Annotated in this window: 46 protein-coding genes (1 of these 46 running past the window's edge); 26 read left to right on the top strand and 20 right to left on the bottom strand. The window is 61.5% G+C overall.

Going from position 1 to position 43856, the window contains the following annotated elements:
• Positions 1-485 carry the 5' portion of a crotonase/enoyl-CoA hydratase family protein gene (locus tag INT12_RS10250; protein ID WP_017849507.1) on the bottom strand. The gene continues 307 nt to the left of window position 1, outside the view, so 485 of the gene's 792 nt are visible here — the first part of the coding sequence; the start codon lies at positions 483-485; its stop codon lies beyond the left edge, outside the window.
• Positions 486-908: 423 nt separating this feature from the next.
• On the opposite strand from INT12_RS10250, the gene INT12_RS10255 reads away from it, so the two are divergent.
• Both INT12_RS10255 and INT12_RS10260 read left to right on the top strand, forming a co-directional pair.
• The gene (locus tag INT12_RS10255; protein ID WP_017849506.1) at positions 909-2582 is read left to right on the top strand and encodes a DEAD/DEAH box helicase; all 1674 of its coding nucleotides are present in this window, start codon (positions 909-911) and stop codon (positions 2580-2582) included.
• Between the two features lie 369 nt (positions 2583-2951).
• Positions 2952-3947 carry a hypothetical protein gene (locus tag INT12_RS10260; protein WP_226926105.1) on the top strand — a complete coding sequence of 332 codons (996 nt, stop codon included), beginning with the start codon at positions 2952-2954 and terminating at the stop codon, positions 3945-3947.
• Between the two features lie 189 nt (positions 3948-4136).
• Here the strand turns inward: INT12_RS10260 and INT12_RS10265 are convergent, their stop codons facing one another.
• Positions 4137-4904 carry a DODA-type extradiol aromatic ring-opening family dioxygenase gene (locus INT12_RS10265; RefSeq protein WP_104903642.1) on the bottom strand — a complete coding sequence of 256 codons (768 nt, stop codon included), beginning with the start codon at positions 4902-4904 and terminating at the stop codon, positions 4137-4139.
• 102 nt (positions 4905-5006) lie between these two features.
• Between INT12_RS10265 and INT12_RS10270 the strand changes: the two genes are divergently transcribed.
• On the top strand, positions 5007-5663 hold the full coding sequence (locus INT12_RS10270; RefSeq protein ID WP_046486434.1) for a thiopurine S-methyltransferase: 657 nt from the start codon (positions 5007-5009) through the stop codon (positions 5661-5663).
• A gap of 71 nt (positions 5664-5734) precedes the next feature.
• Here the strand turns inward: INT12_RS10270 and htpX are convergent, their stop codons facing one another.
• The gene (gene htpX, locus INT12_RS10275; RefSeq protein ID WP_017849408.1) at positions 5735-6622 is read right to left on the bottom strand and encodes a protease HtpX; all 888 of its coding nucleotides are present in this window, start codon (positions 6620-6622) and stop codon (positions 5735-5737) included.
• A gap of 304 nt (positions 6623-6926) precedes the next feature.
• Complete coding sequence (locus tag INT12_RS10280; protein WP_017849409.1) at positions 6927-8138, bottom strand: pyridoxal phosphate-dependent aminotransferase; 1212 nt, start codon at positions 8136-8138, stop codon at positions 6927-6929.
• A 202-nt stretch (positions 8139-8340) separates the two neighbouring features.
• Here INT12_RS10280 and msrB point away from each other — a divergent pair, with 202 nt between their 5' ends.
• The 3 genes from msrB (at position 8341) to INT12_RS10295 (ending at position 9807) form a co-directional block, all read left to right on the top strand.
• Positions 8341-8733, top strand: coding sequence for a peptide-methionine (R)-S-oxide reductase MsrB (gene msrB / locus INT12_RS10285; RefSeq protein WP_017849410.1), 393 nt, complete (start codon positions 8341-8343; stop codon positions 8731-8733).
• A 127-nt stretch (positions 8734-8860) separates the two neighbouring features.
• Positions 8861-9346, top strand: coding sequence for a glutathione peroxidase (locus tag INT12_RS10290; RefSeq protein ID WP_017849411.1), 486 nt, complete (start codon positions 8861-8863; stop codon positions 9344-9346).
• The gene (locus INT12_RS10295) at positions 9343-9807 is read left to right on the top strand and encodes a MarR family winged helix-turn-helix transcriptional regulator (protein WP_046384229.1); all 465 of its coding nucleotides are present in this window, start codon (positions 9343-9345) and stop codon (positions 9805-9807) included. The genes INT12_RS10290 and INT12_RS10295 overlap by 4 nt, the downstream gene beginning before the upstream one ends.
• Here the strand turns inward: INT12_RS10295 and INT12_RS10300 are convergent.
• On the bottom strand, positions 9788-12097 hold the full coding sequence (locus tag INT12_RS10300; protein ID WP_193039857.1) for a response regulator: 2310 nt from the start codon (positions 12095-12097) through the stop codon (positions 9788-9790). The two genes, INT12_RS10295 and INT12_RS10300, sit on opposite strands and share 20 nt — an antisense overlap.
• Before the next feature lie 169 nt (positions 12098-12266).
• Here INT12_RS10300 and INT12_RS10305 point away from each other — a divergent pair, with 169 nt between their 5' ends.
• Both INT12_RS10305 and INT12_RS10310 read left to right on the top strand, forming a co-directional pair.
• Complete coding sequence (locus tag INT12_RS10305) at positions 12267-13157, top strand: ATP-binding protein (RefSeq protein WP_193039856.1); 891 nt, start codon at positions 12267-12269, stop codon at positions 13155-13157.
• Positions 13154-13636: a GAF domain-containing protein gene (locus tag INT12_RS10310; protein WP_193039855.1), complete on the top strand. Its 483-nt coding sequence runs from the start codon at positions 13154-13156 to the stop codon at positions 13634-13636. The genes INT12_RS10305 and INT12_RS10310 overlap by 4 nt, the downstream gene beginning before the upstream one ends.
• Before the next feature lie 39 nt (positions 13637-13675).
• Here INT12_RS10310 and INT12_RS10315 read toward each other — a convergent pair whose 3' ends face one another.
• The 8 genes from INT12_RS10315 to INT12_RS10350 form a co-directional block, all read right to left on the bottom strand.
• Positions 13676-17311, bottom strand: a complete 3636-nt coding sequence (locus INT12_RS10315) for a transporter substrate-binding domain-containing protein (protein WP_193039854.1) — start codon at positions 17309-17311, stop codon at positions 13676-13678.
• 8 nt (positions 17312-17319) lie between these two features.
• The gene (locus INT12_RS10320; protein ID WP_017849417.1) at positions 17320-17943 is read right to left on the bottom strand and encodes a response regulator transcription factor; all 624 of its coding nucleotides are present in this window, start codon (positions 17941-17943) and stop codon (positions 17320-17322) included.
• Between the two features lie 255 nt (positions 17944-18198).
• A complete protein-coding gene (locus INT12_RS10325) occupies positions 18199-18585 on the bottom strand; it encodes a response regulator (RefSeq protein WP_017849418.1) in 387 nt (128 codons plus the stop codon).
• Between the two features lie 172 nt (positions 18586-18757).
• A complete protein-coding gene (locus INT12_RS10330) occupies positions 18758-20089 on the bottom strand; it encodes a deoxyguanosinetriphosphate triphosphohydrolase (RefSeq protein WP_017849419.1) in 1332 nt (443 codons plus the stop codon).
• A gap of 71 nt (positions 20090-20160) precedes the next feature.
• On the bottom strand, positions 20161-21324 hold the full coding sequence (locus INT12_RS10335) for an EAL domain-containing protein (protein ID WP_046486414.1): 1164 nt from the start codon (positions 21322-21324) through the stop codon (positions 20161-20163).
• A 92-nt stretch (positions 21325-21416) separates the two neighbouring features.
• Positions 21417-21758: a hypothetical protein gene (locus INT12_RS10340; RefSeq protein ID WP_017849421.1), complete on the bottom strand. Its 342-nt coding sequence runs from the start codon at positions 21756-21758 to the stop codon at positions 21417-21419.
• Complete coding sequence (locus tag INT12_RS10345; protein ID WP_017849422.1) at positions 21755-22144, bottom strand: phage holin family protein; 390 nt, start codon at positions 22142-22144, stop codon at positions 21755-21757. The genes INT12_RS10340 and INT12_RS10345 overlap by 4 nt, the downstream gene beginning before the upstream one ends.
• 4 nt (positions 22145-22148) lie before the next feature.
• On the bottom strand, positions 22149-22463 hold the full coding sequence (locus INT12_RS10350; protein WP_017849423.1) for a DUF883 family protein: 315 nt from the start codon (positions 22461-22463) through the stop codon (positions 22149-22151).
• Between the two features lie 346 nt (positions 22464-22809).
• Between INT12_RS10350 and INT12_RS10355 the strand changes: the two genes are divergently transcribed.
• The gene (locus INT12_RS10355) at positions 22810-24018 is read left to right on the top strand and encodes an ammonium transporter (RefSeq protein WP_026140339.1); all 1209 of its coding nucleotides are present in this window, start codon (positions 22810-22812) and stop codon (positions 24016-24018) included.
• On the opposite strand, the gene INT12_RS10360 is transcribed toward INT12_RS10355, so the two are convergent.
• Positions 24005-25735: a cation:proton antiporter gene (locus INT12_RS10360; protein WP_046385334.1), complete on the bottom strand. Its 1731-nt coding sequence runs from the start codon at positions 25733-25735 to the stop codon at positions 24005-24007. The two genes, INT12_RS10355 and INT12_RS10360, sit on opposite strands and share 14 nt — an antisense overlap.
• 152 nt (positions 25736-25887) lie before the next feature.
• Between INT12_RS10360 and INT12_RS10365 the strand changes: the two genes are divergently transcribed.
• The 3 genes from INT12_RS10365 (at position 25888) to INT12_RS10375 (ending at position 27496) form a co-directional block, all read left to right on the top strand.
• Complete coding sequence (locus INT12_RS10365) at positions 25888-26124, top strand: glutaredoxin family protein (protein ID WP_017849426.1); 237 nt, start codon at positions 25888-25890, stop codon at positions 26122-26124.
• 74 nt (positions 26125-26198) lie between these two features.
• Positions 26199-26534 carry a hypothetical protein gene (locus INT12_RS10370; protein WP_017529348.1) on the top strand — a complete coding sequence of 112 codons (336 nt, stop codon included), beginning with the start codon at positions 26199-26201 and terminating at the stop codon, positions 26532-26534.
• Positions 26535-26605: 71 nt separating this feature from the next.
• The gene (locus INT12_RS10375; RefSeq protein ID WP_046486412.1) at positions 26606-27496 is read left to right on the top strand and encodes a pseudouridine synthase; all 891 of its coding nucleotides are present in this window, start codon (positions 26606-26608) and stop codon (positions 27494-27496) included.
• A gap of 54 nt (positions 27497-27550) precedes the next feature.
• Here INT12_RS10375 and INT12_RS10380 read toward each other — a convergent pair whose 3' ends face one another.
• Positions 27551-27772, bottom strand: a complete 222-nt coding sequence (locus tag INT12_RS10380) for a YgdI/YgdR family lipoprotein (protein WP_017849428.1) — start codon at positions 27770-27772, stop codon at positions 27551-27553.
• A 79-nt stretch (positions 27773-27851) separates the two neighbouring features.
• Complete coding sequence (gene mobA, locus INT12_RS10385; protein ID WP_017849429.1) at positions 27852-28454, bottom strand: molybdenum cofactor guanylyltransferase MobA; 603 nt, start codon at positions 28452-28454, stop codon at positions 27852-27854.
• A gap of 76 nt (positions 28455-28530) precedes the next feature.
• On the opposite strand from mobA, the gene moaB reads away from it, so the two are divergent.
• The gene (gene moaB, locus INT12_RS10390; protein ID WP_017849430.1) at positions 28531-29070 is read left to right on the top strand and encodes a molybdenum cofactor biosynthesis protein B; all 540 of its coding nucleotides are present in this window, start codon (positions 28531-28533) and stop codon (positions 29068-29070) included.
• Positions 29054-30280 (top strand): gephyrin-like molybdotransferase Glp, encoded by a 1227-nt coding sequence (glp, locus tag INT12_RS10395; RefSeq protein ID WP_193039853.1) that lies wholly within the window; start codon positions 29054-29056, stop codon positions 30278-30280. Before moaB ends, glp begins: the two co-directional genes overlap by 17 nt.
• Positions 30281-30347: 67 nt before the next feature.
• On the opposite strand, the gene INT12_RS10400 is transcribed toward glp, so the two are convergent.
• The gene (locus tag INT12_RS10400) at positions 30348-30677 is read right to left on the bottom strand and encodes an EscU/YscU/HrcU family type III secretion system export apparatus switch protein (protein WP_079443165.1); all 330 of its coding nucleotides are present in this window, start codon (positions 30675-30677) and stop codon (positions 30348-30350) included.
• On the bottom strand, positions 30674-32257 hold the full coding sequence (locus tag INT12_RS10405) for a flagellar hook-length control protein FliK (RefSeq protein ID WP_193039852.1): 1584 nt from the start codon (positions 32255-32257) through the stop codon (positions 30674-30676). The genes INT12_RS10400 and INT12_RS10405 overlap by 4 nt, the downstream gene beginning before the upstream one ends.
• Positions 32258-32457: 200 nt before the next feature.
• Between INT12_RS10405 and ccmA the strand changes: the two genes are divergently transcribed.
• The 10 genes from ccmA (at position 32458) to INT12_RS10455 (ending at position 39812) form a co-directional block, all read left to right on the top strand.
• Positions 32458-33093, top strand: a complete 636-nt coding sequence (gene ccmA / locus INT12_RS10410) for a cytochrome c biogenesis heme-transporting ATPase CcmA (RefSeq protein ID WP_017849434.1) — start codon at positions 32458-32460, stop codon at positions 33091-33093.
• Positions 33090-33758, top strand: a complete 669-nt coding sequence (gene ccmB / locus INT12_RS10415; RefSeq protein ID WP_017849435.1) for a heme exporter protein CcmB — start codon at positions 33090-33092, stop codon at positions 33756-33758. Before ccmA ends, ccmB begins: the two co-directional genes overlap by 4 nt.
• Before the next feature lie 90 nt (positions 33759-33848).
• Entirely contained in the window at positions 33849-34604 is a 756-nt protein-coding gene (locus tag INT12_RS10420; protein ID WP_046486406.1) for a heme ABC transporter permease, read from the top strand.
• Entirely contained in the window at positions 34601-34777 is a 177-nt protein-coding gene (ccmD, locus tag INT12_RS10425) for a heme exporter protein CcmD (RefSeq protein ID WP_017849437.1), read from the top strand. The genes INT12_RS10420 and ccmD overlap by 4 nt, the downstream gene beginning before the upstream one ends.
• Positions 34774-35229 (top strand): cytochrome c maturation protein CcmE, encoded by a 456-nt coding sequence (ccmE, locus tag INT12_RS10430; RefSeq protein ID WP_017849438.1) that lies wholly within the window; start codon positions 34774-34776, stop codon positions 35227-35229. Before ccmD ends, ccmE begins: the two co-directional genes overlap by 4 nt.
• A 3-nt stretch (positions 35230-35232) precedes the next feature.
• Positions 35233-37221, top strand: a complete 1989-nt coding sequence (locus INT12_RS10435; RefSeq protein ID WP_193039862.1) for a heme lyase CcmF/NrfE family subunit — start codon at positions 35233-35235, stop codon at positions 37219-37221.
• A complete protein-coding gene (locus INT12_RS10440) occupies positions 37218-37754 on the top strand; it encodes a DsbE family thiol:disulfide interchange protein (protein WP_193039851.1) in 537 nt (178 codons plus the stop codon). Before INT12_RS10435 ends, INT12_RS10440 begins: the two co-directional genes overlap by 4 nt.
• On the top strand, positions 37751-38224 hold the full coding sequence (locus tag INT12_RS10445) for a cytochrome c-type biogenesis protein (protein WP_017849441.1): 474 nt from the start codon (positions 37751-37753) through the stop codon (positions 38222-38224). Before INT12_RS10440 ends, INT12_RS10445 begins: the two co-directional genes overlap by 4 nt.
• Positions 38217-39401, top strand: coding sequence for a c-type cytochrome biogenesis protein CcmI (ccmI, locus tag INT12_RS10450; protein WP_017849442.1), 1185 nt, complete (start codon positions 38217-38219; stop codon positions 39399-39401). The genes INT12_RS10445 and ccmI overlap by 8 nt, the downstream gene beginning before the upstream one ends.
• 15 nt (positions 39402-39416) lie before the next feature.
• Positions 39417-39812 (top strand): hypothetical protein, encoded by a 396-nt coding sequence (locus INT12_RS10455; protein WP_017849443.1) that lies wholly within the window; start codon positions 39417-39419, stop codon positions 39810-39812.
• 43 nt (positions 39813-39855) lie between these two features.
• On the opposite strand, the gene INT12_RS10460 is transcribed toward INT12_RS10455, so the two are convergent.
• Positions 39856-40131 (bottom strand): DUF6124 family protein, encoded by a 276-nt coding sequence (locus INT12_RS10460; protein WP_046486404.1) that lies wholly within the window; start codon positions 40129-40131, stop codon positions 39856-39858.
• 495 nt (positions 40132-40626) lie between these two features.
• Here INT12_RS10460 and phnN point away from each other — a divergent pair, with 495 nt between their 5' ends.
• Positions 40627-41190, top strand: a complete 564-nt coding sequence (phnN, locus tag INT12_RS10465; protein ID WP_017849448.1) for a phosphonate metabolism protein/1,5-bisphosphokinase (PRPP-forming) PhnN — start codon at positions 40627-40629, stop codon at positions 41188-41190.
• Here phnN and INT12_RS10470 read toward each other — a convergent pair.
• A complete protein-coding gene (locus INT12_RS10470) occupies positions 41179-42060 on the bottom strand; it encodes a LysR family transcriptional regulator (RefSeq protein ID WP_193039850.1) in 882 nt (293 codons plus the stop codon). The two genes, phnN and INT12_RS10470, sit on opposite strands and share 12 nt — an antisense overlap.
• Positions 42061-42522: 462 nt before the next feature.
• Here INT12_RS10470 and INT12_RS10475 point away from each other — a divergent pair.
• Positions 42523-43856: M10 family metallopeptidase C-terminal domain-containing protein (locus INT12_RS10475; RefSeq protein ID WP_226926108.1), on the top strand; the 1334-nt coding region annotated here is incomplete at its 3' end.

Below are 43856 nucleotides of genomic sequence, written 5' to 3' on the forward strand. Positions count from 1 at the left end.
ATGGCGTTGCCCCAGCCTGCTATTTGATGAAAGCGCAACGTCGCACCGCCAAATGGAAAGATCCCACGTTGTACTTCCATCTGCGCGAAGCGGGTGTTGCTCGCGCAGAGATTGATATCCGCCGCCAACATCAACTCGATGCCAAGGGTCAGGCAGTAGCCCTGAGCGGCGACGATCACCGGTTTGCCGACCCGAGGGCCGGCGAACACGCCCCAGGGATCGCAGCCCCCCGGTGGCGGTTGCCAGCCTCCGGCCATCACTGCGCTGACGTTGGCCAGGTCCAGCCCGGCGGTGAAGTGGTCGCCGTGGGCGAACACCACGGCCACCCGCGCATCGTCGTTTCGATCAAATTCGCCATAGGCCAGGCTCAGTGCGTTGAGCAGATCCAGGTCAAAGGCATTGCGCTTGGCGACCCGATCCAGGCCCAACAACAGGACATGACCCAGGAGTTCACGGCTGACGAGGCTGCTGCTGGCTTGATTCATCGGGTGTGCCCTCGGGCGCAGTAAGGGGTTTCGGACCAAAGGGGCCGAGTGTGCGGATGAACCGTTTAAGCGTTTCAGCCAATAGGGCCGGGCACTTGAAAAATAGACCCTGGAGCCCATCTGCGCAAAGGCGGTGACGCAGTGCGGTTTATCGGTGCTTTGCGATAAAAAAAGCTCCCTTTTTCAGCTATTTCCGGTATAGTGCGCGCCGGCCTTTAACCGGGCCGCGTTTAGGTAGCGCAATTCCCCGAAGTCAGCTTCGGCTGCACGTCCGCACAGCGGACTCTTCCTTGACGAATCTTTTTCATTCATTCGTTTTCGCAAATCCCCGCCGACAAAGCAGCCAGGGCGACTCTTGAGTCTCAACACGGCATGCGCAGCTTTGGAGCATGGGTCTTTGCGGATGCACTTAGAGGCAGACCCATGACCCAGGAAACCGGCGGCTTCGCCGCTTTTAATCTTAACCCGAACATTCTTGCTGCCGTCATTGCGACTGGCTACGAAGAACCTTCGGCGATTCAGCAGCAATCGATCCCGATCATCATGGCCGGCCACGACATGATTGGCCAGGCGCAAACCGGTACCGGTAAAACCGCCGCGTTCGCCCTGCCTATCCTGCACTGCATCGATCCTGCCAAGCGCGAACCGCAAGCCCTGATCCTGGCGCCAACTCGTGAGTTGGCGCTGCAAGTAGCAACCGCTTTTGAAACCTACGCCAAGCAAATGCCAGGCGTAACCGTTGTGGCCGTCTACGGCGGCGCGCCGATGGGCCCGCAACTCAAGGCTATCCGTAATGGCGCACAGATCGTTGTCGCCACTCCGGGTCGTCTGTGCGACCACCTGCGTCGTGACGAGAAAGTCCTGTCGACCGTGAACCACCTGGTTCTGGACGAAGCTGACGAAATGTTGAAGCTGGGCTTCATGGATGACCTGGAAGTCATCTTCAAGGCACTGCCACCGACCCGTCAGACCGTGCTGTTCTCGGCCACCCTGCCGCAGTCGATCCGTGCCATTGCCGAACGCCACCTGCGCGATCCGCAACACGTGAAGATCCAGACCAAGACTCAGACCGTTACCGCGATCGAACAGGCTCACCTGTTGGTTCACGCTGACCAGAAGACCTCGGCTGTATTGAGCCTGCTGGAAGTCGAAGACTTCGACGCGCTGATCATGTTCGTGCGTACCAAGCAAGCGACCCTGGACCTGGCCAGTGCCCTCGAAGCCAAAGGCTACAAAGCCGCTGCGCTGAACGGTGACATCGCCCAGAACCAACGTGAGCGCGTGATCGACTCCCTCAAGGATGGCCGTCTGGACATCGTTGTAGCGACCGACGTAGCTGCTCGTGGTCTCGACGTTCCACGTATCACCCACGTGTTCAACGTTGACATGCCTTACGATCCAGAGTCCTACGTTCACCGTATCGGCCGTACCGGCCGTGCGGGTCGCGAAGGTCGCGCACTGCTGCTGGTGACGCCGCGTGAGCGCCGCATGCTGCAAGTGATCGAGCGTGTGACCGGTCAGAAGGTTGCCGAAGTCCGCCTGCCGGATGCCCAGGCCGTTCTCGATGCACGCATCAAGAAACTGACCAACAGCCTGTCGCCACTGGTGGCTGACGCTGAATCGACCCACGGCGACCTGCTGGACCGCCTGACCGCCGATATCGGTTGCACCCCACGTGCCCTGGCTGCAGCCCTGCTGCGCAAAGCTACCAACGCTCAGGCCTTGACCCTGGCAGCCATCGAGAAAGAACGCCCACTGGTACCGAACAACGCGCCACGCGGTGATCGTCCAGAGCGTTCCGGTGACCGTCCTGAGCGTGGTGATCGTGAGCGTCGCGCTCCGGTGCCATTGGCTGAAGGTCGTGCTCGCTGCCGTACCGCGCTGGGCGCGCGTGACGGTATCGCGGCCAAGAACCTGCTGGGCGCTATCCTCAACGAGGGTGGCCTGGCACGTGAAGCCATCGGTCGCATCCAGGTCCGTGACAGCTTCTCCCTGGTGGAGCTGCCGGAAGACGGTCTGGAAAAACTGCTGACCAAGCTGAAAGACACACGCGTTGCCGGTAAGCAGCTCAAGCTGCGTCGCTACCGCGAAGATTGATCCGCCCCTGGGCTGATTGATCGCACCTAAAAAATCCCCGACTGGTTCGGGGATTTTTTTTGCCCGGCAATTGGCGCGGATCGTCGTGGGGTGGTCGGCCATAACGGTCAGCTACTGATCTTATTGGGTTTAGGAAAAGTCTGAGTTTCTGAGCGGCCTTTCTGGCAGCCGGCTTTGCGTAAAGTTTTTACTATCAAGTGACGGGGGGGGCGGATAAACCTGAGTTGCATCGCTCAAGGGTAAAAAACGCTCTCAATCTGCTCTCGTCAGTTGTTCAAGTTGGAAAGGTTCGCTTGTAACCGTGTCGAGGGATAGGCGCCGGGCTTGACGGCTATTGATTGATTTTTCCAGAAAGGAGCTGTGGCTGTTATGCGTATTAGTAATTCACAGTTGTTTCCACAAACAATGCCTGAGCCTGCGACTTATCCTCCCAGCCAACCGCCTGTTAATCAGGCGAGAGAGCCAGCGCGCGAGCACGGTTTGCCATGGACCGAGCGCGCACTCGCTTCGGATGCCGCGGCTGCTCGTTCAAGAAGAAATACGCGATCCATGCCTGTAGCGTCTGCGACCACGACGTCAACGCTTAATAAAGTCAGCGATCCAAAACTGGAAATCAAGAAGGTAGCCACATCGCCCAATGGGTTGTATGGCCTGAGTTACTCGCTGTCCGCGCCTGGCGCTGGGTTGAGTAACATTACGTTTCCAATGAGTATCGACGAAGGCCTTCAACGAAAAGGAAGCAAGGACGCAGGGATTTATTATGCGATGCAGTTTGGCGTCAATGATGCGCAAGGTCGGCCTCTTGGCCGTGGCTATATTGGGATGCAGCCGCGCGGGGATGGCAAGGCGCTGATTGTGTTTTCTGGAAACGGTGAGCATTTCAAAGCGCCACAAGGCCGCCCCGAGTTTGATGGGGGAAAAGGCGCCAGTAACAGCACCTTGGTAGATTTTAAATTTGGGAATAAATATAACCTCACGGTAGAACGAGATCCTGAGGATGCCCATAAGTTGAGGGGGTTTATTCAGGACGTTACCGATGCCGACATGCCGGGCCCCAAGCAGCATGTCAAAGATATTTATGTCGATCAGAAGTTTGCCTTGGCTGGCAGAGACAGAGGCTTCGTCGAACATTACGGCGCGAAAATAGACCGAAGTTCGCAGATCGCACCTACTCGCGGTAGTTTCTCCGCCCCCTTTACTACAGACGATAAGGGCAATGTCAGGGTGGGTGAAATCAAGAGTGATGGGCTCTATGGCCGGTACAAGAACTCGATGGTGGGACTGCAGCGGGTGATCAGCGAAGCGGGTAAAGGTAAGGAAATACAATTCTCTTTTCAGGGCGCAGGTTATGCGAAGAAAGCCTGAAGGCGCTGTTGATAGAGCCTGAGTAAGCGTTTCAACGCTACGCCTGTTGGAGTTGCGCCCCTTGAAAATGTTGGCGATGCAAAAACCCGGAAGGCCCACGCAGGTGAGGATATCCGGGTTTTCTTCTTGGGCCGCGCTCGCTTTACGGGCGGCCCTCAATCTGGGTTTGCCCGCGCATCGGGATGTGCGTCAGCCGAAGCGGTAGATGTCCATGCCCAGCGCGCCCATGGTGAAGCCTTGGTGCGCCACGCTGAAGTCGCCGCCGGCACCCCGCGCAAAGTAGAGCGGCAGTAAATGTTCATCACTGGGATGGCTGCGCACGGCGTTGGGCGCCTGGCGGCGATAATCGTGCAGCGCGGCTTCGTCGTTGGCGGCAAGCTTGTCCACCATCCAGTCACGAAACGCCCGCGCCCACGGCTCGATGCTTTCGGACCCGGCGTGCCAATCCAGTTCGCCGAGGTTGTGGGTGATGCTGCCGGAGCCGATCAGCAACACGCCTTGTTCGCGCAGGCTGGCGAGGGCGTGTCCGACCCGGGTCTGCAGGGCAGGGCCCATACGGCTGGGCAAGGACACCTGCACCACCGGGATATCCGCGGCCGGGTACATCAGCGACAGCGGCACCCAGGCGCCGTGGTCGAAGGGACGGCGCTCATCGATGCGCGCATTCAAGCCATCGGCGTGCAGCAACTCGACAATGTCGCGCGCCAATTGCGGGTCGCCCGGCGCCGGGTATTGCACGGCAAACAACTCGGCCGGAAAGCCGCCGAAGTCATGCCAGGTTTCCGGTGCGGCGTTGCCGCTGACCAGCAATTCCTGACTTTCCCAATGCGCCGACACCACCACAATCGCCTTCGGCCGTGGCAGTTCAGCTGCCAGGCGCTGCAGAGCCGGGCCGCTGGCGCCGGGTTGCAGGGCGAGCATGGGCGAACCATGGGAGATAAACAGAGTGGGGAGCATTAGAAGGGCCCTCAGGGTTAACATGGCCCATCTTCAACCAGATCAATGATCTAAATCTAATATAAGTTTTAGCGCCTTTTGATCGAATTTTTAGGGTGATGTATGGATTCTCAGTTTTGGCGGGAGCGCTGGGCGCGTAATCAGATCGGTTTTCACTTGCGCGAGGTCAACCCGTATCTGCAACGGCACTGGCCGCAGTTGGCGGTCGCGCAGGGGGCAAAGGTGCTGGTGCCCTTGTGTGGCAAAAGCCTGGATCTGGTGTGGCTGGCCGGTCAAGGCTGTCGCGTGCTCGGGGTAGAACTGTCGGAGCAGGCGGTTGAGGCATTCTTCAGTGAGCAGGGGCTGACACCGCATATCAGCCAACGTGGCGTGTTCAAGGTGTACCAGGCGGATGTGATCGAGGTGTGGTGCGGTGATTTCTTCGCGCTGGACGCGCAGGCGCTGCTCGATTGCACGGCGCTTTATGATCGCGCGGCGTTGATCGCCTTGCCGCCGCTGATGCGGGCGCGCTACACCGAGCACCTCAATACGCTTCTGGGGCCGGGTTGCAAGGGGTTGCTGATTACCCTCGACTACGACCAGACGCAAAAGGCCGGCCCACCGTTTGCGGTGACCGATGATGAGGTGAAGGCGCTGCTGGGGGCGCACTGGGCCCTCGAAGTGCTTGAGGAGCAGGACGTTTTGGGTGAGAGCTGGAAGTTCGTTCAGGACGGCGTAACCCGGCTGGAAGAGCGAGTCTACCGACTCACGAAGCGCTGAGTCCTGGGCGGGCAAGGCGCCCACAAAAAAGGGGCGATCAGATCGCCCCTTTCCGTGTCGCCGCCAAGCGGTCAGCCGCGACGACGCAGTGCGTCAATCCGCTCTTCCAGCGGCGGGTGGCTCATGAACATGCGTGCCAGGCCCTGCTTGATGCCGCCGTTGATGCCAAACGCGGTCAGGCTGTCCGGCATATGCACCGGCAGGCCCTGTTCGGAGCGCAGGTGCTGCAAGGCTGCAATCATCGCCCCGGTGCCGGCCAGGCGGGCACCGGCTTCGTCCGCGCGAAATTCCCGTTTGCGCGAGAACCACATCACGATCGCGCTGGCCAGGAAGCCCAGCACCAGTTCAGCGAAGATGGTTGCCACGTAGTAGGCAATGCCGCGGCCTTCTTCGTTCTTGAAGATCACCTTGTCGACGAAGTTGCCGATGATCCGCGCGAAGAACATCACGAAGGTGTTCACCACGCCCTGGACCAGCGCCAGGGTGACCATGTCACCGTTCGCCACATGGCCGATCTCGTGGGCCAGCACCGCCTTGACTTCATCGTAGGAGAAGCGCTCCAGCATGCCCTGGCTCACCGCAACGAGCGCGTCGTTCTTGTTCCAGCCGGTGGCAAAGGCGTTGGCTTCATAGGCCGGGAAGATCCCGACCTCCGGCATCTTGATACCGGCCTCGCGGGACAACTGTTCGACGGTCTGCAGCAACCATTGCTCATGCCGGGTGCGTGGCTGAGTGATGACCTGGGTGCTGGTGCTCATCTTCGCCATCCACTTGGAGATGAACAGCGAGAACAGCGAGCCGGCAAAACCAAAGACCGCACAGAAGATCAGCAGCTGATTGAGGTTCAGATCAACCCCGTTGGCCGCCATGAACCCGTTGAAGCCGAAAAGGCTCAGGGTGATGCTGGCAATCAGCACGACCGCCAGGTTGGTGGCCAAGAACAGCAGGATGCGCATCATGGTTGTAGAGTTCTCCTCATGCTAAATATGTCGCGTACTGCGGGGTATATAAGGTGCGACATGGGGTGATTCAACCGAGCGACTATTTCAAACTGTGTCCTACAGCCTGAATGTAGAGTCTTGAAGGGAATTTCCCACCTGTATTGCCCCGCTTGATCAGCCTCCTGTTGCCTCGCGGCCCTTTGATTATAAGGGGCACGCGCTGGGAGAGGGGCAAACGCAGTGCGGAGCGGGGCAATGGGCAGAGAAGTGTTGCCAGATACTCGCTGTACGACCAGATCCCGGTCGTACAGCGTAATAGTCGTTACTGGCGATAGGACTTGAGGAAGTTGCCGATGCGACCGATGGCCATGTCCAGGTCATCCACACGCGGCAAGGTCACCACGCGGAAGTGATCCGGCCACGGCCAGTTGAACGCGGTGCCTTGCACCACCAGCAGCTTTTCCGACAGCAGCAGGTCGAGCACGAACTTCTCGTCGTTGAGGATCGGGCAGACTTTCGGGTCGATGCGTGGGAAGGCGTACAGCGCGCCCATCGGCTTCACGCAACTGACGCCGGGAATGTCGTTGAGCAATTCCCAGGTGCGGTTGCGTTGTTCCAACAGGCGGCCCTGAGGCAGCAGCAGATCGTTGATGCTCTGGTAACCGCCCAGCGCAGTCTGGATCGCGTGCTGGCTCGGTACGTTGGCGCACAGGCGCATATTGGCCAGCATGTCGATGCCTTCAATGTAGCTCTGGGCGTTGTGCTTGGGCCCGGAGATGGCGACCCAGCCGGAGCGGAAACCCGCCACGCGGTAGGACTTGGACAAGCCGTTGAAGGTCAGGCAGAGCAGGTCCGGCGCGAGGGAGGCGGTGCAGATGTGGACGGCGTCGTCGTAGAGGATCTTGTCGTAGATCTCGTCGGAGAACACCACCAGGTTGTGCTGGCGCGCCAGCTCGAGCATGCCCAGCAGCACTTCCCGCGAGTACACGGCGCCGGTCGGGTTGTTCGGGTTGATGATGACCAGCGCCTTGGTGTTCGGGGTGATCTTGGCCTTGATGTCGGCCAGGTCCGGGAACCAGTCGGCGCCTTCGTCGCACAGGTAGTGTACCGGGCGGCCACCGGCCAGGGTCACCGCGGCGGTCCACAGCGGGTAGTCCGGCGCCGGCACCAGCACTTCGTCGCTATTGTTGAGCAAGGCCTGCATCGACATCACGATCAGTTCGGACACGCCGTTGCCCAGGTAGATGTCCTCGATGCCGACACCTTCGACCTGCTTCTGCTGGTAATACTGCATCACCGCCTTGCGCGCACTGAACAGGCCTTTGGAATCGCTGTAGCCCTGGGCGGTGGGCAGGTTGCGGATCACGTCCTGGAGGATTTCGTCCGGCGCTTCGAAACCAAAGGGCGCCGGGTTGCCAATGTTCAGCTTGAGGATGCGATGGCCTTCCTCTTCCAGGCGCTTGGCGTGCTTGAGCACCGGGCCGCGAATGTCGTAGCAGACGTTGGCGAGCTTGTTCGATTTGCTGACCTGCATGGCGATGTGATCCTGAAAATGAACGATCCAGACGGTGCGGAGCCTACCGTGCTGAGAATCCTGCGTTGGTCGCACCCATAAATACGTTTGAATGCCGCTAACGCGGGTGCCAGACTGCCGGGTTGAAGAGGCGCAATCATACGTGCCGCCTGATCCCTGGAAAAGACACAGATCAGGGTTTTTCAGTTGCCGAGGTGTACTGATGGAAAAGCTGCAGAAAACCATTGATGAATGGAAAGCGATGCTCGATCCGGAGCAATACAACGTGTGCCGCCTGAAGGGCACCGAACGGCCGTTTTCCGGCAAGTACAATGCCACCAAGACCGACGGCGTATATCACTGCATCTGCTGCAATGAGCCGCTGTTCGACTCTACCACCAAGTTCGATTCCGGCTGCGGCTGGCCCAGCTTCTACGCACCGATCGCCGACAGCGCGATGATCGAGATCCGCGATGTCAGCCACGGCATGATCCGCACCGAAGTCACCTGTGCCAAGTGCGACGCGCACCTGGGGCATGTGTTCCCGGATGGCCCGCCGCCGACCGGCCTGCGCTATTGCATCAACTCGGTGTGCCTGGACCTCGTGCCGCGCTGAGCCTGAGTCGCCCCTGCGTCTTGCGCGGGGGCGATGTATACCGGGCTATCAGTTTGATCAATTCAATTGCACGCAATTGAATTGCTCGCTATGTTTTTCCTTCTTTCTCCTTATCCGAGGCATTGCCATGAGCGACAACCTGCTGAGCATCCCTTGCACCACCATCAAGGGTGAGCAAAAGACCTTGGCCGATTTTGCCGGCAAGGCCATTCTCGTGGTCAACACTGCCAGCAAATGCGGCTTCACCCCGCAGTACAAGGGCCTGGAGCAACTCTGGCAGCAGTACAAGGACCAGGGCCTGGTGGTGCTGGGGTTTCCGTGCAACCAGTTCGGCAAGCAGGAACCGGGCAACGAAGGCGCGATTGCCGAGTTCTGCGAGCTGAATTTCGGCGTCAGCTTCCCGTTGTTCAAGAAGATCGACGTCAATGGCGGCGCTGCCCACCCGCTGTTCGTGCAGTTGAAAAAACGCGCGCCGGGCCTGCTGGGCTCCAAGGGCATCAAGTGGAATTTCACCAAGTTCCTCATCGGTCGCGACGGCCAGGTGGTCAAGCGCTTTGCGCCAACCACCAAGCCCCAGGAGTTGACCCAAGAGATTGAAGCCCTGCTCAAATGACCGACCTGCCCACCGTGTCCCTGGCGCTGGACAACCAGCTGTGTTTCAAGCTCTACGCCGCATCGCGCGCGGTGACCCGCGCCTATAAACCGATGCTTGACCAGTTGGGCCTGACCTACCCGCAATATGTGGTGATGCTGGTGTTGTGGGAATGGCACCACGCGACGCCGCCCCAGCCCACGGTAAAGGCCCTGGGCGAGCGCTTGATGCTCGATTCGGGCACGCTGACGCCGCTGCTCAAGCGCCTGGAGCAGCTTGGGTTAGTGAGACGCCAGCGCAGCGCGCAGGATGAACGCGAAGTGCATTTGAGCCTGAGCCACGCCGGGGTGCAGTTGCGCGGCCAGGCCCATCAATTGAAAACCCGCTTACTGTGCGACAGCGGTGTCGACCTCAACCAGGCCGATGCCTTGCGCGAGGGGTTGGACCAATTGCTCGCGCAGATCAGAGACTTGTCGTCTTAGGCACCCACAGGTCCAGCAGCGCATTGAGTTCTTCGCGGCGAAACGGCTTGGCCAGGTAGTCATTCATCCCCGCCGCCCGGCAACGCTCGCGTTCTTCCGACAGCGCGTTGGCGGTCAGGGCGACAATGGGCAGGTCCGGCCAGCGCCCGCTGCGACGAATCTGCCGACTGGCCTCGTAGCCATCCATCACCGGCATGTTGCAGTCCATCAACACCATGTCGAAGTGCTGTTCTTCGAGGAACTTGAGCGCTTCGCCACCATGGGCGGCGACGATCACTTCGCAGCCCAACTTGCTGAGCATGCCCTTGGCCACCAGTTGATTGACCGGGTTGTCCTCCACCAGCAGGATGCGTGCCCGGTGGACCAGGGGCGTGGCATCGAGTGCGATCGGGTCGAGGATCAAGTGCGCGTCGCTGCGCAGATTACGTTGCAGGATCTGGTACAGCGCGTTGCGGCTCAAAGGGCGCGCCTGTTGCTGCAACGGCGCCAGGGCCGCGACTTCCTCACTGGGCATGAAATTGCCATAGGCGGTCACCAGCAGGATCGGCGCCGTGATGGCCGGGCGCAGGCGAAACAGGCACTCCGGGCAGTCTGTGATCAGCAAGTCGGGTTTTTTCCCGCTCAAGTCCTCATCGATAGAATAGCAATGCACTGTCAGCCCCCAGTGAGGTAGCAGGGTGCTGAGCAGCTCCGCCAGGCCGCTGTCGGCACTGGTGATTGCAATGACTTCGCCCGTCAGCGGCGCGAGCCGGGGCGCAGGTAAATGGGCGGGCAGCGGCAGGTCGGCGCAGAACTGGCTGCCGAAGCCGACTTCCGAACTGATGCTCAGCCGACCGTGCATCGCCTCGCACAGGTTATGGGTCAGCGCCAGGCCCAGGCCGGTGCCGCCAAACTGGCGGGTGATGCCCGCGCCAGCCTGGGTGAACGGCTGGAAGATCTTCACCTGCGCGTCCTGGGCAATGCCGATCCCGGTGTCGCACACTTCGATTTTTACTCGGCCATCCTGGGCGCTGAGGCGCACATCCACGCGGCCGAAGCGCGTGAACTTCAAGGCGTTGGACAGCAGGTTACTGACGATCTGCCGCACACGTGTCGGGTCGCCGAGCACCTGCGCCGGGAACTGCGGGTTGATCAGGCACGTCAGTTCGACACTCGGCGCGGCGTTCTGCGATAACAGGTTGGCGGTGTCTTCCACCAGCGCGCCGAGGTCGAACGGGATGTGCTCCAGCTCCAACTGGCCCGCGTCGAACTTGGACAGGTCGAGGATATCGTTGAGCAGTTCCACCAGCACCTTGCCGGAGTCATGGGCGATCGACAGTTGCTGGCGCTGCTCGGCGTTGAGCGGGCTGTCCAGCGACAGCGCGATCATGCCCAGCAACCCATTGAGCGGCGTGCGGATTTCGTGACTCATATTGGCCAGGAACGCCGCCCGCGCCTGAGCCATGCCCAGCGCGTTCATTCTTGCTGCTTCCAACTCATCGTTGGACTGGCTCAAGCGCTGGTTGCTGGCCTTGAGCTCCAGCGTGCGCGCCGAGACGATGTTTTCCAGTTGTCCCAGGTACTCGGTGAGGCGGTCCTCGGCGTGACGGCGCTGCTGGATCTCGGTTTCCAGGGTGTCGAATTGCTGGTTGGCCATGTTGACCAGCACGCCGATTTCATCGTGCTCGTGCCCCGGCGGGCAATCCAGGCGTGTCTGCCTGCGCGTGCTCAGCTCGCGAATGATGCGTACCAGCGGTTGGGTCAGCATCACATAGAACAGGCCCAGCAGGATCCCGGTCAGCAGCAGGCTGCGCACAAACCCGTTGATCAGGGTGACCTCGGCACGGTGCAGGAAGCGGCTACCAAAGGCGTAGGTGTCTACGTCGAGGCGCAGCACGCCAAGGGATTCATTGGGCATATGGCTGAGGAACAGCCGGTCTTCAAACTGGCGGTTGGCGCCGAACAGGAAATCGCTGACGGGCCGGTAGGGGCTTTCCTTGCGCGGCCGTCCGACGTCGGCCAGTACCACGCCGTTGTTGTCGGTCAACCGCGCCTGAATGATGGCGGGGGAGTGCAACAGGCCGAGGGTCAGCTCCTGGGCCAACTCGGCGTCGATGTTGTAGGCGATGCGCGACGCCGGGTTATGGCTGATTTCAATCAGCGAACGAATTTCACGGTTGATGGATGCGTCTTCGCTGGCATAATCAATGCCGATCTGGATCAGGCTGAGCAAGGTTCCCAAGACGAAACCGACCAGCACAGTCAATCTGGCTTGTTTATAAGACAAGCGGTGGGCGAACTTGATATCCATCGAGTGTTGAACCACTTCACGTTTCCCTTCGCCCGGCAAGCATAGCTGAACATCCACAGGTTCAGGCTTGCCCGGCACGAATCGTCAGTTTTAGAGGTGCAGCCCGGAGCGCTCGGCCGCAGGGTTGCCAATACGCCATCTTTTACAAGAACTTGCCAGAGGAATAGTCGTGGATTCTCGATTGAATGCCTTTCTTGAGCGCGCCGATGCCGTACTCGCGCGCCTGGAACCCCTGTTGCCAGCCCCGCGCCAAACCATCGACTGGAACCAATGCATTGCGGCCCGTTGGCAGCGTGAGGGTCGCAGCGGCTTCCTGCTGCCGCTGGAGGTCAGCCTGGACATGCGCCTGTCCGACCTGATCGGTGTGGACAAGCAGCGTGAAACATTGGCGCGCAACACCCAACAGTTCCTCGATGGCCTGCCCGCCAACCATGCGCTGCTGTGGGGCTCGCGCGGCACGGGGAAATCGTCGATGGTGCGCGCCTTGCTCGCCCAGCACGCCAGCGCCGGTTTGCGCTTGATCGAAATCGAACGCGATCACCTCGCCGACCTGCCGCGTGTGGTCGAACAACTGCTCAAGCTGCCGCAGCGTTTCATTCTGTTCTGCGATGACCTGTCGTTCGAGGCCGGTGAAGGCGATTACCGCGTGCTCAAGAGCGTGCTGGACGGCTCACTGGAACAGGCGCCGGAAAACGTGCTGCTGTATGCCACGTCCAACCGTCGTCACCTGGTGCCGGAAAACCAGAGCGACAACGATAACTGGAAACGCGTGGATGGCGAGCTGCACCCGAGTGAGGCGGTGGAAGACAAGATCGCCTTGTCCGATCGTTTTGGCCTGTGGCTGTCGTTCTACCCATTCACTCAGGAACATTTCCTGAACGTGGTGGAACACTGGATCGGCGAGCTGGCGCGCAAGGCCGGCCTGCAGTGGCAGCGTGATGAAGACCTCGATATCCTCGCCGTGCGCTGGGCCACCGGGCGTGGCAACCGCAACGGCCGTTGCGCGTATCAATTCGCCCGTTACTGGGTGGGCCTCAAATTGCTGGAGCGTCAACCATGATCGATTTGCAGCAGGCCGGCAGCGGTCTGGATGGCTATGCCATGTTGTGTGCGCAGTTGGAGTCGCTGCTGGCCGATGAGCGCGATTTCATCGCCAACAGCGCGCAGTTCTCTGCGTTTTTGTTCAATCAGTTGGGTGACTTGAACTGGGCCGGTTTCTACCTCAACCGTCACGAAGAGTTGGTGTTGGGGCCGTTCCAGGGGCAGATCGCGTGTGTACGCATTCCGTTCGGGCGTGGCGTGTGCGGTGCGGCGGCCGCGTCGCGCCAGACCCAGCGGGTGGAAGATGTGCATGCGTTCCCGGGGCATATCGCCTGTGACAGTGCATCGAACAGTGAACTGGTGGTGCCGCTGGTCAAGGATGGCCGACTGATTGGCGTCCTCGACCTCGACAGCCCGTCGCTGGCCCGGTTTACCGCGCAAGACCAGGTTGGTATCGAGCAGTTGGCGGCGATTTTCCTGCGCCTGACCGACTGCTGACCGACCGTTGCGGGGGCGGGCCGTGCGGCGCGCTCCTGCCTACCCTGGAGAGCCCAGGCCGTTGAGTTGCATGTGCAGCAGGCGCTCCAGTTCCAGCATGCACTTTTCCAGGGTCTTGATGCCGGTTTCGATCACCGCCCGATCATCGCCGCGGGCGCAGGCCTGCTCCAGCGCTTCGCATTGCGCCGCCAGTACACTGGCCTGGACGATACGCGCAGCGCCCTTGATCTTGTGGGCCTGCTCGATGATGTCCTGCAGTGAAGCCTGCTGGGCCCACAACGTGACCAATATCTGGCGATCGTGACAACTGCTGCTCAGCAGTTCCTCAAGCAGCCGCCGAGTCAGTTGCGGATCGCCGCCCGTCAGCGCATCCAAGTGGCTGAGGTCGAGTCGCGGGCCGGACGGCTGCGGCGCGATCTGCGCCAGTTGCCGTTCCAGCGCCGTGAGGCTGATCGGTTTGAACAGGCAGTCGTTCATCCCGGCTTCGGCGCAGCGCAGCTTCTCTTCGGGCTGGGCGTTGGCGGTAAACCCCAGGACCACGCAGGGTGTCAGTTGCTCCCGCTGCTCATACTCACGGATCGAGCGGCTTAACTCATAGCCATTCATGATGGGCATGTTGCAGTCGGCGATTACCAGGTCGAAGTGCGCCTGGCGCCAGGCCTGGAACCCGGCGGCGCCATGTTGGGCTGCGGTGAACTGGTGGCCCAGGTAACCCAGTTGCTGGCACATCAGCAGGCGATTCGCCGGATGATCATCCACCACCAGCACGTTGAGCACCGGCGCCGGTGCGGGCGCGGCCGGCAGGGGTTCATCCGCGGCCTGGATGGGCTGCAGGCAGTTCATCTTCAGGCTGACATGCACCTGGGTGCCGACCATGGGCACGCTGCTCAGGCTCAGTTGCCCGCCCATCATCGCGCACAGGCTGCGGCAGATCACCAGCCCCAGGCCCGCGCCGCTGCGGGCCAATTGCCCGGAATTGTCGGCCTGGGCAAAGGGTTCGAACAGGCGCAACTGGTCGTCGCGGCTGATGCCGATCCCCGTGTCTTCGACCACCAGCTTCATTTCGACCTGCTGTGCCAATTCGGTGGCTTGCACCTGCACCTTGATCTTTACCTGCCCTCGCTCGGTGAACTTGATCGCATTGCTCACCAGGTTGGACAGCACCTGCTTGAAGCGCAGCGGGTCGATCAGCACGTCGGTGTCATCGAGCTCGGGCTTGAACTCCAGCAGCAAACTCAGGGTTTTCTGGCGTGCCAGGCCGTCGAATACCCGCACTACCGACTCGATCACTTCCCGCAGGTTCACACGCTCCGGTGCCAGGCTCAGGCGGCCGGATTCGATCCGCGCGATGTCCAGAATATCGCCGATCAGCTCCAGCAGGTCCTTGGCCGAGTGGTAGGCGACTTCGATCGCCGGGCGGTCGAGATGCCCCTGGTCGGCGCGTTTGAGGGTCAGTTCGAGCATGCCGATCACCGCGTTCATCGGGGTGCGGATTTCGTGGCTCATGGTTGCCAGAAAGGTGCTCTTGGCACGGTTGGCTTCGTCGGCACGTTCCTTGGCGGCGCGCAGCTCATCGAACAGCTGGCGTCGTTCGCTGATGTCGATCCAGCCGCCGATGATGCCCTGGACTTCGCCGGTGGAGTCGCGGTAGGGCAGTATCCAGTGGTAGATCGTCAGCTTTTTGCCATTGATGAGCAGGGTGCGATCAAGGATCAGCGGGTTGCCCTCGGCGACCACGCGCAGATAGTCGGCGTGATACTGAGCCGCTTCGGTTGCCTGGGCCGTGCTCATCTGCATCACACTTTTGCCGATGACCTCTTCGCGCTTGACGTCGAACACCTGCAGGTAGCTGTCGTTGCAGGTCTGCAACAGGCCGTTGCGGTCGCGGACATAGATCGGGTGCGGCGTTTCGTTGACCAGTGCGCGCATGAATTCGAACTGGTCGTTGAGGGCGCGTTCGGCCATCTTACGGTGCTTGATCTCCCGGCGCATGTAGGCGTTCCAGGTCAGGGAAATCAGCAGCAGCAGGCCGGTGACGAGGATGATCTGGGCAATCAGGTGGTGGTAGTTGCGCCAGTAGCTGTCGGAGGCGGCGGCGTAGCCTCGCCAACGGCTGTTGATCACCCCGAGCTCATCGGGGGCGATGCTCAGCAGCGCCTTGTCGAGGATCGCGCTCAACTCGGTGGCACCCCGTGACGTGGCCAGCGCAAAGACTGCGGGGAGGGTGCCGATGCTGCCGCTGATCTGCAGTTTGTCCTGAAACACTTGGGAGGACAGGAAATAGTTGGCGATCACCAACGAGTTCACCGCGCCTTCCACATGCCCTTGGGCCAGGAGTTCCGAGGCCTTGAAGGTGTCACTGGTTTCCACCAGGTGAATGCGCGGGAAATCCTTGCGCAGAAGGCTTTCCAGAGGGTTGCCTTGGGTAATCGCCAGGCGCTTGCCTGCCATCTGTTCAAGATTTGATGGGGCGTCGGGTTCCTTGCGCGTGAGCAATACGTAGGAGTTTTCCAGATAGGGGCGACTGAAGTTCAGTTGAGCTTCGCGTTCCGTGCTGGGAATTATGGCGCCGATGAGGTCGGCTTTGCCGGTATCGACTTGCTCGATCATCGCGTTGACATCGCGTGCGCGCAGGATCTCGAAGCGCAACCCGGTGCGCAGGCGTATCAGCTCCAGGAGGTCGGCGGTGATGCCGCGGAAGTTGCCGTCGGCATCGAAGAAGGTCAATGGCGCGAAGGTTTCGTTGGCGATTACCCGGACCACCGGGTGCGCCTTCAGCCAGCGTTCCTCGCGTTGCGTCAGTTGCAGTTTTTGCGCGGTGAGCAGGATGTCGCTGCCCGCACTCCAGCGTTTGGCAATGCTCTCCTGTTCATTGGTCGGCACCGCCGCCAGCACCGCGTTGAGGATGCTCAAGAGGGTGTGCTGGTCCTGGCGCACGGCAAAGCTGAAACCATAGGCTTCGTGCTTGCCGAAGTTGGCCATGCGGATATTTTTCAGGTAGCCCTTGTTGATCATGTAATGGGTGGAAATGGTGTCGCCGAGAAACACATCCGCCTGGTCGAATGCCACTGCATTCAGGGCGTTCTGATAAGAGGGGTAGGTGTGGATGGTCGCCTCGGGATACAGCTTCTCGACTTCGCCCAGCGGCAGGTAGTGATAGACCAGGCTCAGGCGCAGCCCGGCCAGGCCCTCACTGAGGCTGCGGGTTTCGCCCTCGCGTGTCACCAGCACTGGCTGGTCCACGGCATACGGTGCTGAAAGGGTGAGCAGCGGGTTGGTGGCCTCAAAGCCATTGGACGAGCCCAGCAGGTCTATTTCACCGGCTTCAAGCGCCTGGATGGAGGCTTCCCGGTTGGGGTAGCGCAGCACTCTGACGGGGAGCGCCAGCGCCTTGGCCAACAGCCCGGCGTAATCGGCCGTGAGCCCCTCATAGTCGCGTCCGCTGGACGTGAGGTCGAAGGGCGGGTAATCGGGAGCTGCCGCGCCGAGTACCAGTTCGCGTTTGTTCTGCAGCCACTGGCGTTGCGTCTTGTCCAGTTGAGTGTCCAGTTGAACGGCGCCTGCGCGGCTCAATAAGGTGAAGTGTTCCGGTTCCGTTTGAGCAGCGAGCACAGAGGTGCTCAAGCACACGCCTGCGCTCAATATGATCAGATAGTCCTTTATACGCCTGGGCATCCGCTTTCTCACACTAGCGCGTTTCGTTTTGCCAACTCGATAAGTTCTACCAAGGACTTGGCTTTGAGTTTTTGCATAAGCCTCTTTTTGTAGGTGCTGACGGTTTTGTTACTGAGAAACATACCTTTGGCAATTTCCTTGTTGGTGCGACCTTGTGCAAAAAGTTGCAAGACCATTAATTCGCGATCATTCACTGCCTTGAACAGTTCCAGTTCCTGGGAATTACTGTCCGGGCCGCAGGCGTTCAATGCCTGGCTGGGGAAGTAGTTGTAGCCGGATAATACAGCGCGGATGGCACTCAGCAGTTCACTCAGGTCGCCCTCTTTGCACACATAGCCATCGGCGCCCGAGCGCATGCAGCGGGTGGCGAACAGGGTTGGGCATTGGGCCGTCAGAATCAGGGTTTTCATCGAAGTATTCATTGCGTTAAATCGGCACAGCACTTCGAGGCCATCAAGTTTTGGAATACTGATATCCAGAATGATCAGATCTGGAAGGCATTCGCGAACCATTTGTATTGCATCACAACCGTTATCCGTTTCGCCGACGACTTTATAGCCTTCGTGTTCCAACAACATACGAATCGCCAGCCTGATAACAGGATGGTCATCAATGATGAAAACTGTGTTCATAATCACATTCCATGCAAGTGCAAATAAAGCGGGCACATTAGCTCAGAAGGCGAGGCGGGAGCATGGAGGTGAGGGGGCGTAGATACAGAACAGGAATATTCCTACATTAAAAAAGGTATTGCCTTACGATCTATCAAGGCTTTGTGGACGTCTGTTTCAGAATTCGGTCGGCGATGTGGGTTCGGGCCTTGGCCCACCGGTTAAGCGGTTATTGTGGTAAGTTTTTCCTATATGGAGATGTTTAAATTCCTACATTTACAGCGGGCTTATCAGCGTCATTAGTTCGTCCCGGTTTAACGGTTTTGATAAATAACCAAGTAACGGCAAGTTACGTTGTAAGGCTTGAGTCTTCAGATTCGCCAGTTCGGGCAGGGGCAGGCCGCTCAGCAGGATCGCCCCTGCGATAAACCCCCGCCGACCGGCGATTTCGACTAACTCAAGCCCGGGCAGATCTGGCAGGCATTGGTCGCACAACATGAGGTCGAAGGGCCGTTCGGACTGGGTCATCAAGCGGATCGCCTGTTCGGCGTTTTCCGCCAGGGTCAGGTGCTCGAAGCCGAAGCTGTTGAGCAGGCACTGGGTTGCCAGGAGCTGAAAGGGGTGATCCTCCACCAACAGGATGCGAAGGCAATTCTTGAACATAGGAAGGGCACACGGTGAGTCAAGCGGCGATTGGGCGGGGCGTAGGAAGGCGCCCTATGCCCTTTAAGAGCGTGCGTGATTATTCATCGGGTGTTTGTACTGATTCGATCAGGCCGCTCTGTTCCCTTCGTAGGTAGATTCTGTTCAGGCAACAGGCAGCTGGATCAGTCATCTATTGCGGGCTGGAACGCCCGGTCATTTCCCGCGCCATCTCGGTGGCGTAGCTGTCGGTCATGCCGGCGATGAAATCGATCATCCGCAGGAACGAGGCGTGCAGCGACCAGGCCGGGTCGGGGGCACTGTTGCCCAGCAGGTCGAGGATGCGCCGGTTCTTGAACGACGGCGTGCGCCCGCCGTGCTGTTCAAGCGCCGCCCCGCAGAAGGCGTTGAGGAGGATTTCCAGGGTGGTGTAGGCGCCGATTTCATGCAGGGTCTTGCGCTTGTCCTGGAAGATTTTCTTGCGCGCCATGTCCTTGGCATCCAGCACGCAGCGCTTGGCGGGGCCGTGCATATGCTCGACCAGATCACCGTGCAAGGTGCCGGCGAGCAAGGCGTCCTGTTGTTCGACGAAAGCGCGTGCGGCGGCGTTGGTCAGGTGTTCGATGGCTTTGCCGCGCAGGATCGCCAGTTTGCGCCGCCGTGAATCCTGGGCGCCCAGTTGCCGGTAGGTTTGCGGCAGGTCGTCGCCGACCAGGTCGAGCAGCAGCGACTCGACTTCGGCATATTGCAGCAAGTCCATTTCCAAGCCGTCTTCCAGGTCGATCAGCGCGTAGCAGATGTCGTCCGCGGCCTCCATCAAGTACACCAGCGGATGGCGCGCCCAGCGTTGTTCTTCCAGCTGCGGCAGGCCGAGCTTGTGGGCGATCTGCTCAAGGATCGGCAATTCGCTCTGGTAGCAGCCGAACTTGTGTTTCTTGTAGCCCAGGGAGTCGGCATGGCGGGCGGTCCACGGGTATTTCAGGTAGGTGCCCAAGGTCGCGTAGGTCAGCCGCGTGCCGCCGTCGAACTGGTGGTATTCCAGCTGGGTCAGCACCCTGAAGCCCTGGGCGTTGCCTTCGAAATTGAGGAAGTCATTGCGCTCGGCCACGCTCATGTCGTCCAGCCAGCCGCGCCCGGCGGCCTGCTGGAACCAATGGCGGATGGCGTCTTCGCCGGAGTGCCCGAAGGGCGGGTTGCCGATGTCATGGGCCAGGCAGGCCGATTGCACCACCATGCCCAGGTCGCTCGGGTCGCACCACTCGGGCAGGGCGCTGCGCAGGGTTTCGCCCACGCGCATGCCGAGGGAGCGGCCGACGCAGCTGACTTCCAGGGAGTGGGTCAGACGGGTGTGGATATGGTCGTTGCTCGACACCGGGTGGACTTGGGTCTTGCGCCCCAGGCGGCGGAACGCGCCGGAGAAAATGATGCGGTCATGGTCTTTGTGAAACGGGCTACGGCCCAATTCTTCCGGGCTGTGCAGGGGCTTTCCAAGACGTTCGCGAGTCAGCAGGGTGGGCCAATCCAAGGCGGGTACTCTCCGTGCGGTGAATGACTCGCCCAGCTTCCCGGTTCCGGGTGGGCGGGGCAAGCGAAAATCTACAGGCCGACCGCGTCGATATCGATTAACAGCAAGCGCTGACCGTTATCGAAGAATTGTCCGGCGGTCAGGCAATACTGGTTGGTGGTGGCGTCGCGGTAGGTCGAAGACAGCGTCAAGCGGCGCTCGTCCCAGCCTTCGGCCAGCAGATGATAAAAATACGGGCGCCACGACCAATTGTGGCCGAGGTAGCGGCTGTCGGCTTGCCAGGCGTCCTGGCGCCATTCGAAATTGGGGGTCAGTTGGGTGCCATGCCGGTCGCACTGGTAGAACCGCAGCAGCCAGGGATAATCCGGCAATTGCGGCAAATGGCTCAGCGGCGCCTGGCCCTGGGCCCAGGTCTGGAGGATTTTCATCAGTTCGGCCAGTTGTTGGCGCAATTGCATGATGCGTCCGCGTTCGGCGAGTTTTTTCTGCACGTAGGCGCCACGCAGTTGGGCGAAGCGCGGCACGAAAGCATCGGCGGCGAACCAGTCCAGTTGCGCCTGGGCAAACAGATAACCCTGCACATACCGCGAGCCGCATTCCAGCGCAAAACTCAACTGCGCCTCAGTCTCCACCCCTTCGGCAATGATCCAGCAGCCGGTTTTTTCCGCCATTTGCGCCAGTGCCCGCACCACTTCACTGCTGGGGCCCCCTTTGGCGGCCTCCTGAAACAGGCGCATGTCCAGCTTGAGAATGTCCGGCTGCAACGCCAGCACGCGGTCGAGCTGCGAATAACCGGCGCCGAAGTCATCGATGGCGATGCGCGCGCCGGCCTCGCGATAGCGCGCCACCACGTCGGCCAGGCGCTGGATATCGCCGCCCAGTTCAGTGATCTCGAACACGATGCGCCGTGGATCGACGCCGTGGGCCTGCACCTGTTGCAAACTGGGCAGGGCCTGGCCGGCACGCAGGCGATTGATCCAGCGCGGTGAGATATTCAGGCTCAGAAACCAGTCCTGCGGTGCCTCGTGCAGACGGCTCAAGGCGTTGTCGCGGATCTGCCGGTCCAGGCGCCGCAAGGCCACGCCTGAGGTGCGCGGGTCGGCGAACAACGGGCCGACCGACAGCAGGCGACCGTCAGCCTGGCGCAGGCGGCCGAGAGCCTCGACGCCGGCGATGCGCCCGGTGGCGGTGTCGATGAAGGGTTGGAAGCAGGCGAGCGGTTGCCCGTCGATCACGGGGCCTCCTTAAAAACGTTGGCAACAAAGTGCCCGGCCCTCGTTGACGAGGGCCGGGCCGATTCTGTTTGCAAGAATGCAGCCAGCAAGCCTCAACCTTTGCGTGAGGCGCCCTGCATGGCTAATTTGATCAGTGGGATCAAACCGGCGCCCAGTCGCACCAGGCGGGTCAGGCTGCTGAGACTGCCGCCCTTGGCGCCCTTGCCGGTAAAGAAGCCGATCAGCGTCACTGCGGCCACGCCCCACAGCGGCGCATGCTTGATGCCCAGGCTGTCCTGCCAGTGCTGGCCCATGTTGCGCACCTTATTCAGGGGCGCCATCAGTTGCTGGGACTCGTGGCGGATTTCCTGGCGGTGCATTTCCATGCGCAGGCGGATCAATGCCTTGCGCATTTCCCGGCGCGAGTTGGTGGGTGGGATTTCAGTCAGGCTCATGGCAGCAGGCGCTCCCGGTCATTGGCCAGCTCTTCGAGGGTGGCGTGGAACGGCGTGGACTCATCGAACACCGCCGCCTTCAAGCGCACACCGCAGAATGCAGCGGCCAGGGTATAGAACACGCAGAGGCAGATGATTCCGGTCAGGCGGTAGCCGGTGTCCCACACCAGAATCATCACCAATGTCGACAACCCCACCAGCAACAGCAGGGCAAACACCAGGGCCAGCCCGGCAAACAGCAGCAGGCTGACGGTGCGCGCTTTCTGCTCCTGCAGCTCGATGCCGAACAGTTCGACATGGCTGTGCAGCAAGCCCAGTACGGCTGCGCCCAGGCGTCGGGACGTTGAACTTGGGCCCGTGGACGAGCCGGATTCGCCGATAGACATAGGATTAGCGCCTTGTAGCCAACAGACCGATCAAGAAGCCCACGCCGGCGGCAATGCCCACTGATTGCCAAGGGTTGGCCTGCACATAATCTTCGGTCGCGGTGACGGCGGCCTTGCTGCGGTCGCGCAGGGAGTCTTCGGTCAGTTGCAGGGTTTCACGGGCCTTGAGCAGGCTGTCGTGGATCTTGGCGCGCAGCTCGTCGGCCTGGTCGCCGGCCAGGATGGCGGTGTCGTCCAGCAACTTTTCAGTATCACTGACCAGCGTTTGAAAATCCGCCATCAGTATTTCTTGAGCCGTCTGTGCTGTTTTACTGGCCATGGTTATCTCCGTGAGTGGCTGATCGGTACGTGTGGTTTCGAGTCACCGGTATCGGTGAAGGTTCATTGCAAATGTCTGGTACAGCTTTTGCTTTGCCTTGGTGCGCAGGCCCCTGGGGCTGCGCTGAATCTGGGCGGTTGGGCCGCAAACCGGTGAAAACCTTACCCTATATAACTGAAACTCGCGGAAAAACCCTGTCGGGAATGGCCGATTGTGCTGATCGCTGCGCTAAAGCGGTTCACGCCCTCAGAAGAGGGGCGGAGCCGGTGGTGCCAATTTAGTGCGCGAAACGCCGGCTTGAACCGCTTTGGTGCTTTTTGCCTTTATCGCAGGCCTGCCAACCTCCATGGAAAATCTGCAAAGCGCAGTGGACACCCTCGTCCACAGCTCCAACACCCTGTTCATTCTGATCGGTGCGGTCATGGTTTTGGCCATGCACGCCGGTTTTGCCTTCCTCGAAGTCGGCACCGTGCGTCAGAAGAACCAAGTCAACGCCCTGTCGAAAATCCTCAGTGACTTCGCGATCTCCACCCTGGCCTATTTCTTTATAGGCTATTGGATCTCTTATGGCGTGAGCTTCATGCAACCGGCGGCGGTGATCAGTGCCGATCACGGCTATGGTCTGGTGAAGTTCTTCTTCCTGCTGACCTTTGCCGCGGCGATTCCGGCGATCATTTCCGGGGGCATTGCCGAGCGTGCACGATTTGTTCCGCAACTGTGCGCTACCGCGCTGATCGTGGCGTTTATCTACCCGTTTTTCGAAGGCATGGTGTGGAACGGCAATTTCGGCGTGCAGGCTTGGTTGCTCGCGACCTTCGGTGCCAGCTTCCATGACTTCGCCGGTTCCGTGGTGGTGCATGCCATGGGCGGCTGGCTGGCGTTGGCGGCGGTGCTGTTGCTCGGGCCGCGCAACGGGCGTTATCGCGAAGGGCGCCTGGTCGCGTTTGCGCCGTCGAGCATCCCGTTCCTGGCGCTGGGCTCGTGGATTCTGATTGTCGGCTGGTTCGGCTTTAACGTGATGAGCGCACAAACCCTGAACGGCGTCAGCGGCCTGGTGGCGGTCAACTCGCTGATGGCCATGGTCGGGGGTACGGTTGCGGCGCTGGTGATTGGCCGCAATGACCCCGGCTTCCTGCACAACGGCCCGCTGGCCGGGCTGGTGGCGATTTGTGCCGGTTCCGACCTGATGCATCCGGTGGGCGCATTGGTCACGGGGGTTGTCGCCGGTGGCTTGTTTGTGTGGTGCTTCATTGCCGCCCAGGATCGCTGGAAGATCGACGATGTGCTGGGTGTCTGGCCGTTGCATGGCCTGTGTGGCGTGTGGGGTGGCATTGCCTGCGGCATCTTCGGCCAGACCGCCCTTGGCGGGTTGGGCGGGGTCAGCCTGATCAGCCAATTGATCGGCACCGCGTTGGGTGTGCTGGTGGCGTTTGCCGGCGGCCTGCTGGTGTATGGCGTGATCAAGCGCGTACACGGGCTGCGCCTGAGCCAGGAAGAGGAGTACTACGGCGCGGACCTGTCGATCCACAAGATCGGTGCGATCAGTCAGGATTGATCGGCGCCTCTTCGTCAGGGGCCGCCCGCGGGTAGAAGCCGTGCAGCAGACGGTAGCGGTTGTGCCGCACCTCATCGACCCGCGCTTGCACCTGCTGGTCCGGCAGGCCCAGCAGGATCAGGGCGTGGGAGGCGAGCATCAGGCTCGACTCCAGCAGCTCGGGCACCACTTCGCTGGCGCCCGCGGCTTTCAGTTCGGCTAATTGGCTGTCGTCGCGGGTGCGTACCAGGATCGGTACGTCGGCGTTGATCCGGCGGGCTTCCTTCAGCACCAGCAGGGCGACTTCGGTGTTATCCACGGCGATCACCACCAGCCGCGCCCGCTCCAGGCCGACCGCGCTGAGCAGGGCGCCACGGCGGCAGTCGCCGTAATGCACGCTGTTGTCTTCGGTGGCGGCTTCCTGCACCCGTTCCGGGTTGTCATCCAGGGCGATAAACGCCTGTTGTTCGTGGTGCAGAAAGCGCCCGATGGATTGCCCGACGCGGCCATAGCCGCAGATCACCGCATGGTCGCGTAACTCGGCGTTGAGCGCGGTGATGGCTTCGAGTTGCACCTGCTGGTTGGGTTTGCGGTGCAGGCGCAGGGCAATGCCCGGCGCTGCGCGCAGTAAAAGCGGGGTCAGCAGCATCGAACAGAAGGTGGCGGCCAGCAGCAAGCCGTTGAACTCATCCGGTATCAGCCGGCTCTGTTGCATCTGCGCCATCAGCGCAAAACAGAACTCGCCGCCCTGGGCCAGGGCCAGGCCGCTGCGCCAGGCAGTTTCGCGGTCGCTGCCGCGCAGTTTGACCAGCGCCGCGACCACGCAGCCCTTGGTCAGCATCAGCGTGAAGGTCAGGCCGAGGATCAGCAGGCTGTGGCTGATGAACAGTTGCAGGTCGATGAGCATGCCGATGCTGACGAAAAACAGCCCCAGCAGAATGTCGCGAAACGGCCGGATATCCGCTTCGATCTGATGCCGGTAATGGCTTTCCCCCAGCAGCATGCCGGCCAGGAACGCGCCAAGCGCCGGGGAGAGGCCCAGCAAGTGCGTGAGCCAGGCGGTCAGCAACACGATCACCAGCGCCAGCAGCACAAACAGCTCGGCCGAATGGGAGGCGGCGACTTCATGGAACAGACGCGGCAATAACCAGCGGCTGGCGAGCAACAGGCCGACGAACAACAACAATGTCTTGGCCAGCGTCAACGGCAGCGCCCAGTACCAGGCCTGCTCGCTGCCACCGGCGAACACCGGCACCAGGGTCAGCAGCAACACCGCCACTACATCCTGGAACAGCAGCACGCCAATCGCGTTCTGACCGTGGCTGCTGAAGATTTCCCCGAGGCTGCTCAGCTCTTTGCTGACAATGGCCGTGGACGACAACGCCAGTCCCGCACCGAGCATCAGGGCGATGTTCGGCGACACGCCAAAGGCCATCAACAGGCCCCCCAGCAGCAACCCGCAGCCCAGCACTTGCAAGCTGCCCAGGCCAAATACCACGTGGCGCAGGGCGAACATCTTGCTCAGGGAGAACTCCAGGCCAAGGGAAAACAGCAGGAATACCACGCCCAGCTCGGCGAGGTCGGGCAGGTTTTCGCTGTCATTCACCCAGTCGAGGGCGGTCGGCCCCACGGCCAGGCCCACGCACAGGTAGCCCAGCACGGGCGGCAATTGCAGCCGGCGAAACAGCGCAATCACCACCAGGGATGAGGCCAGAATGATCAGCAGGTTGGCGAACACAAGCATCTCCGTTGCAGGGCGAGCGGACAAAAAGCCGCGAGAATCGCTGAATCAGTTATAGGCCATGGTGATCTGGGTCAGGGTTTATCGGCTCGCCAGCGCTATAGAGTCGGCCTAAAATGGGCGCCTATTCCTGATCAGGTCCTGTCGTCATGCCTCCTGAATGCCAGTTGTTCACTACGTTGGGTTGCCATCTGTGTGAGCTCGCCGAAGCAGAAATCATGCCGTTGGTCGAACATGGGTTGCTGGTTGAGCTGGTGGATATTGCCGATTCCGAAGCCTTGTTTGAAGCCTATGGCCTAACGATTCCGGTGCTGCGCCGGGTGGATACCGGGGCTGAACTGGGGTGGCCGTTCGACACGGAGCAGGTGGTGGCCTTCCTATTCTAGCGCTTGGGCGATGGCAGCTTTCTCAATATTGGGTTACTGTATGTTTGTACAGCGATTGAATAGAGGGAACGCCCGTGGTGAATGTTGAACAACTGAAAAGCAGCGTTAATCGCATGTCCGCCGACGTCGTGCGCGATGCGGTGAACGAGCTGCGCCTCGACGGCCTGGTCACGGAAGGCAAGACGCCGTTTAACAAAGTGCATTTCAATACCTGCTTTGCCGAGATCGAAGCGCTGTTCCAGCGCGCCGGTTATCACAAGCAGTTGGATGTGGTGGGTTACCAGGGCTTGCTGTACGCGCTATATGATCCGGGCCGTTGGGAAGCGGTGGACGTGCTGCGCTGGCTCAAGGAATTTACCGAGGCCGCCAGTGCTTCGCCGATTCTGCGGGCGCAATTGGCCAAGGCCTGAGATCCGCCCTAGGCTCAATCCCGCTCCATGCGGGATAATGCCGGCCTGTTTCCCAGGCTTCGAGCATCCGCATGTCCACTTCCGGTTTTTCCGCGTCCCAGCATCAAGCCAGCACCTTGTACTTGCCGCCTGGCCCTTGGGCGACGGTGCTCGACTGCCTGTGCGAGCATTTCCCGGCGATCGGCCGCGCGCAGTGGCTGGACCGCATCGCCCGTGGCCGGGTGCTGGATCTGCAGGGTAGCCCGATCCGCCTGGACCTGGCCTACAAGGAAGGCTTGTGCATCTACTACTTCCGCGAAGTGCCGAACGAAAAAGTCATCCCGGTGCAGGAAACTATCCTGTACGCCGACGAACACTTGGTGGTGGCGGACAAACCACACTTTCTGCCCGTCACCCCGGCGGGTGAGTATGTCGAGCAAACCCTGTTGCGCCGCCTGATCCGCCGCCTGGACAACCCGTCCCTGGTGCCCCTGCACCGCATCGACCGGCATACGGCGGGGCTGGTGCTGTTCTCGGCCAACCCGCAAAGCCGCTCGGCCTATCAGCAGTTGTTTCCCACGCGTCAAATCGACAAGTTCTACGAGGCCATCGCCCCGGCCTTGCCGAACCTGACCTTCCCGCTGGTCCACAAAAGCCGTCTGGTGGATGGCGAGCCGTTCTTTCGCATGCAGGAAGGGCCAGGCGCCAGCAACACCGAAACGGCCGTGGAAGTGCGCGAAACCCACGGCGACTTATGGCGCTATGGGCTGTTCCCTGTGACCGGCAAGAAGCACCAGTTGCGTGTACACATGACGGCGCTCGGCGCGAGCATCTGCAATGACCCGTTCTACCCCGAAGTGATCAAGGATGCCGTGGACGACTACGCCAATCCCTTGAAGCTGCTCGCCCAGGGGGTGCGTTTTATCGATCCGGTCACGGGTGCAGAACGCAGTTTCCGCAGCCAGATCACGCTCGACTGGTAACCGCAGAAACGACAAGGCCCGCGCGAGGCGGGCCTTGTATGCAAGCGTTGCGGCTTACAGGTCTTTAACGGTACGCACTTGATCCTTGTTGATGCGGGTGCGCTTGCCGTCAAGCTGTTCGAATTCGTAGAAACCCGTATCTTCATTGTATTTCGGGGTATCGACAGCCTGGATTTCGCGACCGTCATTCAGGGTGATCACTGTTGGCGAGGCGCAACCGGCAAGGGTAGCGAGGCCCAGTGCAAGCATGAAAGCGGCGATGGTCCGTTGAGTCATGAGTGTGTCTCCAAGAGAATTCTTTTTGATTGCTGACTGTGTGACGCGTGGCGCGTCGACAAAGTTCCTTGTGTGGGGTTCATTCTGACACGCCAGGCTTGGTGTGTAACAGCGCAGGCGTGTTCAGGTTGGCCAGGCGCGGATCATCCGCCGGGCATTCCAGCCCGATGCCCCCCAACTGCAGGAAGATCTTGCGCGGGCTGCGCTCACCGGCTTGCCAGGCCTGTTCTACCGCGCTTTGCAGGTGGGTGGGGATGATGCAGATCAACGGTTCCCAGAATTCACCGTGGCGCACCATCACCGGCAGCCGCGGATTGCGCTGCGCCGTCTTGCGCAGGTCGGCGAGCAGTCGAGCGTCAAGATGCGGCACATCGCACGGCAAAATCAGTAAGTGCTCATGGCGGGCGGCGTTCAAGCCTGCGCGGATACCGGCCAGCGGCCCGGGGAAATCCGTACTGTCGTCACTCACCAACTGGTCGGCATACGGCGTGTAGCGGTCCGGGTTGCGGTTGCACGAGATGATCAGGTCGTCGGTCAGTGGGCGCACCAGGTGGTGCAAGTGCGCGATCAATGGTTGGCCCTGCCATTCCAGCAAGCCTTTGTCTTGTCCGCCCATGCGTTGGCCGCGGCCACCGGCCAACAGCAGAATCGAACAGGGCAGAGGCGAAGAATCGTCGGGCATGGGGGTTCCGCAGCGGCAGGTAAATAGGGGCCTGTGATATAACATCGGGCTGTTCCTTCGACAACCGGACCGTGCCATGAAAGCCAAGGCAGATGCGCCCTTTGTACCCCTGAATATCGCTGTACTGACTGTCAGCGACACCCGCACCCTGGACACCGACACCTCGGGCCAGGTTTTCGTCGACCGCCTGATCGCCGCCGGCCACCTCCTGGCCGAGCGCGTGCTGCTCAAGGACGACCTCTACAAGATTCGCGCGCAGGTGGCCCACTGGATCGCCGAAGACGTGGTGCAGGTCGTGCTGATCACTGGCGGCACCGGCTTCACCGGCCGTGACAGCACGCCCGAAGCGGTGAGCTGCCTGCTCGACAAACAGGTCGATGGCTTTGGCGAGCTGTTCCGCCAGATCTCCGTGGCCGACATCGGCACCTCCACCGTGCAATCCCGCGCCCTGGCCGGCCTGGCGAACGGCACCCTGGTGTGCTGCCTGCCGGGTTCGACCAACGCCGTGCGTACCGGTTGGGACGGCATCCTCGCTGAGCAACTGGACAACCGTCACCGCCCCTGCAACTTCGTACCGCACCTGAAGCAGGCCGAACCCTGTGAATCCCGTGGATAAGCCGGGCAAGACCGGCGCCTTGATGCCGGTGGAAGAAGCCCTGCAACGCTTGCTCGAGATGGCCGAGGCCGCGCCGATTCGCGAGCAGCAGGTATTGCCCCTGGCCGCGGGTGATGGCCGCGTACTGGCGCAGGATTTGATCTCCACCCTAGATCTGCCGCCGTGGCCCAACAGCGCCATGGACGGTTATGCCGTGCGCCTGGCGGACTGGACGGGCGAACCGTTGGCGGTGAGCCAGCGCATCTTCGCCGGTCAGGCCCCCGCGCCATTGGCTGCCGGCACCTGCGCACGCATCTTCACCGGGGCGCCCGTGCCGCAAGGCGCGGACTGCGTGGAAATGCAGGAAAACGCCGTGGTCCACGCCGACGCGCGTGTGAGTTTTACCGAGCCGTTGCATATCGGTCAGAACATTCGCCCGCAAGGGCAGGAAACCACCGTCGGCGAAGTGGTGCTGACCGCGGGCACGCGCTTGGGGCCGATCGAACTCGGCCTGGCTGCGTCCCTCGGTCTTGACCAATTGGCCGTGGTGCGCCGCGTGCGGGTCGCGGTGCTGTCCACCGGCGATGAGTTGATCGAGCCCGGCCTGCCCCTCGGCCCAGGGGAGATCTACAACAGCAACCGTCGCGTGCTGTGTAGTTGGCTGGAGCGCCTGGGATGCGAAGTGATCGATGCGGGCATTCTTCCCGATGACCTGGACCAGACGCGCACGTGTCTGGCGGGCCTGGGCGCGGTTGACTTGATTCTGTCGACCGGCGGTGTGTCGGTGGGCGAGGCGGATTTTCTCGGCATTGCCCTGCGTGAAGAAGGCGAGCTGGCCTTGTGGAAGCTCGCGATCAAACCGGGCAAGCCGCTGACCTTCGGCCATTTCCGTGGCGTGCCGGTGATCGGCCTGCCGGGCAATCCGGCGTCGACGCTGGTGACGTTTGCCCTGTTGGCACGCCCCTATCTGCTGCGCCGCCAAGGTGTGGCGGAGGTCGAGCCGCTGCGGTTCGAGGTGCCGGCGGGGTTCGTCTGGCCCAAACCGGGCAACCGCCGCGAATATTTGCGCGGGCGCATCGAGCAGGGCAAGGCGGTCATCTATCGCAACCAGAGCTCCGGCGTGCTGCGCAGCGCGGCGTGGGCGCAAGGGTTGGTGGAGGTGCTGGAAGGGACGACGCTGGCGATGGGCGACCGGGTGAATTTCATTCCCCTGAGCGAAGTCCTGAACTGAAGCCGATCTGAATGTGGGAGGGGGCAAGTCCCCTCCCACATTTGGATTGTTGTTTGTCTGGGGCTACTCAGTAGTCGTCGCCACGCTCGGTGACATCGCGCTCGACCGGCGCGGCGTGCGGGTCGTACCCCGCCGGAAACTTGCCCTTCAGCGTCCAGGCAAACGCAATGATCTCGGCGATCGTGCGGTACAACTCTTCCGGGATACTGTCGCCCAGTTCCATGCGCGCCAGCAGCTTCACCAGCTCGGCGTTTTCATAGATGGGCACTTCGTTTTCCCGCGCCAGCTTGAGGATCGCTTCGGCCAGGGCATCGTCGCCCTTGGCGGTCAGGGTCGGCGCTTGTTGGCCGTCATACTTGAGGGCGATGGCCTGGCGCGGTGGGTTGGCGTTGTTCATGCGGTTTCGTCCACCCAGCGTTGCTCCAATCCGGTTTTCGGCCCGCGTGGCGGCGTGCCGAGGTGGCAGTCGAGGTCGCCGACATTGATGCCCGACGTCACCAGGCGCTCGCGCAAACTGCCCAAGTGACTTTCGATCAAACTGGCGGTGAACGGTCGCGTCGCCCACAACTGGCTCGACAGTTTGCCCTGCGACAACTGCGCCTGGACCTGCAACGGCCCCAGCGGCTCCATGTCGAAGGCCAGTTCCACGCGCCAGAGCATCTGCTTGGGGTCTTTTTTGTCCTTGCGTTCAGGCTGGTCCTTGTCCTGCGCGGGCTCTTCGCGCTGGAACTTGACCTGCAGCGGCACGATGTCCTGCAGGGTCCGCATGGGGATTTCCAGCTGCCAGGTGGTTTGCAGGCGGCCGTCGGCGGTGGTGCCGGTCTGTTCCAGGCTCGACAGCTGATGGCTCTGTAACCGCGAGATGGCCCCGGCGGCCAGGCGCAGCAGGTTTTCCAGGTCGCCTTCGCCTTCCAGGCGTTGCATCAGCCGCTCCGGCAATGGAAAACCGGCGGGTGCCTGGCGGGCGCTGATCTGCCCGAGGGTGTTTAGCGGGCTGCGCACGAAGTTGGGCAGTATCTGGGCCAGGGTGTTGGCGGCGAGGATGGCAGTGAGGTTGGTGCTGACGGGCAGGGCGGGCAGCAGATCGGCGACCAGGCGCAACAGCGCGCCTTTCATATCCAGCGGTGGAATTTGCGGGTTTTGCCCGGCCAGCAACTTGGCTTCAAGAAACGTGCCGCTGTTCTGGATGACTTGCGCCAGCACCTTGGGATTGCTGACCTGTGCCAGGTCGGGCAATGCCGCGAGCAGCCGCGTGGCGGCCGAGCGCAGTTCGACGGACGTACTGTCGTCCTGGGGCAGGCGTTGCAACGCGGTGAACACCGCATCCAACGAGCCCTGGCGGCTTTGCTGGGTGGCGAGTTGCTGGGTCACGGCCAGTTGATCCTTGAGCCCGCTCAAGGGCACAAAGTTCAGGGTCTGCGTGTCCTGTACCACGGCGCTGAGCAGGCTGCCGACGCGTAGCGGTTGCGGGCTTTCCAGGGTCAGGGTCGTGCCGGCCAGGGCGCTGTTGAGGACTGTCACTAACGAACGGTAGATCGTCGGTTGCGTGGTGCCTTGGGGCAGCGCTTGGCTGGTCAGGACTTTGGCTTGCAGCAAGGTGCCCGCCGGCATTTGTGTGGTGTCGATGCGGGTGAGGGCGGCGACGTTGGCGCTCAAGGCCTGCTGCAGGCTGAGGGTCAGGTTGCCGGCGGGCGTCTGGCTCACCGCCACATTGCTGCCCAGCGGCAAGGGTTGCGGGCTGCTGGCCTGCACCAGCGTCTGGCGGCCACCGTCGAGGGTCAATTTGAGCAGCAACTGAAAGGCTTCGCCGCCTTGTTTAAGTGCGATGACTTCGGCGTTCGCGGTTTTTCCCGGGTCGATCAAGCCGATCTGCGGCTCCAGCAGTTTCAGCAACTCACCGGTTGCTGGCGCCGGCGCAGGGGCCGGCCCGGCTGTCGGGGCAGGAGAAAGCGTAGGAAGGTTGATCTCACCGGTCATCGTGCGTGTCGTCTCAGGGGAAATAGCCCTCTTTAGCGTAGGGCATCGCATGTATAATGCGGCCCGTCTGCCATGAGAGCGGTAAAAACCTCACAACTATTTGATCCAGCTCTCTAAAATCGGTCGCCAAAGCCGTTATTGTGCTCCTTTCTATAACGGCCGCAGCACCGCCGACTTGAACCGTAAAGGCCCGCGATCTTTTGACCAGCCCTCTTCTTGAAGCCGTAGCGCTTGCCTGTGAACGCGACCTGCGCCTGCTGTTCGAGCACCTCGACCTGCGCCTGGCGGGCGGTGACATGGTGCAGATCAGCGGGCCCAACGGCAGCGGCAAGACCAGCCTCCTGCGTTTGCTGGCCGGGTTGATGCAGCCCACGGCGGGCGAAGTGCGGCTCAACGGCAAGCCCCTGAACGAACAACGCACCGAGCTGGCCCGCAACCTCACCTGGATCGGCCACGCCGCCGGGATCAAAGACGTGCTCAGCGCCGAGGAAAACCTCAGTTGGCTCAGCGCCCTGCATCATCCGGCCAGCCGCGAGGCGATCTGGCAGGCACTCGCCGCCGTCGGCCTCAAGGGCTTCGAAGATGTGCCCTGCCACACCTTGTCGGCCGGCCAGCAGCGCCGTGTGGCCCTGGCGCGCCTGTATCTGCCCGGCCCGCCGCTGTGGATTCTCGACGAACCCTTCACCGCCCTCGACAAACAAGGTGTCGCCCAGTTGGAAGAACATCTGGCGCGGCATTGTGAGCAGGGCGGCCTCGTCGTGCTGACGACGCACCACAGCCTGACGCGCCTGCCCGCCGGTTACCGCGAGCTGGACCTGGGGCGGTGGTCGGTATGAGTGTGTTCGCGCTGTTGGTGGCCCGCGAGGCGCGGCTGTTGTGCCGGCGCCCGGCCGAACTGGCCAATCCGCTGGTGTTCTTTGCGATTGTCATCGCGTTGTTCCCGCTGGCGGTCGGCCCCGAGACTAAACTGTTGCAAACCTTGTCTCCGGGACTGGTGTGGGTGGCGGCCCTTTTGTCCGTGTTGCTCTCGCTGGACGGGCTGTTTCGCAGTGATTTCGAGGACGGTTCCCTGGAACAGTGGGTCCTTTCGTCGCACCCCCTGCCACTTCTGGTATTGGCCAAGGTACTGGCACACTGGGCGTTTTCCGGCCTGGCGCTGGTGTTGCTCTCGCCGTTGCTGGCAATGATGCTAGGGTTGCCCAGTGAATGCCTGCCGGTATTGCTCATGTCCTTGTTGCTCGGCACGCCGGCGCTCAGCCTGTTGGGAGCGGTGGGCGCGGCGCTGACGGTGGGTTTGAAACGCGGCGGCCTGCTGCTGGCCTTGTTGATTCTGCCTTTGTATATCCCGGTGTTGATCCTCGGCAGCGGCGCTTTGCAAGCCGCGCTCATGGGCATGCCGGCGACCGGTTACCTCCTGTGGCTTGGCAGCCTGACCGCCCTGGCGGTAACCCTGACACCCTTTGCCATAGCCGCCGGCCTGAAGATCAGCGTCGGCGAATAATGAAGTCGGGTTACGCGTAACCCGTTCTTCAACATAAGAAAGACCCTACGCTTCTTGCAAACACAAGACGCAACCGTGATGGAAACAGCAATGAACTGGACCTGGTTTCACAAGCTCGGCTCGCCCAAATGGTTTTACGGCATCAGCGGCAAGCTGCTGCCGTGGTTGAGCATCGCCGCCGTAGTGCTGATCGGCCTCGGCCTGGTCTGGGGCTTGGCCTTCGCGCCGCCGGATTACCAGCAGGGCAACAGCTTTCGCATCATCTATATCCACGTGCCTACCGCAATGCTGGCCCAGTCCTGCTACGTGATGCTGGCGGTGTGCGGCATCGTCGGCCTGGTGTGGAAGATGAAACTCGCGGACGTCGCCCTGCAATGCGCCGCGCCCATCGGTGCGTGGATGACCGCCGTGGCGCTGGTCACCGGCGCGATCTGGGGCAAACCCACCTGGGGCTCGTGGTGGGTGTGGGATGCGCGACTAACGTCCATGTTGATCCTGCTGTTTCTGTACTTCGGTCTGATTGCCCTGGGCAACGCGATCAGCAATCGTGACAGCGCCGCCAAGGCCTGTGCGGTGCTGGCGATTGTCGGTGTGATCAACATCCCGATCATCAAATACTCGGTGGAGTGGTGGAACACCCTGCACCAGGGCGCCACCTTCACCCTCACCGAAAAACCGGCGATGCCCGTGGAAATGTGGGCGCCGCTGTTGCTGATGGTGCTGGGGTTCTACTGCTTCTTCGGCGCTGTGCTGCTGATGCGGATGCGCCTTGAAGTGCTCAAGCGTGAAGCCCGCGCCAGTTGGGTCAAGGCCGAAGTGCAGAGCAGCCTGGGAGCGCGTGGATGAGTTTTGCTTCTTTCAGTGATTTTCTCGCCATGGGCCACCATGGCCTGTATGTCTGGACGGCCTATGGCATCTGCCTGGCGGTACTGGCCCTCAACGTTGCCGTGCCGATCCTGGCCCGCAAGCGTTACCTGCAACAAGAGGCGCGTCGTCTGCGCCGGGAGACCGAAAAGTGAATCCGCTGCGTAGAAAGCGTCTGTTGATCATCCTTGCCATTCTGGCCGGCGTCGGTATTGCCGTGGGCCTGGCGATGAGCGCCCTGCGGGAGAACATCAACCTGTTCTACACCCCAACCCAGATCGCCAACGGCGAAGCACCGCTGGACACGCGCATCCGCGCCGGCGGCATGGTGGAGAAGGGCTCGTTGAAACGCTCCGGCGATTCTCTCGACGTCACCTTCGTAGTCACCGATTTCAACAAGGCCGTGACCATTACGTATCGCGGCATCCTCCCGGACCTGTTCCGCGAAGGCCAGGGCATCGTCGCCCTGGGCAAACTGAATGCCGATGGCGTGGTGGTGGCCGATGAAGTACTGGCCAAGCACGATGAGAAATACATGCCGCCGGAAGTCACCAAAGCGTTGAAAGACAGCGGCCAAACCGCTCCAACTCCAGCCAAGGAGGGCTAAGTGATGACGTCCGCACTGTTTATTCCGGAGCTGGGCCATTTGGCGATGATCCTCGCCCTGTGCTTCGCCATCGTCCAGGCCGTGGTGCCGTTGCTCGGCGCGTGGCGCGGCGACCGCCTGTGGATGAGCCTGGCGCAGCCGGCCGCCTGGGGCCAGTTTGCCTTCCTGGTGTTCGCGTTCGGTTGCCTGACCTACGCCTTTATGACCGACGATTTTTCCGTCGCCTATGTGGCCAGCAACTCCAACAGCGCCTTGCCCTGGTATTACAAGTTCAGCGCCGTGTGGGGCGCCCACGAAGGTTCGCTGCTGTTGTGGGCCCTGATCCTCGGCGGTTGGACCTTCGCCGTGTCGATCTTCTCCCGGCAACTGCCGCAAGTCATGCTGGCCAGGGTGCTGGCAGTGATGGGCATGATCAGCGTCGGCTTCCTGCTGTTCCTGATCATGACGTCCAACCCGTTCAGCCGCATCTTGCCGCAGATTCCGGTGAACGGGCATGACCTCAACCCGCTGCTGCAGGACATCGGCCTGATCGTCCACCCGCCGATGCTCTACATGGGCTACGTGGGTTTCTCCGTGGCCTTCGCCTTCGCCATCGCCGCCTTGCTCGGCGGGCGCCTCGATGCGGCCTGGGCGCGCTGGTCGCGGCCATGGACCATCGTCGCCTGGGCCTTCCTCGGCATCGGGATCACCCTGGGTTCGTGGTGGGCCTATTACGAGCTCGGCTGGGGCGGCTGGTGGTTCTGGGACCCGGTGGAAAACGCGTCCTTCATGCCATGGCTGGTGGGTACGGCGCTGATTCACTCGCTGGCCGTCACCGAAAAACGCGGCGTGTTCAAGAGCTGGACGGTGTTGCTGGCCATCGCGGCGTTTTCCCTCAGCCTGCTCGGCACTTTCCTCGTGCGTTCGGGCGTGCTGACTTCGGTTCACGCGTTTGCGTCCGACCCTGCCCGCGGTGTGTTCATCCTGATGTTCCTGCTGTGTGTGGTCGGCGGTTCCCTGACCCTGTTTGCCCTGCGCGCGCCGGTGGTCAAGAGCCAGGTCGGCTTCAACCTGTGGTCGCGGGAAACCCTGTTGCTGGGCAACAACCTCGTGCTGGTGGTGGCCGCGTCGATGATCCTGCTCGGCACCCTGTACCCGCTGGTGCTGGATGCGCTGACCGGCGCCAAGCTGTCGGTCGGCCCGCCGTATTTCAACGCCTTGTTCATTCCGTTGATGGGCTTGTTGATGGTGGTAATGGCCGTCGGCGTGCTGGTGCGCTGGAAAGACACCCCAGTGAAATGGCTGGTGGGCATGCTGACCCCGGTGCTGCTGGGCAGCGCCGCCTTGGCCGTGATCGCTGGTATCGCTTATGGCGATTTCAACTGGGCGGTCCTCGCCACGTTCATGCTCGCCGCCTGGGTATTGCTGGCCGGCATGCGCGACATCGTCGACAAGACCCGTCACAAAGGCCTGATCAAAGGCCTGCCCACCCTGACCCGCAGCTATTGGGGCATGCAGATTGCGCACATCGGCATCGCCGTGTGTGCCCTCGGCGTGGTGCTCTCCAGCCAGAACAGCGCCGAGCGTGACCTGCGCCTGGCCCCCGGCGAGTCCATGGACCTGGCCGGTTACCACTTCATCTTCGAAGGCGCCAAGCACTTCGAAGGGCCGAACTTCACGTCCGACAAAGGCACCGTGCGCGTAGTCCGCAACGGTAAGGAAGTCGCCGTGCTGCACCCGGAAAAACGCTTGTACACCGTGCAGAGTTCGATGATGACCGAAGCCGGGATCGACGGCGGTTTCACCCGTGACCTTTACGTCGCCCTGGGTGAGCCGCTGGGCGAAGGTGCCTGGGCGGTGCGCGTGCATGTCAAACCGTTCGTGCGCTGGATCTGGTTCGGCGGTTTGCTCACCGGTCTGGGTGGTGTGCTCGCGGCGCTGGACCGGCGCTATCGGGTCAAGGTCAAGAGCCGGGTGCGTGAAGCCCTGGGCCTGCAAGGAGCGGCGGTATGAAGCGTTGGTTGATGGTCGTGCCGCTGGCATTGTTTCTGCTGGTGGCGGTGTTCCTGTATCGCGGGTTGTACCTGGACCCGGCCGAGTTGCCCTCGGCCATGATCGGCAAGCCGTTCCCGGCGTTTTCCCTGCCGACGGTGCAGGGCGACAAGACCCTGACCCAGGCCGATTTGCTGGGCAAGCCGGCGCTGGTCAACGTGTGGGGTACCTGGTGCATTTCCTGCCGCGTAGAACACCCGGTGCTGAACAAACTCGCCGAGAACGGCGTGGTGATCTACGGCATCAACTACAAGGACGACAATGCGGCGGCCTTGAAGTGGCTGGCGGAATTCCACAACCCGTACCAGCTGGATATCCGCGATGAAGACGGCAACCTGGGGTTGAATCTCGGCGTCTACGGCGCCCCGGAAACCTTCTTTATCGATGCCAATGGCGTGATCCGCGACAAGTATGTCGGCGTCATCGATGAAGTGGTCTGGCGCGAACAACTGGCCGCCAAGTACCAGGCCCTGGTCGACGAGGCCAAGCCATGAAGCGCTGGTTAGCTGCTGCCGTATTGGCCCTGGGCCTGGCGGGCGTGGCCCACGCCGCCATCGACACCTACGAATTCGCCAACGACGCCGAGCGTGAGCGTTTTCGCGAACTGACCAAGGAACTGCGCTGCCCCAAGTGCCAGAACCAGGACATCGCCGACTCCAACGCGCCCATCGCCGCCGACCTGCGCAAAGAGATCTTCCGCATGTTGGGGGAGGGCAAGGACAACCAGCAGATCATCGACTTCATGGTCGACCGCTACGGCGATTTCGTGCGCTACAAACCGGCCCTCACCGGCAAGACCGCACTGCTCTGGTTCGGCCCCGCCGGGCTGCTGCTGGCTGGCATGGTGGTGATGGTGGTGATCGTCCGCCGTCGCCGCGCCGCCCCTACCGATGGTTCCGACGCGCTATCCCCCGACGAGCGCCAACGCCTCGACCAATTGCTGGACACCAAGACTGATGATTGATTTCTGGCTCGCAGCCGGTTTGCTGCTTCTGATTGCCCTGAGTTTCCTGTTGATCCCTGTGTTGCGCGGCCGTCGTGCCCAGCGCGAAGAGGATCGCACCGCGCTGAACGTGGCGCTGTATCAAGAACGCGTGGCCGAACTGCAAACCCAGCAGGACGAAGGCGTGCTCAACGCTACGCAACTCGACACCGGCCGCGCCGAAGCCGCGCGCGAATTGCTGGCCGACACCGAAGGCCTGGAAAAGCCCCGCGAATCGCGCCTGGGCAAGCCGCTGCCGTTGCTCGCAGCGGTTTTGGTGCCCGTGCTGGGCATTGGCTTGTACCTGCACTTCGGTGCCAGCGACAAGGTCGAACTGACCCGCGAATTCTCCCAGCCACCGGTGTCCATGGAAGACATGACCCACCGCCTGGAACGGGCCGCGGCCGCCCAGCCGGATTCGGCAGAAGGCTTGTACTTCCTCGGTCGCGCCTACATGGCCCAGGACCGCTCCGCCGATGCCGCCAAGGTCTTCGAGCGCACCGTGGCCCTGGCCGGGCGCCAGCCGGAGCTGTTGGGCCAGTGGGCCCAGGCCCAGTACTTCGCCGACAACAAGCAGTGGTCGCCCAAGGTCCAGGCCCTGACCGACGAAGCCCTCAAGCTCGACCCGCGAGAAGTCACCAGCCTCGGTCTGCTTGGCATCGCGGCCTTTGAAGGCCAGCGCTACCAGGAGGCGATCGATTACTGGAGCCGCCTGCTGGCGCAACTGCCGCCCGAAGACAACTCCCGCGTCGCCCTGCAAGGCGGGATCGACCGCGCGGCAGAGCGGCTGAAAGCGAGCGGTGGCACCGTCGCCCAAAAAGCCGTGATGAAAGTGCGCGTGGACCTCTCCGCCGACATCAAGGCCAAGGCCCTGCCAAGCGACAGCGTGTTCATCTTCGCTCGCGCTGTCTCCGGCCCGCCGGCGCCGCTGGCGGCCAAGCGTGTGACCGTCGCCGACCTGCCGGTCACCGTCGAACTGGGCGATGCCGACGCAATGATGCCGCAGTTGAAACTGTCCAACTTCCCTGAAGTCCAACTGGTTGCGCGCATATCCCGGGCCGGTCAACCGACCACTGGCGAGTGGATCGGCCGCAGCCAACCCCTGGCCAGCACCACCACTGCGCTGCAGCAGCTGACCATCGACAGTCCGGACAAGTAATTCGAGGAAACGCCTATGACCGCCCTTGCACGCATCACCCTGCTCAGCCTGGTATTGGGCTTGAGCGCTTGTGCGGTCCACCGCCCACCTCCGGCACCCACCGGCCCGACCATTCCCCCATCGGGCCCCTCGACCAAGCCAGCCACCAGGCCCTCCAGCCCGGTCACCGCACCCGCGAAAGCGCCACCGAGCAAGTCGCCGACCTTCGCCCCGCCACCCGGCGCGGCCAGCCACTGGGACGGCAAGATGCAGGTGTATGTGCTGGAAGACCAGCCCGACACCTTCTACCGCCAGCGCACCTACTACCGCTGGAGCAACGGCTGGAGCCGCTCCATCAGCCCGGACGGGCCGTGGGAAGAGACCGACGTGCATGGCGTACCGCCGGGGTTGAGCAAGCAGTACGCGCAGTGACAGAAGGCGACCTTTGGGTCGCCTTTTTCATGCCTGCAGCCTGTCAGTCCACTGGACACTCGTGATCCAGCGCCGCATCCACCAATAACTGTGCAATCTCCATCATCTGCACCACCGCCAACACCTGCTTACGGCTTGAGCCATCAAGGTGCTCAGCGCAGTCATACGCACAGGTCGTCGCTGATTCAAGCATCTCGCTGGCATTGCTCAAGGCCGCTTCGGTGCTGAGACCGGAGCGAACGGTGAAGATGATTTCAGAGGGCGTTTGCGGGTTATCAGCCGAGGGGGATGACGGGGGATTTGGCGTGACTTTTTTCATGCAGTAAATCTCCATTCAGTGGAGCTCACCACATCCGCGACCAAGCAGAAGGGTGGCGAGCTGTACGCAGGTTGGTCGACCAGGGAATGGAAACCCGGCAGGGCCGCAGCCCTCCCACGCACAGCTCGCCATAACGCGAACACAATAATGCCGCTTGCGCGGCACTGTGCGCCATTCTCACACGGGCGACCAAACCCGATCGCTGATGAGCAGCGATTGCGAGAGGCTAATGGTGCGTTCTAACAACTGCAAGCCACAGAAGTTGTAGGAAAAGTCTTGGCTGAATTTATTTGTGCGATGAGTTCTATATCTTGACGGAATAATCCTAAGTATTTAACTGAGTGAAGGTTCGGAATGTTCTACTTTCTGTTTTCTATCTGCTGACGCGCACGCCTGACCGAGTGCGTAGCGCGTCACAATTCGATACTGTGGCCGCCGCCGTGAAACGTAGTCGGTCATGCAACAAATCTGCAGACAAGCGAAGAGGGTGTATTGATGGCGGGCAGGTTGATCTATCTCATCGGGCCATCGGGTTCGGGCAAGGACAGCCTGTTGGACGCTGCACGACCACGTTTGGCCGAACGTGGCTGCCGCATTGTGCGTCGGGTGATTACGCGCTCGGCGGAAGCGGTGGGCGAGGCGGCACAGGGGGTGAGCGCCGAGCAGTTTGTCGCGATGCAAGCCGAAGGCGCGTTTGCGTTGAGTTGGCAGGCCAATGGGTTGTCCTATGGCATACCCACGGACATCGACGCGTGGCTGGCGGCGGGGGAGGATGTGCTGGTCAACGGCTCCCGTGCCCACCTGGCGCAGGCCCGCGAGCGTTACCCGGCGTTGCTGGTGGTGTTGCTGAGTGTCGATCAGGCGGCGCTGCGCCAGCGCTTGCTGGCGCGGGGGCGTGAGTCGGTGGCGGATATCGATGCGCGCCTGGCGCGTAATGCACGGTTTACGGCACAGCTGCTGGCCGGCATGGGGGCGGGGTTGCTCGTGCTGGATAACTCCGGCCCGCTGGAACATACGGTCGAGTGTTTGCTGCGCTACCTGGACCCGTCAGCGCGTTGACAACCGTTCCACATACTCCACAAACGCCCGCGCCTTGGCACTCGCCATCCGCCCTGTCGGAAACACGGCCCATAAGTCCCGCGCCGGCAAATGCCAGTCGGTCAGCACCGGCTTCACCGCGCCACTGGCCAGTTCCGGCGCGAACATCCAGGCCGATGCCAGGGTCAGGCCCAAGTGGTTCAGCACAGCCGCGCGTACCCCTTCCGCCGCTGTGATGTGCAAGCGGCCATGGACGACGATCGGGTATTCGCGGGCGTCTCGGGTAAATGTCCAGCGCGCGCCCTCGCCCTGGGTGTAGATGACCGCCTGGTGTCGCAGCAGATCGGCTGGCGTGGCGGGTTCGCCGAAGCGTTCGAAGTAGGCCGGGGTGCCCAGGATATGGCAGGGCGACGCCCCGATCTTGCGTGCGGTCAGCCCCGAATCGCTCAGGTTGCCCATGCGCAGGGCGACGTCGATGCCTTCTTCCACCAGGTTGAGGCTGTGGTCGTCGAGTACTACATCGATGTTCAACCCAGGGTACTGCTCCAGGAACGGCCCCAGGTGCGGAAGGATATGCAGGCTGGCGAAGGTCACGGCGGCGCTGATGCGCAAGTTACCCGACAGCCCGGCGCCCGCGCTGCGGGCAGCGTCGTCGGCCTCGTTGGCCTCATCGATGGCGCGCTTGGCTTTTTCGAAATACGCCAGGCCCGCTTCGGTCGGCGTCAGGCCCCTGGTTGAGCGCATTACCAAGCGCACCGCCAGGCGCGCTTCCAACTGCGCGACGCTCTTCGACACCGCGGGCTGGCCGATGCCCAGGCGTTTGGCGGCGGCGGAGAACGAGCCGGTTTCGACAACGTGGACGAAGGTTTCCATGGCGGTCAGGCGGTCCATCGGGTGTCCCTTGCTTGTGATTGAGCGCATCGCGATGCAGTACGGCGCACAAGCCTACGGGGAATGGCTATGGCTTGTCACCCGCTCCCAGGCGGGGTTTATCGCAGTGAAGAAGCTTAAGTGGATATGTCTTTGTCTGACGGGAATTGAAGTAAGCCAGTGACGGGTATTTGTTTAGAATTTGTTTTTTTATTGTAAAAGCAACCCGGTATTGGTGAGTCGGTTGTGTGGTTGGATGTTTAAATTGCAAATAAAATCCTGGTTGTCTGACTGCATGTTACGCGGCGTGTGGTTGTTTCAGCTGAAACTAAAATAGTGTTGGTCCGCTATTTTTCACTGTGCGAGATTATCGGTGATAACGATGAGCCTGGTTTAACGCGGCTCGCGGTTATTGATACTTAATCTCCGGATCGATTCGATTCGGTGTTCTTGTGTATTCATTAATAATACGAGTGCCGCACAATGAATGGACCTGATCTGTTTTCTGTAACTTCCCGCATGGGGTTTCCGATATCGGACCCCGGCCCGTTTGGTGCCGGGGCCTCGAAGAAACCGTCGTTTACGACGGACCAGGCGGCCAAACAAATCACGCGGGAAAATCATCGTTTCCGTGACCGTAACGGCGATCAGAAGATCGACTTGCACTACACGGTCGACGCGAGTTTCACCGCCCAGCAGAAACAGCGCGTGCACCAGGCAGTGCAAGCCTGGCAGGATGTGGCCAATATCAATTTCCGCGAGCAGTCAAACGGTACGGACGGAGCGCTCAGTATCCACAACAACCCTCGCGGCGACCGGGGGGTTGCCGACTTACCTCATGGTTCCACGAATCGGACAGCGGCCACGATCGGCACCCGGGGCGGGGCGGCTTCGCCTGCGCTGGGCAGTCACTTTTCGGTCACGGCTATTCATGAAATCGGTCACGCTATTGGCCTGCAACATCCGGGACGCTATAACGGCGACGGTGCCAACTACCAAAACGGCGCGGTCTATGCGCAGGACACCAAGGCACGCACCGTGATGAGTTACTGGTCGGAACGCCATCAATCCGGTCATGACTTCAGATCGCTCAATCCGTCTGCCCCGATGATGGACGATATCGCCGCGGCGCAACGCTTGTATGGCGCCAACCACCAGACCCGCAAGACCGACACCGTCTATGGTTTCAACTCCAATACCGAGCGCGAAGTGATGAGCCTTACCAGCGCCAGGGACAAACCGGTGTTCTGTGTGTGGGATGGTGGTGGTGTGGATACGCTGGATTTTTCCGGGTTTTCCCAGGATCAGAAGGTCGATCTGAATGCGGAGTCGTTCTCTGACGTGGGCGGCTTGAAGGGCAATGTGTCCGTCGCCAAGGGATGTGTTATTGAAAACGCGATCGGCGGTGCCGGTCGTGATGCCTTGATCGGCAATGATGCGGCCAACCGCCTCAAGGGCGGTGCCGGCGCCGACACGTTGAGGGGCGGCGGCGGCGCGGATACGTTTGTCTACGATAACGTCAGCGACTCCGCCGCACAGAGCCCCGACCTGATTGAGGACTTCACCAGCGGTACCGATAAGATCGACGTCTCGGGTGCGTTAAAAGCGGCAGGTGTGCGCGCCCTGGTGTTTACCGATCGGTTCAGCGGCCGCGCCGGTGAAGCGGTGCTCAAACACGATGCCAGTACGGGGGGGGCGAGCCTGGCCATTGATCTGAAGGGGACGGGCAACGCGGACATGGTGATCAACAGCAAGGGGCAGATCAAGCCTGGCGATGTACGGTGGGATGGGGCGCAGCCTGACGTTCAGTCTGTGCC

Source organism: Pseudomonas sp. K8, assembly GCF_014889455.1.
Classification (GTDB): domain Bacteria; phylum Pseudomonadota; class Gammaproteobacteria; order Pseudomonadales; family Pseudomonadaceae; genus Aquipseudomonas; species Aquipseudomonas veronii.

Coding starts and splice junctions, on each gene's coding strand:
- ccmD (WP_017849437.1), top strand. CDS start 34,601: ATGAGTTTTGCTTCTTTCAGTGATTTTCTCGCCATGGGCCACCATGGC.
- INT12_RS10460 (WP_046486404.1), bottom strand. CDS start 40,131: ATGAAAAAAGTCACGCCAAATCCCCCGTCATCCCCCTCGGCTGATAAC.
- INT12_RS10300 (WP_193039857.1), bottom strand. CDS start 12,097: ATGGATATCAAGTTCGCCCACCGCTTGTCTTATAAACAAGCCAGATTG.
- INT12_RS10320 (WP_017849417.1), bottom strand. CDS start 17,943: ATGAACACAGTTTTCATCATTGATGACCATCCTGTTATCAGGCTGGCG.
- INT12_RS10420 (WP_046486406.1), top strand. CDS start 33,849: ATGAACTGGACCTGGTTTCACAAGCTCGGCTCGCCCAAATGGTTTTAC.
- INT12_RS10380 (WP_017849428.1), bottom strand. CDS start 27,772: ATGACTCAACGGACCATCGCCGCTTTCATGCTTGCACTGGGCCTCGCT.
- ccmB (WP_017849435.1), top strand. CDS start 33,090: ATGAGTGTGTTCGCGCTGTTGGTGGCCCGCGAGGCGCGGCTGTTGTGC.
- INT12_RS10470 (WP_193039850.1), bottom strand. CDS start 42,060: ATGGACCGCCTGACCGCCATGGAAACCTTCGTCCACGTTGTCGAAACC.
- ccmI (WP_017849442.1), top strand. CDS start 38,217: ATGATTGATTTCTGGCTCGCAGCCGGTTTGCTGCTTCTGATTGCCCTG.
- INT12_RS10355 (WP_026140339.1), top strand. CDS start 22,810: ATGGAAAATCTGCAAAGCGCAGTGGACACCCTCGTCCACAGCTCCAAC.
- INT12_RS10455 (WP_017849443.1), top strand. CDS start 39,417: ATGACCGCCCTTGCACGCATCACCCTGCTCAGCCTGGTATTGGGCTTG.
- mobA (WP_017849429.1), bottom strand. CDS start 28,454: ATGCCCGACGATTCTTCGCCTCTGCCCTGTTCGATTCTGCTGTTGGCC.
- INT12_RS10255 (WP_017849506.1), top strand. CDS start 909: ATGACCCAGGAAACCGGCGGCTTCGCCGCTTTTAATCTTAACCCGAAC.
- INT12_RS10435 (WP_193039862.1), top strand. CDS start 35,233: ATGACGTCCGCACTGTTTATTCCGGAGCTGGGCCATTTGGCGATGATC.
- INT12_RS10310 (WP_193039855.1), top strand. CDS start 13,154: ATGATCGATTTGCAGCAGGCCGGCAGCGGTCTGGATGGCTATGCCATG.
- INT12_RS10295 (WP_046384229.1), top strand. CDS start 9,343: ATGACCGACCTGCCCACCGTGTCCCTGGCGCTGGACAACCAGCTGTGT.
- INT12_RS10260 (WP_226926105.1), top strand. CDS start 2,952: ATGCGTATTAGTAATTCACAGTTGTTTCCACAAACAATGCCTGAGCCT.
- htpX (WP_017849408.1), bottom strand. CDS start 6,622: ATGATGCGCATCCTGCTGTTCTTGGCCACCAACCTGGCGGTCGTGCTG.
- INT12_RS10365 (WP_017849426.1), top strand. CDS start 25,888: ATGCCTCCTGAATGCCAGTTGTTCACTACGTTGGGTTGCCATCTGTGT.
- moaB (WP_017849430.1), top strand. CDS start 28,531: ATGAAAGCCAAGGCAGATGCGCCCTTTGTACCCCTGAATATCGCTGTA.
- INT12_RS10350 (WP_017849423.1), bottom strand. CDS start 22,463: ATGGCCAGTAAAACAGCACAGACGGCTCAAGAAATACTGATGGCGGAT.
- INT12_RS10290 (WP_017849411.1), top strand. CDS start 8,861: ATGAGCGACAACCTGCTGAGCATCCCTTGCACCACCATCAAGGGTGAG.
- INT12_RS10400 (WP_079443165.1), bottom strand. CDS start 30,677: ATGAACAACGCCAACCCACCGCGCCAGGCCATCGCCCTCAAGTATGAC.
- msrB (WP_017849410.1), top strand. CDS start 8,341: ATGGAAAAGCTGCAGAAAACCATTGATGAATGGAAAGCGATGCTCGAT.
- INT12_RS10315 (WP_193039854.1), bottom strand. CDS start 17,311: ATGCCCAGGCGTATAAAGGACTATCTGATCATATTGAGCGCAGGCGTG.
- INT12_RS10405 (WP_193039852.1), bottom strand. CDS start 32,257: ATGACCGGTGAGATCAACCTTCCTACGCTTTCTCCTGCCCCGACAGCC.
- INT12_RS10325 (WP_017849418.1), bottom strand. CDS start 18,585: ATGTTCAAGAATTGCCTTCGCATCCTGTTGGTGGAGGATCACCCCTTT.
- INT12_RS10280 (WP_017849409.1), bottom strand. CDS start 8,138: ATGCAGGTCAGCAAATCGAACAAGCTCGCCAACGTCTGCTACGACATT.
- INT12_RS10345 (WP_017849422.1), bottom strand. CDS start 22,144: ATGTCTATCGGCGAATCCGGCTCGTCCACGGGCCCAAGTTCAACGTCC.
- INT12_RS10375 (WP_046486412.1), top strand. CDS start 26,606: ATGTCCACTTCCGGTTTTTCCGCGTCCCAGCATCAAGCCAGCACCTTG.
- INT12_RS10445 (WP_017849441.1), top strand. CDS start 37,751: ATGAAGCGCTGGTTAGCTGCTGCCGTATTGGCCCTGGGCCTGGCGGGC.
- INT12_RS10340 (WP_017849421.1), bottom strand. CDS start 21,758: ATGAGCCTGACTGAAATCCCACCCACCAACTCGCGCCGGGAAATGCGC.
- INT12_RS10270 (WP_046486434.1), top strand. CDS start 5,007: ATGGATTCTCAGTTTTGGCGGGAGCGCTGGGCGCGTAATCAGATCGGT.
- INT12_RS10265 (WP_104903642.1), bottom strand. CDS start 4,904: ATGCTCCCCACTCTGTTTATCTCCCATGGTTCGCCCATGCTCGCCCTG.
- phnN (WP_017849448.1), top strand. CDS start 40,627: ATGGCGGGCAGGTTGATCTATCTCATCGGGCCATCGGGTTCGGGCAAG.
- INT12_RS10440 (WP_193039851.1), top strand. CDS start 37,218: ATGAAGCGTTGGTTGATGGTCGTGCCGCTGGCATTGTTTCTGCTGGTG.